Origin of the sequence: Pseudomonas sp. HR96 (assembly GCF_034059295.1) — a bacterium.
GTDB lineage: Bacteria > Pseudomonadota > Gammaproteobacteria > Pseudomonadales > Pseudomonadaceae > Aquipseudomonas.
Genome location: NZ_CP139141.1, coordinates 5,507,590 through 5,561,683 on the forward strand (window position 1 = coordinate 5,507,590; position 54,094 = coordinate 5,561,683).

57 protein-coding genes, 1 other RNA gene and 1 pseudogene (1 of these 59 cut by a window edge) are annotated in these 54,094 nt (G+C 65.0%); 27 read left to right on the forward strand and 32 right to left on the reverse strand.

Annotated features, from left to right (window positions below):
- Positions 1-7 precede the first annotated feature (7 nt).
- The 5 genes from SFA35_RS24635 (at position 8) to SFA35_RS24655 (ending at position 5,116) form a co-directional block, all read left to right on the forward strand.
- Positions 8-1,375 carry an inorganic triphosphatase gene (locus tag SFA35_RS24635; protein ID WP_320573666.1) on the forward strand — a complete coding sequence of 456 codons (1,368 nt, stop codon included), beginning with the start codon at positions 8-10 and terminating at the stop codon, positions 1,373-1,375.
- Between the two features lie 115 nt (positions 1,376-1,490).
- Positions 1,491-3,254 (forward strand): GspE/PulE family protein, encoded by a 1,764-nt coding sequence (locus SFA35_RS24640; RefSeq protein ID WP_320573668.1) that lies wholly within the window; start codon positions 1,491-1,493, stop codon positions 3,252-3,254.
- 67 nt (positions 3,255-3,321) lie between these two features.
- A complete protein-coding gene (locus SFA35_RS24645; RefSeq protein ID WP_320573670.1) occupies positions 3,322-4,239 on the forward strand; it encodes an SPFH domain-containing protein in 918 nt (305 codons plus the stop codon).
- 8 nt (positions 4,240-4,247) lie between these two features.
- Positions 4,248-4,715, forward strand: a complete 468-nt coding sequence (locus SFA35_RS24650; RefSeq protein WP_320573672.1) for an NfeD family protein — start codon at positions 4,248-4,250, stop codon at positions 4,713-4,715.
- Positions 4,716-4,798: 83 nt separating this feature from the next.
- On the forward strand, positions 4,799-5,116 hold the full coding sequence (locus SFA35_RS24655; protein ID WP_320573674.1) for a DUF2388 domain-containing protein: 318 nt from the start codon (positions 4,799-4,801) through the stop codon (positions 5,114-5,116).
- Positions 5,117-5,223: 107 nt separating this feature from the next.
- On the opposite strand, the gene gcvH is transcribed toward SFA35_RS24655, so the two are convergent.
- The 6 genes from gcvH to SFA35_RS24685 form a co-directional block, all read right to left on the reverse strand.
- A complete protein-coding gene (gcvH, locus tag SFA35_RS24660) occupies positions 5,224-5,607 on the reverse strand; it encodes a glycine cleavage system protein GcvH (RefSeq protein ID WP_320573677.1) in 384 nt (127 codons plus the stop codon).
- 51 nt (positions 5,608-5,658) lie between these two features.
- Positions 5,659-6,741 carry a glycine cleavage system aminomethyltransferase GcvT gene (gcvT, locus tag SFA35_RS24665; RefSeq protein WP_320573679.1) on the reverse strand — a complete coding sequence of 361 codons (1,083 nt, stop codon included), beginning with the start codon at positions 6,739-6,741 and terminating at the stop codon, positions 5,659-5,661.
- Positions 6,742-6,931: 190 nt separating this feature from the next.
- Positions 6,932-8,149 (reverse strand): 2-octaprenyl-3-methyl-6-methoxy-1,4-benzoquinol hydroxylase, encoded by a 1,218-nt coding sequence (locus SFA35_RS24670; protein WP_320573681.1) that lies wholly within the window; start codon positions 8,147-8,149, stop codon positions 6,932-6,934.
- A 55-nt stretch (positions 8,150-8,204) separates the two neighbouring features.
- The gene (gene ubiH, locus SFA35_RS24675) at positions 8,205-9,392 is read right to left on the reverse strand and encodes a 2-octaprenyl-6-methoxyphenyl hydroxylase (protein WP_320573683.1); all 1,188 of its coding nucleotides are present in this window, start codon (positions 9,390-9,392) and stop codon (positions 8,205-8,207) included.
- The gene (gene pepP, locus SFA35_RS24680) at positions 9,389-10,723 is read right to left on the reverse strand and encodes a Xaa-Pro aminopeptidase (protein ID WP_320573685.1); all 1,335 of its coding nucleotides are present in this window, start codon (positions 10,721-10,723) and stop codon (positions 9,389-9,391) included. Before pepP ends, ubiH begins: the two co-directional genes overlap by 4 nt.
- A 24-nt stretch (positions 10,724-10,747) precedes the next feature.
- Complete coding sequence (locus SFA35_RS24685; protein WP_320573687.1) at positions 10,748-11,305, reverse strand: YecA family protein; 558 nt, start codon at positions 11,303-11,305, stop codon at positions 10,748-10,750.
- Between the two features lie 141 nt (positions 11,306-11,446).
- Between SFA35_RS24685 and SFA35_RS24690 the strand changes: the two genes are divergently transcribed.
- From SFA35_RS24690 to SFA35_RS24705, 4 genes are all read left to right on the forward strand, one after another.
- Positions 11,447-11,656 carry a TIGR02449 family protein gene (locus SFA35_RS24690; RefSeq protein WP_320573689.1) on the forward strand — a complete coding sequence of 70 codons (210 nt, stop codon included), beginning with the start codon at positions 11,447-11,449 and terminating at the stop codon, positions 11,654-11,656.
- Positions 11,653-11,970 (forward strand): cell division protein ZapA, encoded by a 318-nt coding sequence (locus tag SFA35_RS24695; RefSeq protein WP_320573691.1) that lies wholly within the window; start codon positions 11,653-11,655, stop codon positions 11,968-11,970. The genes SFA35_RS24690 and SFA35_RS24695 overlap by 4 nt, the downstream gene beginning before the upstream one ends.
- Before the next feature lie 31 nt (positions 11,971-12,001).
- Positions 12,002-12,180: non-coding RNA, 6S RNA (ssrS, locus tag SFA35_RS24700), on the forward strand.
- Positions 12,181-12,296: 116 nt separating this feature from the next.
- Positions 12,297-12,929 (forward strand): 5-formyltetrahydrofolate cyclo-ligase, encoded by a 633-nt coding sequence (locus SFA35_RS24705; protein ID WP_320573693.1) that lies wholly within the window; start codon positions 12,297-12,299, stop codon positions 12,927-12,929.
- On the opposite strand, the gene SFA35_RS24710 is transcribed toward SFA35_RS24705, so the two are convergent.
- Complete coding sequence (locus tag SFA35_RS24710) at positions 12,930-13,070, reverse strand: hypothetical protein (protein WP_320573695.1); 141 nt, start codon at positions 13,068-13,070, stop codon at positions 12,930-12,932.
- 208 nt (positions 13,071-13,278) lie between these two features.
- On the opposite strand from SFA35_RS24710, the gene SFA35_RS24715 reads away from it, so the two are divergent.
- Complete coding sequence (locus SFA35_RS24715; protein WP_320573697.1) at positions 13,279-13,731, forward strand: EVE domain-containing protein; 453 nt, start codon at positions 13,279-13,281, stop codon at positions 13,729-13,731.
- On the opposite strand, the gene SFA35_RS24720 is transcribed toward SFA35_RS24715, so the two are convergent.
- Complete coding sequence (locus SFA35_RS24720; protein WP_320573699.1) at positions 13,721-14,134, reverse strand: flagellar basal body-associated protein FliL; 414 nt, start codon at positions 14,132-14,134, stop codon at positions 13,721-13,723. The two genes, SFA35_RS24715 and SFA35_RS24720, sit on opposite strands and share 11 nt — an antisense overlap.
- A gap of 150 nt (positions 14,135-14,284) precedes the next feature.
- Between SFA35_RS24720 and SFA35_RS24725 the strand changes: the two genes are divergently transcribed.
- Together SFA35_RS24725 and SFA35_RS24730 are read left to right on the forward strand one after the other, a co-directional pair.
- A complete protein-coding gene (locus SFA35_RS24725) occupies positions 14,285-15,265 on the forward strand; it encodes an NADPH:quinone oxidoreductase family protein (RefSeq protein ID WP_320573701.1) in 981 nt (326 codons plus the stop codon).
- A 91-nt stretch (positions 15,266-15,356) separates the two neighbouring features.
- Positions 15,357-16,490, forward strand: coding sequence for a hypothetical protein (locus tag SFA35_RS24730; protein ID WP_320573703.1), 1,134 nt, complete (start codon positions 15,357-15,359; stop codon positions 16,488-16,490).
- A gap of 4 nt (positions 16,491-16,494) precedes the next feature.
- Here SFA35_RS24730 and SFA35_RS24735 read toward each other — a convergent pair whose 3' ends face one another.
- Positions 16,495-17,139, reverse strand: a complete 645-nt coding sequence (locus tag SFA35_RS24735; RefSeq protein ID WP_320573705.1) for a gamma-glutamylcyclotransferase — start codon at positions 17,137-17,139, stop codon at positions 16,495-16,497.
- Positions 17,140-17,513: 374 nt separating this feature from the next.
- Between SFA35_RS24735 and SFA35_RS24740 the strand changes: the two genes are divergently transcribed.
- On the forward strand, positions 17,514-17,987 hold the full coding sequence (locus SFA35_RS24740) for a sn-glycerol-3-phosphate transporter (RefSeq protein WP_320573707.1): 474 nt from the start codon (positions 17,514-17,516) through the stop codon (positions 17,985-17,987).
- Here SFA35_RS24740 and SFA35_RS24745 read toward each other — a convergent pair.
- From SFA35_RS24745 to trxA, 5 genes are all read right to left on the reverse strand, one after another.
- A complete protein-coding gene (locus SFA35_RS24745) occupies positions 17,984-18,952 on the reverse strand; it encodes a CDP-6-deoxy-delta-3,4-glucoseen reductase (RefSeq protein WP_320573709.1) in 969 nt (322 codons plus the stop codon). The two genes, SFA35_RS24740 and SFA35_RS24745, sit on opposite strands and share 4 nt — an antisense overlap.
- A complete protein-coding gene (ubiD, locus tag SFA35_RS24750; protein WP_320573712.1) occupies positions 18,952-20,418 on the reverse strand; it encodes a 4-hydroxy-3-polyprenylbenzoate decarboxylase in 1,467 nt (488 codons plus the stop codon). The genes SFA35_RS24745 and ubiD overlap by 1 nt, the downstream gene beginning before the upstream one ends.
- Before the next feature lie 73 nt (positions 20,419-20,491).
- A complete protein-coding gene (locus SFA35_RS24755; RefSeq protein WP_320573714.1) occupies positions 20,492-21,109 on the reverse strand; it encodes an energy transducer TonB in 618 nt (205 codons plus the stop codon).
- Between the two features lie 164 nt (positions 21,110-21,273).
- On the reverse strand, positions 21,274-22,533 hold the full coding sequence (rho, locus tag SFA35_RS24760; RefSeq protein WP_320573716.1) for a transcription termination factor Rho: 1,260 nt from the start codon (positions 22,531-22,533) through the stop codon (positions 21,274-21,276).
- A gap of 232 nt (positions 22,534-22,765) precedes the next feature.
- Positions 22,766-23,095 (reverse strand): thioredoxin TrxA, encoded by a 330-nt coding sequence (gene trxA / locus SFA35_RS24765; protein WP_320573717.1) that lies wholly within the window; start codon positions 23,093-23,095, stop codon positions 22,766-22,768.
- Positions 23,096-23,491: 396 nt separating this feature from the next.
- Here trxA and SFA35_RS24770 point away from each other — a divergent pair, with 396 nt between their 5' ends.
- The 5 genes from SFA35_RS24770 (at position 23,492) to ppx (ending at position 27,920) form a co-directional block, all read left to right on the forward strand.
- On the forward strand, positions 23,492-24,274 hold the full coding sequence (locus SFA35_RS24770; protein WP_320579214.1) for a transporter substrate-binding domain-containing protein: 783 nt from the start codon (positions 23,492-23,494) through the stop codon (positions 24,272-24,274).
- A gap of 29 nt (positions 24,275-24,303) precedes the next feature.
- A complete protein-coding gene (locus SFA35_RS24775; protein ID WP_320573719.1) occupies positions 24,304-24,969 on the forward strand; it encodes an amino acid ABC transporter permease in 666 nt (221 codons plus the stop codon).
- Complete coding sequence (locus SFA35_RS24780) at positions 24,966-25,616, forward strand: amino acid ABC transporter permease (RefSeq protein WP_320579216.1); 651 nt, start codon at positions 24,966-24,968, stop codon at positions 25,614-25,616. The genes SFA35_RS24775 and SFA35_RS24780 overlap by 4 nt, the downstream gene beginning before the upstream one ends.
- Positions 25,603-26,334, forward strand: a complete 732-nt coding sequence (locus tag SFA35_RS24785) for an amino acid ABC transporter ATP-binding protein (protein WP_320573721.1) — start codon at positions 25,603-25,605, stop codon at positions 26,332-26,334. Before SFA35_RS24780 ends, SFA35_RS24785 begins: the two co-directional genes overlap by 14 nt.
- 83 nt (positions 26,335-26,417) lie before the next feature.
- Entirely contained in the window at positions 26,418-27,920 is a 1,503-nt protein-coding gene (ppx, locus tag SFA35_RS24790; protein ID WP_320573722.1) for an exopolyphosphatase, read from the forward strand.
- Between the two features lie 75 nt (positions 27,921-27,995).
- Here ppx and ppk1 read toward each other — a convergent pair whose 3' ends face one another.
- Both ppk1 and hemB read right to left on the reverse strand, forming a co-directional pair.
- A complete protein-coding gene (gene ppk1 / locus SFA35_RS24795; RefSeq protein WP_320573724.1) occupies positions 27,996-30,221 on the reverse strand; it encodes a polyphosphate kinase 1 in 2,226 nt (741 codons plus the stop codon).
- A 19-nt stretch (positions 30,222-30,240) separates the two neighbouring features.
- A complete protein-coding gene (gene hemB, locus SFA35_RS24800) occupies positions 30,241-31,251 on the reverse strand; it encodes a porphobilinogen synthase (protein ID WP_320573726.1) in 1,011 nt (336 codons plus the stop codon).
- 205 nt (positions 31,252-31,456) lie between these two features.
- Between hemB and SFA35_RS24805 the strand changes: the two genes are divergently transcribed.
- Positions 31,457-32,053 (forward strand): DedA family protein, encoded by a 597-nt coding sequence (locus tag SFA35_RS24805; protein WP_320573729.1) that lies wholly within the window; start codon positions 31,457-31,459, stop codon positions 32,051-32,053.
- Between the two features lie 98 nt (positions 32,054-32,151).
- On the opposite strand, the gene SFA35_RS24810 is transcribed toward SFA35_RS24805, so the two are convergent.
- The 5 genes from SFA35_RS24810 to SFA35_RS24830 form a co-directional block, all read right to left on the reverse strand.
- Positions 32,152-32,607 carry a YaiI/YqxD family protein gene (locus SFA35_RS24810; RefSeq protein WP_320573731.1) on the reverse strand — a complete coding sequence of 152 codons (456 nt, stop codon included), beginning with the start codon at positions 32,605-32,607 and terminating at the stop codon, positions 32,152-32,154.
- 38 nt (positions 32,608-32,645) lie between these two features.
- Positions 32,646-33,527, reverse strand: a complete 882-nt coding sequence (locus SFA35_RS24815; protein ID WP_320573734.1) for a LysR family transcriptional regulator — start codon at positions 33,525-33,527, stop codon at positions 32,646-32,648.
- A 6-nt stretch (positions 33,528-33,533) separates the two neighbouring features.
- Positions 33,534-34,244, reverse strand: a complete 711-nt coding sequence (locus SFA35_RS24820; RefSeq protein ID WP_320573736.1) for a cysteine hydrolase family protein — start codon at positions 34,242-34,244, stop codon at positions 33,534-33,536.
- A gap of 100 nt (positions 34,245-34,344) precedes the next feature.
- Positions 34,345-34,977 (reverse strand): LysE family transporter, encoded by a 633-nt coding sequence (locus tag SFA35_RS24825; RefSeq protein ID WP_320573739.1) that lies wholly within the window; start codon positions 34,975-34,977, stop codon positions 34,345-34,347.
- 24 nt (positions 34,978-35,001) lie between these two features.
- Positions 35,002-36,918, reverse strand: a complete 1,917-nt coding sequence (locus SFA35_RS24830) for an ATP-binding cassette domain-containing protein (protein WP_320573741.1) — start codon at positions 36,916-36,918, stop codon at positions 35,002-35,004.
- Positions 36,919-37,003: 85 nt separating this feature from the next.
- On the opposite strand from SFA35_RS24830, the gene SFA35_RS24835 reads away from it, so the two are divergent.
- Positions 37,004-37,468 carry a TIGR02444 family protein gene (locus tag SFA35_RS24835; RefSeq protein ID WP_320573742.1) on the forward strand — a complete coding sequence of 155 codons (465 nt, stop codon included), beginning with the start codon at positions 37,004-37,006 and terminating at the stop codon, positions 37,466-37,468.
- Here the strand turns inward: SFA35_RS24835 and SFA35_RS24840 are convergent.
- The gene (locus tag SFA35_RS24840; protein WP_320573743.1) at positions 37,465-38,400 is read right to left on the reverse strand and encodes an AlgP family protein; all 936 of its coding nucleotides are present in this window, start codon (positions 38,398-38,400) and stop codon (positions 37,465-37,467) included. The genes SFA35_RS24835 and SFA35_RS24840 overlap by 4 nt on opposite strands.
- A gap of 194 nt (positions 38,401-38,594) precedes the next feature.
- On the opposite strand from SFA35_RS24840, the gene SFA35_RS24845 reads away from it, so the two are divergent.
- Entirely contained in the window at positions 38,595-39,260 is a 666-nt protein-coding gene (locus tag SFA35_RS24845) for an FKBP-type peptidyl-prolyl cis-trans isomerase (protein ID WP_414058442.1), read from the forward strand.
- Between the two features lie 37 nt (positions 39,261-39,297).
- Here SFA35_RS24845 and rsd read toward each other — a convergent pair whose 3' ends face one another.
- From rsd to SFA35_RS24885, 8 genes and pseudogenes are all read right to left on the reverse strand, one after another.
- Complete coding sequence (gene rsd / locus SFA35_RS24850) at positions 39,298-39,774, reverse strand: sigma D regulator (protein WP_320573746.1); 477 nt, start codon at positions 39,772-39,774, stop codon at positions 39,298-39,300.
- 193 nt (positions 39,775-39,967) lie between these two features.
- Positions 39,968-40,537 (reverse strand): disulfide bond formation protein B, encoded by a 570-nt coding sequence (locus SFA35_RS24855; RefSeq protein ID WP_320573747.1) that lies wholly within the window; start codon positions 40,535-40,537, stop codon positions 39,968-39,970.
- Between the two features lie 254 nt (positions 40,538-40,791).
- Positions 40,792-42,021 carry a heme biosynthesis HemY N-terminal domain-containing protein gene (locus SFA35_RS24860; RefSeq protein ID WP_320573749.1) on the reverse strand — a complete coding sequence of 410 codons (1,230 nt, stop codon included), beginning with the start codon at positions 42,019-42,021 and terminating at the stop codon, positions 40,792-40,794.
- On the reverse strand, positions 42,018-43,172 hold the full coding sequence (locus SFA35_RS24865) for a uroporphyrinogen-III C-methyltransferase (protein ID WP_414058565.1): 1,155 nt from the start codon (positions 43,170-43,172) through the stop codon (positions 42,018-42,020). Before SFA35_RS24865 ends, SFA35_RS24860 begins: the two co-directional genes overlap by 4 nt.
- Positions 43,173-43,295: 123 nt before the next feature.
- A pseudogene (locus tag SFA35_RS24870) lies at positions 43,296-43,895 on the reverse strand (uroporphyrinogen-III synthase); the annotation flags it as partial.
- 47 nt (positions 43,896-43,942) lie between these two features.
- Positions 43,943-44,893, reverse strand: coding sequence for a hydroxymethylbilane synthase (gene hemC, locus SFA35_RS24875; protein ID WP_320573751.1), 951 nt, complete (start codon positions 44,891-44,893; stop codon positions 43,943-43,945).
- Positions 44,894-44,983: 90 nt separating this feature from the next.
- Entirely contained in the window at positions 44,984-45,730 is a 747-nt protein-coding gene (locus SFA35_RS24880) for a LytTR family DNA-binding domain-containing protein (protein WP_320573753.1), read from the reverse strand.
- Positions 45,727-46,719 (reverse strand): sensor histidine kinase, encoded by a 993-nt coding sequence (locus tag SFA35_RS24885; RefSeq protein WP_414058566.1) that lies wholly within the window; start codon positions 46,717-46,719, stop codon positions 45,727-45,729. Before SFA35_RS24885 ends, SFA35_RS24880 begins: the two co-directional genes overlap by 4 nt.
- Before the next feature lie 168 nt (positions 46,720-46,887).
- On the opposite strand from SFA35_RS24885, the gene argH reads away from it, so the two are divergent.
- The 4 genes from argH (at position 46,888) to SFA35_RS24905 (ending at position 52,009) form a co-directional block, all read left to right on the forward strand.
- Positions 46,888-48,282 (forward strand): argininosuccinate lyase, encoded by a 1,395-nt coding sequence (gene argH / locus SFA35_RS24890; protein WP_320573758.1) that lies wholly within the window; start codon positions 46,888-46,890, stop codon positions 48,280-48,282.
- 72 nt (positions 48,283-48,354) lie between these two features.
- Positions 48,355-48,645 carry a hypothetical protein gene (locus SFA35_RS24895; RefSeq protein ID WP_320573760.1) on the forward strand — a complete coding sequence of 97 codons (291 nt, stop codon included), beginning with the start codon at positions 48,355-48,357 and terminating at the stop codon, positions 48,643-48,645.
- 112 nt (positions 48,646-48,757) lie between these two features.
- Complete coding sequence (locus SFA35_RS24900; protein WP_320573762.1) at positions 48,758-49,003, forward strand: TIGR02647 family protein; 246 nt, start codon at positions 48,758-48,760, stop codon at positions 49,001-49,003.
- A gap of 156 nt (positions 49,004-49,159) precedes the next feature.
- Positions 49,160-52,009, forward strand: coding sequence for a class I adenylate cyclase (locus SFA35_RS24905; protein ID WP_320573765.1), 2,850 nt, complete (start codon positions 49,160-49,162; stop codon positions 52,007-52,009).
- Between the two features lie 51 nt (positions 52,010-52,060).
- Here the strand turns inward: SFA35_RS24905 and SFA35_RS24910 are convergent, their stop codons facing one another.
- Both SFA35_RS24910 and cyaY read right to left on the reverse strand, forming a co-directional pair.
- The gene (locus tag SFA35_RS24910; RefSeq protein ID WP_414058443.1) at positions 52,061-52,276 is read right to left on the reverse strand and encodes a DUF1289 domain-containing protein; all 216 of its coding nucleotides are present in this window, start codon (positions 52,274-52,276) and stop codon (positions 52,061-52,063) included.
- A gap of 2 nt (positions 52,277-52,278) precedes the next feature.
- Positions 52,279-52,611 (reverse strand): iron donor protein CyaY, encoded by a 333-nt coding sequence (gene cyaY / locus SFA35_RS24915; protein ID WP_320573767.1) that lies wholly within the window; start codon positions 52,609-52,611, stop codon positions 52,279-52,281.
- Positions 52,612-52,788: 177 nt separating this feature from the next.
- Here cyaY and lptM point away from each other — a divergent pair, with 177 nt between their 5' ends.
- Positions 52,789-52,938, forward strand: coding sequence for an LPS translocon maturation chaperone LptM (lptM, locus tag SFA35_RS24920; RefSeq protein WP_320573769.1), 150 nt, complete (start codon positions 52,789-52,791; stop codon positions 52,936-52,938).
- A gap of 9 nt (positions 52,939-52,947) precedes the next feature.
- Positions 52,948-54,094, forward strand: the 5' portion of a protein-coding gene (gene lysA, locus SFA35_RS24925) for a diaminopimelate decarboxylase (protein ID WP_320573771.1). It continues 101 nt past the right edge of the window; the window shows 1,147 of its 1,248 coding nt (coding positions 1-1,147); it begins with the start codon at positions 52,948-52,950; its stop codon lies off the right edge, out of view.

The following is a 54,094-nucleotide window of genomic DNA, read 5'->3' on the forward strand; positions in this document are numbered from 1 at the left end:
CCCAGCCATGCAGAAAGAAACCGAAATCAAATTGCGCGTCAGCCGCGAAACCCTCGCCGCCCTGCGCGACCATCCGTTGTTGAAAAAACGCAACAAGAGTGGCTGGGAACGTCGCGAACTGTTCAACCAGTACTTCGACACCCCGGACCATGAGCTGGCCGCCGCCAAGGTTGCGCTGCGCTTGCGCCGGGACGGCGACGAGATCATCCAGACGCTCAAGACCAAGGGTCAGAGCGTTGCCGGGCTGTCCGAGCGCAACGAATATGACTGGCCGCTGGCCAAGGCCAAGCTGGACCTGAAGAAGCTCGACGGCGACTGCTGGCCCGAGCAGCTGGCCGAGCTCGACAAGAAAACCATCAAGCCGATGTTCACCACCGACTTCGTTCGCGAACGCGCAGAAATTGCCTGGGGCCGTGGCAAGGCCAAGGTCGTCATCGAAGCGGCGCTGGACCTGGGCAAGGTCATCGTTGGCAAGCAGTCCGAGGAAATCTGCGAGCTGGAGCTCGAGCTGCGCGAGGGCGAACCTGCTGCGCTGCTGGAGCTGGCCGCCGAACTTGCAGAAAAACTCGCTCTGATGCCCTGCGACATCAGCAAGGCCGAGCGCGGCTACCGCCTCAATGATCCGGGCAGTTACGCCCTCAGCCTGCCGGCACCTGCGCTGAGCGCCGAGATGCCGCTGGACGACGCCTTCACCGCGCTGGCCTGGCACCTGCTGGGCAGCAGCCAGCGCCTGGCCGAGCAGTATCGCTTCAACGGCCACTGGCGCCTGCTGGTGGAATGGGTCGAACAGCTCAGTGAGCTGCGAGCCCTGCTCGGCAGCCTCGGCCAGGCCGCGCCGCGCGCCAGCAGCCATGACCTGCGCCTGGCACTGGACGCCTTGCTGGAAGACTGGCGGCCGCTGGTGCAGTTCGGCCAGGATGAAGAAGACGTGCGCAAGGCCGCGCCCGAGCAGTTCGCCGAAGAGCTGCTGGACGTGCGCTGGGGCCAGTTCTCCCTGAGCCTGGCTCGCTGGCTGATGGCCCGCAGCTGGACCGAAGGGCGCAACACCCGTGGCAACCGCCAGGGTGCTGCGCTGCTGAGCAACTGGCTCAGCCACTTCCTTGGCGAAGAAGCCGCCGCCCTGCAGCTGTCGCGCTACCAGCAACAGCCCGAAGACCTTGCCGAGCAACTGCCGCGCATCGAGCGCCTGCTCGTCTGGCTGCACCACGCCCGTGGCGCCCTTGACCTGCCGGAACTGGACCGCCTGTTCGGCGAGCTGAACAAGCTGCGCGACCTGGCCGTGCAGGACATCAGCGACGAAGTACTGGAAGCCCGCGTGCAGCAGGCGCTGGTGGTGTTTCAGAGTCGCGCATGGAAACACGTGCTGCGTCGCTGAGGCGCCTCACAGCGCTGCGCAACCTGCAGCAACGATCTGCCCAGGCTGAACGCCAGCGCTTTGGCCTAAGCTTGTTGTAGCGCAGGGAAGCGCTGCAGAGGCAAGCAGGGTGGCCATGACAACGCACACGATCGATCGCCCGCTGGAGTTGGCCAGGCTGGTGCCTGAGCTGGTCACCCAAGGCTTGCTGGGCCAGGACGACGGCGAGCGAGTACTGCAGCAGCGCCATGGCCTGCCCGCAGCCCACCCCCTGGTGTACCTGGCCGAGCAACGCCTCGATGACTTGAGCCGCCCGGGGCAGCCCCTCTCCCTGGAACACCTGACCCTGTGGCTGGCGCTGCAGGCTGGCCAGGCCTATTGGCGCATCGACCCGCTCGACCTCGAACTCACTCGGCTCAGTGCCCTGCTGCCCGGGCCCTTCGCCCAGCGCTACGGCATCGTGGTGGTGGCCGAGGAGCCGCCCATGCTGATCATTGCCAGCGCTCAACCCTTCATCACCAGCTGGTTGCCGGCCCTGGCCCAGGCGCTCAAGCGGCCGATCAAGCAGGTGGTGGCCAACCCGCTGGACATCCAGCGCTGCACCGAGCATTTCTACCTGCTCAACCGCTCGCTGCGCGGTGCCAGCCCGCCCCCCCTGGCCGAGCCCGAGCCGGCCCTGCGCGGCGCCGAGGGCGAGCCGGGCGCCGACGAGGCACCGGTGGTCAGCCTGGTCGACTGGCTGTTGCAGCATGCCTTCGAACAGCGCGCCAGCGATATCCACCTGGAGCCGCGCCGCGAACAAGGCCGCGTGCGCTTTCGCATCGACGGCCAGCTGCACGATGTCCAGCAATTCCAGCCCACCATACTGGCCGCCATGGTCAGCCGCCTGAAAAGTCTGGGGCGCATGAACATCGCCGAAAAGCGCCGCCCCCAGGATGGTCGGATCCACACCCGGCTGCCCCAGGGCGGCGAGGTCGAACTTCGGCTCTCGACCCTACCCACCGCGTTCGGTGAAAAAATGGTGCTACGCGTGTTCGATCCGCTGGTGCTGCTGCGCGACTTCGCCAGCCTGGGGTTCACCAAGCGCCAGCTGGCACTCTGGGAAGACCTGCTGCGCCAGCCCCACGGCATCATTCTGGTCACAGGGCCGACCGGTTCGGGCAAGACCACCACGCTGTACAGCGCGCTGAAACGCCTGGCCAGCAGCCGCATCAACCTGTGCACCATCGAAGACCCAATCGAGATGCTCGAACCGGCCTTCAACCAGATGCAGGTGCAACACAATATCGACCTGACATTCGCCAGCGGCCTGCGCGCGCTCATGCGCCAGGACCCGGACGTAATCATGGTGGGCGAGATCCGCGACCTGGAAACGGCGCAAATGGCCATCCAGGCCGCCCTGACCGGGCACCTGGTACTCTCCACCCTGCACACCAACGACGCCGCGGGCGCGATCACCCGGCTGCTCGAGCTGGGGGTGCCGCATTACCTGCTCAAGGCGACGCTGCTCGGGGTCATGGGCCAGCGCCTGGTGCGCACCCTGTGCGTCCATTGCAGTGCGCCGCAGCCGGTGCCGGTGCCAACCTGGGAGGCCCTCACCCGGCCGTGGCGGATACGCCCACCGGCCTCGTCCCGGCATCCCGGCGGCTGCGCGGAATGCCGTGACACCGGCTACCGTGGCCGCACGGCCCTGTATGAAATTCTGGTGCTCGGCGAAAGCCTGCGCGAATGCATCGTGGCTGGCACCGACGTCGCCGCTCTGAGGCGCCAGGCCTGCAGGGAGGGCATGCGCAGCCTGCGCGTAGCCGGCGCGCAGAAGGTCGCGGCGGGGGTCACCAGCATCGAGGAGGTGCTGCGTACCACCCCCGGGTATGACTTCCATGGCTCCAACGCGTCGTGAAACAATTGCCCGCTGGCGGTGACCCTGGCATGGGTCGACAATCAGTTTTTGCCCACAGGTAACCGTCATGCAAATCGGAAGCGTCGCACTGCTCTTCGTCGCACTCGCCGTGGCCATCGTGTTCATGGGCTTCAAGGTGGTCCCCCAGGGCTACCAATGGACCGTGGAGCGCTTCGGCCGGTACACCACCACCCTCAAGCCGGGCCTGAACCTCATCGTGCCGGTCATGGACCGCATCGGGCGCAAGATCAACGTCATGGAAAGCGTGCTCGACATCCCGCCGCAGGAAGTCATCACCGCCGACAACGCAACAGTGCAGATCGACGCCGTTTGCTTCTTCCAGGTGGTCAACACTGCCCAGGCGGCCTACGAGGTCAACAACCTCGAGCACGCCGTGCGCAACCTGCTGCAAACCAATATCCGTACCGTGCTGGGCTCCATGGAGCTCGATGCCATGCTCAGCCAGCGCGACAACATCAACGAGCGCCTGCTGCGCACCGTGGATGAAGCCACCGCGCCGTGGGGCATCAAGATCACCCGTATCGAAATCAAGGATATCAGCCCGCCGGCCGACCTGATGGCCGCCATGAGCGGGCAGATGAAGGCCGAGCGAGTGAAGCGCGCGCAGATCCTCGAAGCCGAAGGGCTGCGAGCGGCGGCTATTCTTACGGCCGAGGGCAAGAAACAAGGGCAGATCCTCGAAGCCGAGGGCGAGCGTCAGGCGGCCTTCCTCGAAGCCGAAGCTCGCGAGCGGCAGGCCGAAGCCGAGGCCCGGGCGACTCAGGTGGTGTCCGAAGCCATCGGCAGTGGCAATGTCCAGGCAATCAATTACTTCGTGGCACAGAAGTACATCGAATCCTTGGGCAAGCTGGCCACCTCCAGCAACAGCAAGGTCATCCTGATGCCACTGGAAGCCACCCAGGTGGTAGGCTCGGTGGCCGGCATTGGTGAACTCATCAAGGCCACCTTCGACAAGAAAGCCTGAGCCCGATCATGTGGAACCTCCTGCAAGCTCACACCTATTGGGACTGGCTGGCGTTCGGCACGCTGCTGCTGATCCTCGAGATATTCGGTGCCGGCGGCTACCTGCTCTGGACCGGGATCGCCGCCGCTGCGGTGGGTCTGCTGGTGTTCATCCTGCCGGGGCTGGAGTGGGCGTTGCAGCTTGTAGCGTTCGCAGTGCTGTGCGTATCGACGGCGACATTCTGGTGGTACCGCCAGCGCAAGACCGGTGAGACCGACCAACCGCTGCTCAACCGCCGCGGGCAGGAATTGATAGGGCGGGTGTTCGTGGTCCACGAGGCCATCGTCGACGGCCGCGGCAAGATCAAGGTGGGCGACGGGGTATGGTTGGCACGCGGCGCGGATGCAGCGGTGGGCAGCCATGTGCGGGTGGTCGAACAACAGGACGTACACCTGCTGGTCGAGCCGGCAGCCGCCAAAGGCCAGCCCGAGCCTTGAGCAACTAAGCCGGTTGCGGCCCGGAACTCGTTCCTGGCAAACCTATCAAAGCTTTCACAATACCCACCCCCGGAGTACCTGCCATGCGTGTCAAAACTGCCGCTCTCACGCTTGCCTTGATTGCCTTGCCTGTTGGTTCAGCCATGGCCGATGGGTTCCTGCGTGACGTACTGTCGTCCGGTGCAACCACAGGTTCGACCTACCTTACCTCGCGCCACCACAAGCTGATCGTCGCCGCGCAGGACGATGCCAGCAGCTTCGTTGCCAGCGATGGCAGCATCCGCGGCCCTTACCTGGAAGCCGCCTTGCAGAAAGTCCGCAGCGACAACCCAGGCCTCAAGGCCAGCGACATGGACCTGGCCAATGCCATTCTGGCCAAGAACACCGTCGCCGAGCAGTAACAGCCTACTGTGGGAGCGGGCCCAGCCCGCGAGGGTTTGATCTTCTATAAGCCCAAACTGGCCTTCGGCCTCCCGGGGGCCGGGCCCCCGCCCACATCACAGCACCCTCACTCGCCGATGGCAGCCTTGTAGCCGGCCGCATCCAGCAGCTTGCCTACTGCGCTTGGATCAGCTGGCTTGAGCTTGAAGATCCACGCCCCATAAGGGTCGGTGTTCAGCAGCTCGGGTTCGCTGGTGAGTGCGTCATTGACCGCAATCACTTCGCCAGCCACAGGCGAGTAAATATCCGAAGCAGCCTTGACCGACTCGACGACGCCTGCCGCATCACCGGCAGCGAACACCTTGCCAACCTCCGCCAGCTCGACGAACACCACGTCGCCCAAGGCTTCCTGGGCGTGATCGGAGATGCCCACGGTCACCGTGCCATCGGCTTCCAGGCGCGCCCATTCATGACTTTCGGCAAAACGCAGCTCAGCAGGGATATTGCTCATGGGTTGCTCCTCGACAGGTCAGCGGCTGGACCGCAAATAATGATAGGTGATTCAAACAAGGGTCTTGCCGTGACGCACGAAGGTCGGTTTGACCACGCGCACCGGATACCACTTGCCACGAATTTCGACTTCGGCGCGCTCGCCAGTGGCGCTGGGTACGCGTGCCAGAGCGATGGATTTGCTTAGCGTAGGGGAAAAACTGCCACTGGTGATCTCCCCTTCGCCAATTTCTGCGATGCGCACTACCTGATGCGCACGCAGCACGCCGCGCTCTTCGAGCACCAGGCCGACCAGCCTTGAGCGCGGGCCGCTGCGCTGTTCGCGCTCCAGTGCCGCACGGCCGATGAAGCGGCGCGAGGACGGCTCCCAGGCGACGCTCCAGCCCATGTTGGAGGCCAGCGGCGAATTGTGTTCGTCGATGTCCTGGCCGTACAGGTTCATGCCGGCCTCCAGACGCAGGGTGTCGCGAGCACCCAGGCCGATCGGCGTGATGCCCGCGCCGACCAGGTCGTTGAACAGGCCCGGCGCCTGGTCGGCGGGCAGCACGATCTCCAGGCCGTCTTCCCCGGTGTAACCGGTACGCGCGATAAACCAGTCGCCCTCGCTGCGCCCTTCGAACGGCTGCAGTTGCTGCACCAGCATGGCCCGGGCCTGGCTGAGCAGCGCGGCCAGCCTGACTCGAGCATGGGGGCCCTGGATGGCCAGCATGGCCAGCTCGGTGCGCTCGAGCAGCTGCACGTCCATGCCTTCGGCGTGGCGCTGCAGCCAGGCCATGTCCTTGCTGCGAGTCGCGGCATTGACCACCAGGCGGTAGCCGTTTTCCAGACGGTAGACGATGAGATCGTCGATCATGCCGCCCTGCTCGTTGAGCATCGCGCTGTAGAGCGCGCGACCGACTTCGGCCAGCCGCTCGACGTCGTTGGCCAGCAGCTGCTGCAAAAATGCCTTGGCCTGACTGCCATGAACGTCGATCACAGCCATGTGCGAGACGTCGAACACCCCACAATCACGGCGCACCTGATGGTGCTCCTCGACTTGCGAGCCGTAGTGCAGGGGCATGTCCCAACCGCCAAAATCGACCAGCTTGGCGCCAAGCGCAAGGTGCAGGTCATACAGAGGCGTACGCTGTCCCATGGGTTTCTCCTTCCGGGCGTGGCGATGGCGCGAGGCGCTCTCCATGAGCGAACCCGCCGAATGCCGCGCATTGTAGCCGCAAGGCCGGGTGCTGGCATCCGTGAAACATTTCACAAGATTTTCCAGCAAGCGTTGGACCCGCAGGGCCGGCTGGCAGCCCGATCCAGCCGATGACCGGCCATAGCCGCGTTCAAGGCCGGGCGAGCTGCGGCAGATCACCGCTCAAGCCCAGGGCCTGGCGCACGAACAAGGCCTTGGCCGACGGCAGGCTCTCTACCAGGCCCAGGCCGCTGTTGCGCAGCCAGCGCAGCGGCAGTGGGTCGGCCTGGAACAGCCGCTCGAAGCCCTGCATGGCCGCCATCAGCGCCAGGTTGTGCGGCATGCGCCGGCGCTCGTAGCGGCTCAACACCCGCAGGTCCGCCAGCGCCTCGCCGCGCCCCTGGGCGGCGGCCAGCTCTTCGGCCAGCACGGCGGCATCCAGCAGCCCGAGGTTGACGCCCTGCCCGGCCAGCGGATGAATGGTATGCGCCGCATCGCCGATCAGCGCCAGCCCGGGCGCCACATAGCGCTTGGCGTGGCGTTGGCGCAACGGCACACAAACCCGCAGGTCAGTGTGCAGCACCTGCCCCAGGCGCCCTTCGAAAGCCTGTTCGAGCGCGCGGCAGAAGCCCAGGTCGTCCAGTTTCATCAGGCGCTCGGCCTGCACCGGGGTGGTCGACCAGACGATGGAGCACCAATGCCGGTCGTCGCCCTGCTGCAATGGCAGGAACGCCAGCGGGCCATCGTCGGTGAAGCGCTGCCAGGCCGTGGCCTGGTTCGGCTCGCTGCAGCGCACGCTGGTGACGATGGCGTGGTGCAGGTAATCCCACTCGCGGGTTGGCGTACCGGTCAGACGACGCACCGCCGAGTTGGCCCCGTCGGCCGCCACTACCAGCGGCGCGCGCAGGGAACGCCCGCCCGACAGAGTCAGCAGCCAGTCATCGCCGGAGCGACGCATCTGCTCCAGCCGGGCATTGGCCAGCAGGCCTACCGAGCTGTCGCGCAATTGTTCGAGCAGGGCGTCCTGCACCACGCGGTTCTCGACGATATGGCCAAGCACGTCGGCGTGCACGCTGGCGGCATCGAATCGGATATGGCCGGTGCCACTACCGTCCCACACGTCCATGCGCCTATATGGGCTGGCGCGCCGGGCCAGGATGCCCGGCCAGGCCCCCAGACGCTGCAGCAGGCGCTGGCTGGCCATGGACAGGGCGCTGACCCGCGGGTCGAACCCGGCCTGCGCCTCGAATGGCGCCAGGTCCAACGGGCTGCCGTCGACCAGCACCAGGTTCAGCCCGCTGTCACGCAGCGCCAGCGCCAAGGCGCTGCCGACCATGCCAGCTCCGACTATCAGAAGATCCGCGCGCATTTCCATGCTTTACAACCATGCCTTGGGCAGCCGAGGCCGCCGGTCGAGATTCAATTCAAAGGTCCGGGCGGGTGCCCAGGCCCATGGCCTGGCGAGCGAACCAGCGTTTGGCCGGCGGCAGCAGGTCAAGGCCGAGCAGGCCCAGGTTGCGACCCAGCGCCAGCACCGGCCGCGAGGCACCGAACAGGCGCGTGACCTGGTCGGAAAAGCCCACGGTAAGCTGCTGGTCGAGCTGCTGGCGCTGGCGATAGCCGCGCAGCGTGGCGAAATCGCCCAGCGCTGCGGTGCTGGCCAGCAGGGCCTCGGTCAGCGCCTGAACATCGCGCAGCGACAGGTTGAAGCCCTGCCCGGCAATCGGATGCAAGGCGTGTGCGGCATTGCCGAGCACCACCAGATGCGGGCGCACCTGCTCTTGCGCTTCGACCAGCGACAGCGGATAGAGGTGCCGCGCGCCGACCTGGCGCAGCGGCCCCAGGCGGTAGCCGAACACATCCTGCAACTGCGCCAGGAAGGTTTTTTCGTCCAGCTCGACCAGGCGCCGCGCATCCATGCCCTTGCGCGTCCAGACCAGCGCGCAGCGGTTGTCCGGCAGCGGCAGCAAGGCCATCGGGCCGTCTTCGGTGAAGCGTTCGAACGCCTGGCCCAGGTGCGCTTCGCCGGGGGTGATATTGGCGATCAGCGCGCTCTGGTCGTAGGGCCGTTCGCGCACTGCGATGCCCAGTTGTTCGCGCAGGCCGGAGCGCCCGCCATCGGCAAGAATCGCCAGGTCGCAGTCCAGCTGGGTGTCATCGTTGAGCGAGAGGCGATAACCCGCTTGCACTGCCTGCATGGCCGTCACTTCGGCCGGGCAGCGCCAGCTGACCACCTCGCGGTCCAGGGCCTGCCACAGGCACTGCCCCAGCCACGCATTTTCCACCACGTAGCCGAGCGCCGGCACGCCTTCTTCGCTGGCGACCAGGCGGGTGCTGCCAAAACGGCCGCGGTCGGACACGTGGATCTGCCGGATCGGCTCCGAGCGCTGGCTGATGGCCGGCCACAGGCCCAGGCGGTCGTAGATCTGCCGGGTGCCGAAGGACAGCGCCGAAGAGCGTGCGTCGTAGCTGGGCTGATAGCTGTCGCCCGGCGCGAAGGGCTCGATCAGCACTATCTTCCAGCCACGCGCCTTGGCCCCGGCCTGCAGGGCTACCGCCAGGCTGGCGCCGACCAGGCCGCCACCGACGATGGCGATATTGACCCGGTTCAAGGCGCACCGACCCTGGCAGCGGCCATCATCGCCTCGATGTCGGCGGTGCTGCGCGGCAGGCCGGCGGTCAGCACCTCGCAGCCCTTGCGCGTGACCACCACGTCGTCCTCGATGCGGATGCCGATGCCGCGCCATTTCTTCGCGACCCGGGTGTTGTCCGGGGCGATGTAGATACCCGGCTCCACGGTCAGGGTCATGCCCGGCTCGAGCACTCGCCATTCACCGCCAACCTTGTATTCGCCGACGTCGTGCACGTCCATGCCTAGCCAGTGGCCGGCACGGTGCATGTAGAACTCGCGATGGGCGTCGCCGGCGATCAGCTCGTCGACGTCACCCTGCAGCAGGCCCAGCTCGACCAGACCCTCGGTGATCACCCGCACCGTGGCCTCGTGGGCCTGGTTCCAGTGCCTGTTCGGGCCGATCGCCGCGAACGCCGCTTCCTGGGACTTGAGCACCACGTCGTAGAGCGCCTTCTGCTCGGCGGAAAACCGCCCGCTGACCGGAAAGGTGCGAGTGATGTCGCTGGCGTAGCAGTCGATTTCGCAGCCGGCGTCGATCAGCACCAGGTCGCCGTCCTTGAGCACCGCGTCATTCTCCTGATAGTGCAGGATGCAACCGTTGCGCCCGGCGGCGACGATCGAGCCGTAGGCCGGCATCTTCGCCCCGCCCCGGCGAAATTCGTAGTCGAGCTCGGCCTCCAGGCTGAACTCGTGCAGCCCGGCACGGCAGGCCTGGATGGCGCGGATGTGCGCGCGCACCGAGATCGCCGCCGCGTGGCGCATGGTCTTGATCTCGGCCGCCGACTTGTAGAGGCGCATGTCGTGCAGCAGGTGGTCGAGGGCCACGAACTCCTTGGGCGGCTGCGCGCCCATGCGCGTCTTGGAACGGATGACGTTGATCCACTCCATCAGGTGGCGGTCGAATTCGGCATTGCTGCCCATGGCCGAATAGACCCGGTCACGGCCCTCGATGAGGCCCGGCAGAATGTCGTCGATGTCGCTGATGGGGAAGGCGTCATCGGCGCCGTATTCGCTCATGGCGCCATCCTGGCCGGCGCGCAGGCCGTCCCACAGTTCACGCTCGGGATTGCGCTCGCGGCAGAACAACACGTATTCGCCGTGCTCGCGCCCCGGGATCAACGCCATCACCGCCTCCGGCTCGCCGAAACCGCTCAGGTACTGGAAGTCGCTGTCCTGGCGATAGACATGCTCGACGTCGCGGTTGCGGATGGCCACGGCGGCGGCCGGCAGGATGGCAATGCTGTTGGGCTCCATCTGCGCCATCAGTGCCTTGCGACGGCGGGCGTATTCCGCTTTCGGGATATGAGTCATAGGCAGCGCGAAGCCCCGTGGTGATCAGTGAACGGAGGGCTTGGCCACAGGCGCAACGGCGCCCTTGGCCGATTCGGTGAACAGCAGCAGCGGCGCGACGCGCAGATATTCCATCACTTCCATGTAGTCGCTCTCGCCGTCGTCGGACTCCTCCAGGGCGTCCTGCACCTGGGCGATCGCTGCCAGGTCCTGCAGCACTTCCATGGCCTCGGTGCTCAAGGCCGTATCGCGGGCGGTCAGGCCGAAGCCTGCGAGAAAGCCCTGGCACCACTGGCCCAGGGCTTCGGCGCGCTCGCGCAGCGGCGCATCATCGGAAGGCAACAGCAGCACGACAGTCATGTCGTCGCTGCCCAGCTCACCCTTGACCATTTCCTGCAGGCCGATCAGCGCCTGACGCACGTTGTCGGCCGGCTGCGCACCCAGCAACTCGCTGGCATCGACCAGCCAGGGCTCGAGCTCGAAGCCTGCGCCAGCGCAACTACGCCCCAACAGCAGGCCGTGCAGCTCGGCGGGGGAAACGGGATGGCCGCTACCGGCGAGCAAGGTAGCGAAAGCGTGGTACGGGGAGTTCTGTATAGGCATGGGCAACTAGGCGCCAAGCGGCGCAATGACTAGAATGGAGGCCTTGTATCCTAGCACCGGCAGGCGCGCCAAGACCATCGACGCCGCCGATTCCAGCAAACCAGGATCGCCCCTTCACCTGTCAGACCGTAACTGGACCCCATGCAAACAAATGAACTGCAAGCGCTGATGGGCAAGCTCGAACTCCTGATTGATCGAGTCGAGCAACTTAAACGGCAAAACGGACTCCTATTAGCGCAGGAAAAAACCTGGCGCGAGGAGCGCGCCCACCTTATCGAAAAAAACGAAATCGCCCGGCGTAAGGTGGAATCGATGATTTCGCGCCTCAAGGCCCTGGAGCAAGACTCATGAGTTCAAGCAATAGCGTGACCGTCCATATCCTGGACAAGGAATACTCGATCATCTGCCCTCCCGAAGAGCGTAGCAACCTGGTCAGCGCCGCGCGCTACCTGGACGGCAAGATGCGCGAAATCCGCAGCGGCGGCAAAGTCATCGGGGCCGATCGGATCGCGGTCATGGCGGCGCTGAACATCACCCACGACCTGCTGCATCGCCAGGAAACACCGGAATTGTCGGCCAATGGATCCACCCGCGAACAGGTCCGCGACCTGCTCGACCGCGTCGACCTGGCGCTCGCCACTGATCAGGATGGCAGCAAGGGCTGATTTTCCCTGCGACTTTCGGGTATAATTTCCCGACTCCCTGGAGTGCTTGCCAGTCGGTCATGTCCCTGAGCCGATACGCACAACCACGGGGGTTGCACGTTGGGGCTGGTGTGCATGTCCGCTAGACGGAAAGCCTTAAAGCCTCCTGCAATCTCCACCTTGAACTTTCGGGTTCAAGGGCTACACCGACAGCGGTTCGTCGGGGAGTCCAGTTCAATGACCTCTGCCTGCTCGGCCGGCAGTGGTATCAAACCGCCCGAATCCGTGGCGTACGCTTCGCAGCGGCCTGCCCCGGCCAATGAGTTAGCCAGGGGCCCTGCCGCACGATGAGCCAACCCGACCAGCCCACCCGTCAACAGCTGCGCCGCCAACTGCGCAAGGCTCGTCGCGCCCTGACGCCAGCCGAGCAGCGTGCCGCCGCCCGTGGCCTGTACCGGCAGCTGGCGCAGCACCCGCTGTTTCGCCGCGCGCGGCATGTGTCGCTGTATTTGCCCAATGATGGCGAGATCGACCCTGGCCTGCTGCTGGCCGAGGCGCAGCGACGCGGCAAGCGCACCTACCTGCCGGTGCTCAGCGCCTGGCCGCGGACGCGGATGGTGTTTCAGCGCATCCTCCCGGGAGAACGCTTCAAGGCCAACCGCTTCGGCATTCCGGAGCCAGTGGTGCGCCGCGCCCGGCAGCGCGCCATCTGGGCCCTGGACCTGGTGTTGATGCCCTTGGTGGGTTTTGACGACGCGGGTGGGCGGCTGGGCATGGGCGGCGGCTTCTACGACCGCAGCCTGGCCTATCGCGCGCGCCGCCATGCCTGGCAAAAACCGCTGCTGCTGGGACTGGCCCACGAATGTCAGAAGGTCGAGCGACTGGCCCAGGCCAGCTGGGACATCCCTTTGCAGGGCACGGTCTCGGACCTGCGCTGGTATGTCGCAGGCCCGCTGGAGAAAGGTGGCGTGAGCGCCTGATCAGCGCTTGGCGGGGGCGGTTTGCACCTGCGGCTCGTCGTTGCTTTTGTGGCTCCACAAGCTTTGCGCATAACCGGTGGTGACGACACCCAGGCCGAAGATAAAGACCAATACCCACAACAGATCCGGTTTACGGCGCATCGATAACCCCCCTCGGTTACAGCTTGCAACGGTGTCGACAACGGGTAAACCGATAGGCCGATCAGCAACGTCTGGCTTAAAATGCGCGCATTCTGCGACAACCCGTCGCTCCACGCAAACATTGACGTCAACCGGCTGTCGGTTTGTCGCGCACGGACATGGATTGGCTCGTGCGCGCCAGGCGCAGCCTACTGAAGGGAAGTCGAGAATGGCCTACTGGCTGATGAAATCCGAACCGGACGAGCTGTCCATCAGTGCCCTGGCGGCCTTGGGCAAAGCGCGCTGGGACGGCGTGCGCAACTATCAGGCACGCAATTTCATGCGCACCATGGCCGCCGGCGACGAGTTTTTCTTCTACCACTCCAGCTGCCCCGAACCGGGCATCGCCGGCATCGCCCGCATCCGCGCCGCCGCCTACCCCGACCCGACAGCGCTCGACCCGCAGAGCCACTATCACGACCCCAAAGCCAGCGCCGAGAAAAACCCCTGGAGCGCGCTGGACGTCGAGCACGTGCGCACCTTCAAGCGCGTGCTGGGGCTGGGCCTGCTCAAGCAACAGGCGGCCCTGGCGGAGCTGGCGCTGGTGCACAAAGGCAGTCGCCTGTCAGTGATGCCGGTCACGGCAGCCCAGTGGGCGGCCGTGCTCGCGCTTACTGAATGATCAGGTTGTTGAACAGCAGGTCTTCGACGATGGGCTTGCCCTCTTCGTCGTTCATCACCTGCTGCACCTGCTTGAGCGCTTCCTGACGGAGTTTTTCCTTGGCCTCGACGTTGCTCAGCGAATCCACTGTCTGCTGGGCGAACAAGGCGACCAGCTGGTTGCGGATCAACGGATCCTGGTGCTTGACCGCCGCGACCGCCTCGGCACCCGTCACCTTGAGGGCAACGTCGGCCTTGTAGACGTGCAGCTTGGGGCTGCCGTCCAGCGCATAATTGCCGACGAAGGGCGGGCTCAGCGACACGTAGGCCACGGTGGGCGCCGCGCCCTCTCCTTCCTTCGCCTCTTCGGCCAGTGCCGCAAAGGGCACCGACAAGGCCAGCAGCATCACGATCCACGCTTTCACAGTTCACTCCTCGTTCCAATGACGGTCAGCATACCCAAGCCGAGCACAGACGCCAGCGGTTATGGCGGCTTATCCACAGCCGGCATGCTGGTTGACCGTAAACTTCATGCTCCTGTACTTATCGGCCATCACTTGCAAAGGAATAGCCCGATGAGAGCAGTGTTGTGCAAAGCCTTCGGTCCTGCCGAGAATCTTGTGCTGCAAGACATGCCCGAGCTCGAAGCCAGGAGCAACGAGATCGTGCTCGACGTGCATGCCGCCGGGGTCAATTTCCCCGACACGCTGATCATCGAGGGCAAGTACCAATTCAAGCCCCCCTTGCCCTTCTCTCCCGGCGGCGAAGCGGCGGGAGTGGTCAGCAGCGTTGGCGCCAAGGCGGGGCAGTTCCAGATCGGTGACCGCGTCATGGCCCTGACCGGCTGGGGCAGTTTCGCCGAACAAGTGGCGGTGCCGGCCTATAACGTCCTGCCCATGCCGGCCGGCATGGATTTCACCACCGCCGCCGCCTTCAGCATGACCTACGGCACCTCGATGCATGCGCTCAAGCAACGCGGCCAGTTGCAGCCGGGTGAAACCTTGCTGGTGCTCGGCGCCGGGGGCGGCGTGGGCCTGGCCGCCGTGGAAATCGGCAAGGCCATGGGGGCACGGGTGATCGCCGCCGCGAGCAGCTCCGAAAAGCTCGCCCTGGCCAAGGCTGCCGGCGCCGATGAGTTGATCAACTACCGCGAATGCCACCTCAAGGACGAGCTCAAACGGTTGACCCAGGGCAACGGTGTCGATGTGATCTACGACCCGGTCGGCGGCGAGCTGTTCGAGCCCGCTGTACGCTCGCTGGCCTGGAATGGCCGCCTGCTGGTGGTCGGCTTCGCCAGCGGCACCATCCCCCAGCTGGCGGCCAACCTGGTGCTGCTCAAGGGCGCGGCGGTGCTTGGCGTCTTCTGGGGCGCCTTCGCCCAGCGTCAGCCGGCGGACAATGCCAGCAACTTTCAGCAACTCTTTGCCTGGTATGCAGAGGGCAAGCTCAAGCCGCGGGTGTCCCGTGTCTACCCGCTGGAGCAGGCGGGTCAGGCCGTCGCCGACCTCGCGCAACGGCGGGCGGTGGGCAAGCTGGTGGTTCGGGTCCGCGACTGAAAGACCCGGGGTCAAAGCAACGCTTCCAAGTGCCCTGCTTGCCCGAGCTGAGCTCAACTGGTGCTCCCACGACCACCGACGAGCACCGCCCATGACCATTTTCACCGTTTACTTCTGCGGCACCGGCTCCACCCGCTTCGATGCTGCCCATCCCGACTACTGGGATGGCGAGCTGGTGTCGACCCTGGCCAACCACACCGAAGGCCATGAGTTCGCCCACTGGGTCGTGCTGGACGGCCCAGGCAGCGGCAACCTGCAGGCGGACGAGCTGACCGTTGAGTCGAAGAACCACCCTTATGCCGGCGTCGCCTTTGGCAAGGGATGGCAGAGCAACATCGCGCACGCGCTGAATATCATGAAAGGCCGCTTCGACTGGCAGCGCACCGTGCTGACCCAGGCCGACTACGAGAACCTCAAGAATCATGGGGTGGCCATCGACGACGTCGAGATCAGCGGCAGCTTCTGGTCGCGGGTGTACGACTACGGCGAGCGCAAGATCAACCAGCAGCAGCTGCAGAAGCAGCTGGTGGCCATCCACCGCAAGGGCGCAATCATTCCCACGCAGGTCAACCTGGTGGGCTGGAGCCGTGGCGGCATCAGCTGCCATATGCTGGCCAACGCGATGCTGCTCGACCCGCAATTGCGCGATATTCCAGTGAATATCTTCACCATCGACCCGGTGCCCGGGCCGCTGAATTTCCAGATCGACAAGACCCGGCTTGGCGCCAATGTGCGCGAGTACGTCGGCTTTTATGCCCGCGACGAGCGCTCGAAAACCTTTGCCAGCGTCATCCCGATCACCCAGGCGCAGACGCGCACCTCGATCTTCCCCATGCCGGGGCGCCACGCCACCCTGGTGGGCAACGCCTCGCGCAACGGTGCTCAGGGCCCGGCCCTGCTCAAGGAGCCTGGGCGGCTGGTTCGCCATTTTGCCGAAACCTGCCTGACGCGGTGGGGTGTGGCGCTGCGCAAGTGCCTGAACCTGACCGATGCCGATGTGCGCGCCGCCCACCAGCAGATGCTCGCCGACCAGCCGATCTATGCCGCCATGCGCAGCCATACCTATCTGGGCATCGCCGAGGAGGACGCTGGGCAACGGCGGGTGGTGCTGGGCGAATACACCACGCGCTTCGACAAGCTCAGCGGCGCGTCATGGCGACCGCAGGTTGGCCTGGCTGTGGGGCTGGAGGCCGGCATCGAGCACTATGGCGAGCTGTCACACTGAGCACTCATGGGCAGGAATGGCAACGCTTGATGCGCGCTTCCAGATTGCGATCGGGCATGGCATGGCTGCGCAGGGCGGCGATGGTCTGTTCGACGTAATCCAGGGTCGTGCCGTAGCGGCCGCTGGCGCTGGCCAGAATCTGGCTGAGCAAGTTGTCGGGCAGGTTGCCCGCATAGCTGGGCAAGTGGCGCTCCAGCACGAAGCCCAGCGCCTGAACCTTGCTGCCGTCATCGAGACGGCAATTGAGCCAATGCGGCCGGTAGGAAGGATACGGCATCTCGCGCTTCCACAGCGCCACCAGCGAGCACTCCAGCTGGTCTTCCGGCAGCCGATAGGCAAACCCGCTGCATGAACCGCCCCGATCCAGGCCGAACACCAGGCCTGGGCACTCCGGGGTACCGCGGTGCTCGTGGGACCACAAGTACAAGCCGCGATGGTAGCCGTGTACTCGAGCGCGACGACGCTCGACCGCCGAGCATTCCGGGCGCCAGATCAGCGAACCGTAGGCGAACAGCCAGACCGGGCCGCCGTGATGCCGGCGCATGGTACTTTCGATCGAGTGCGTCAGCTGTTCATCGGTCAGTTGCGGGCCGAGGTCCAGCGACGGTGGATAGACAACATTGAGATCTGCTATTTCAAGCGCCGACATAGTAGTCGCCTGGCTTCCCCGTGAATGACCTGCGCCACGCACTACCTGTTCGTTAAATCCGAGCTTGGTTCAACCTACGGCAAATTGCCGCAGGAAAACAAGCCTTTGCGACGACTGGCGAGCTCATCGCCGATCATTTGCAACATTCTCCAAGTTGCCATGCACCCAATTGGGCAACTTGCCAGCGACAGCGCACCGAATGGAGCCAGGCCGGGGAAAGTTGCACTAAAAAGTGCATAAGCTTAGATCCCACATATAACGGCGAATTTTCCTACAAGCCATGTCGAAATAGCTGATTGCCGAGCAGGCCTCGAATCGGAGAAAAAGGTCGGCTAGACCGATCCATTCCCATTCCGCTTGCCAAGGCCGTACCTATGCTCCGAAAACTCCTGCCGTTGCCGTCCGCCGCGCTCGTCGCGCTCGCCGTCCAAGCGCCCACCGCTCAGGCGAGCGACGAACACTGGTACGTGCAAGCCAGTGTCCACACCAGCCATTTCGCCAACAACGATAATTACAACAATCGGCAGGATCTGTTCGGGCTTGAGCGCAACCGGGCCGATAAGCTCATCTACGGTGCCGCCACCTTTCGCAATTCGTTCTCGCAGCGCTCGCACTATGCCTACGTCGGCAAGCGCTTCGACGCCAGCGGGCTGCCGCTGTACGCCAAACTGAGCGGTGGATTGGTGCACGGTTATCGCGGCGAGTACCGCGACAAGATCCCGCTGAACCGTTTTGGGGTGGCGCCCGCAGTCATTCCTGCGGTGGGCGCCAATCTGGGGCCGGTGGGGGTCGAATGGGTGCTGCTCGGCTTTGCCGCGACCATGGTCAATGTCGGCGTGAAATTCTAGGGGCGCGGGGCGTAGGCGAACACGTCGGCGCGCATCTGATGCGCATCCATGCCCGCCGCCACCAGGGCGTCCAGCGTCCCATAGACCATGGCCGGCGAGCCGCTGGCGTAGACGTGCACCTGGGACAGGTCGGCAATGTCCTCGCTGACCGCTTCATGCAGCATGCCGCACCGCCCTTCCCAGCCGCACAGGTCGCTGACCACCTGATGCAGGAACAGGTTGGGCACCCGCTTCCACTCGTCCCAGTGCTCCAGCCGGTAGAAATCCTCAGGCCGCCGGGCGCCCCAGTACAGGTGCACCGGGTACTTGAAGCCCGCTGCGCGGCAATGCTCGATCAGCGCATGCATCTGCGCCATACCGGTGCCGGCGGCGATCAGCACCAGCGGCCCGGCCGGCAGCTGCGCCAGATGGGTATCGCCGAACGGCATTTCGATGCGGGCGATACCGTCGCGCTGCAATTGGGTAATCAACTCCCGGGAACTGTCCTCACGCACCAGGATGTGCAGCTCCAGATCGCGGCCGCCGTGAGGGGCCGAGGCCAGCGAGAACGCCGACTTCTCGCCGTTGTCCCGCTCGATCATCAGGTATTGCCCGGCGTGGTAGCGCGGTGGCTTGCCGGCCGGCGCGCGCAAGCGCACGCGCCAGACATCGCCACCCACCTCCAGGCACTCGCTGACTTGGCAGGCCATGCGCCGCACCGGCAGCTCCCCCGGAGCGAGCACGCCGTCCCAGAGCAATTCGCAGTCCTCCAGAGGTTCGGCGATGCAGGTATAGACCTCCCCATGGGTGTGCACCTGGCCCTCCTGGCGCACGCTTCCCGCCACCAGCAGCGCCGCGCAGACGTGGCAGTTGCCGTTGCGGCAGCTCTGCGGGCAGTCGTGCCCGGAACGCTGGGCAGCCGCCAGGATCCGTTCGCCCGGCTCGGTCTGCAATACGGTGCCCGAAGGCTGCAAGGTCACGCGCATCAGTCTATTCCCAACTGGTTCCACAGCTCATCGATGCGCCGGGTCACCGCTTCGTCCTTGACGATGACGCGGCCCCACTCGCGGGTGGTCTCGCCGGGCCACTTGTGCGTGGCATCCAGGCCCATCTTCGAACCCAGCCCGGACACCGGCGAGGCGAAGTCCAGGTAGTCGATCGGCGTGTTGTCGATCATCACCGTGTCGCGCTTGGGGTCCATGCGCGTGGTGATAGCCCAGATCACGTCGTTCCAGTCGCGGGCATTGATGTCGTCGTCGGTGACGATCACGAACTTGGTGTACATGAACTGGCGCAGGAACGACCAGACCCCCAGCATCACCCGCTTGGCGTGGCCCGGGTACTGCTTTTTCATGGTCACCACTGCCATGCGATAGGAGCAACCCTCCGGCGGCAGGTAGAAATCGGTGATCTCGGGAAACTGCTTCTGCAGGATCGGCACGAACACTTCATTCAAGGCCACGCCAAGAATCGCCGGCTCATCCGGCGGCCGGCCGGTGTAGGTGCTGTGATAGATCGGCTTGATACGGTGGGTGATGCGCTCGACGGTGAACACCGGGAAGCTGTCCACTTCATTGTAGTAGCCGGTGTGGTCGCCATACGGGCCTTCCGGAGCCATTTCGCCGGGATGGATCACCCCTTCGAGGATGATCTCGGCGGTGGCTGGCACCTGCAGGTCATTGCCACGGCATTTGACCAGCTCGGTACGGTTGCCGCGCAACAAGCCGGCGAAGGCGTATTCCGACAGGCTGTCCGGCACCGGGGTGACCGCGCCGAGGATGGTCGCAGGGTCCGCGCCCAGCGCCACCGACACTGGAAACGGCTGGCCAGGGTGTTTCTCGCACCACTCGCGGTAATCCAGCGCGCCGCCACGATGGCTCAACCAGCGCATGATCACCTTGTTGCGGGCAATCACTTGCTGGCGGTAGATGCCCAGGTTCTGCCGTTCCTTGTTCGGCCCCTTGGTCACCGTCAGGCCCCAGGTGATCAGCGGCGCCACGTCGCCCGGCCAGCAGTGCTGCACCGGCAGCATGCCGAGGTCGACGTCGTCGCCCTCGATGACGATCTCCTGGCAAGCCGCGTCCTTTACCACCTTGGGCGCCATGGCAATGATCTTCTTGAAGATCGGCAGCTTCGACCAGGCGTCCTTGAGCCCCTTGGGCGGCTCCGGCTCCTTGAGAAAAGCCAGCAGCTTGCCGATCTCGCGCAGCTCGGAAACGTCCTCGGCGCCCATACCCAGCGCCACCCGCCCAGGGGTACCGAACAGGTTGCCCAGCACGGGGATATCAAAGCCGGTGGGCTTCTCGAACAGCAGCGCCGGGCCCTTGGCGCGCAGGGTGCGGTCGCAGACTTCGGTCATTTCCAGCACAGGGGAAATCGGCACCTGGATGCGCTTCAACTCGCCGCGCTGCTCCAGCTGCTGCACGAAATCCCGAAGATCCTTGAATTTCATCGACCACGCCATTCAATCAAATAGGTGGACATCGTACCTGATGCGAGGCGGCGGCCCCAAGCCAAGGTGCGGGTCAGGAGCTTTCAGGCAGGTTTTCACCCTGAGGACTGTGCGTAGGTAAAAAATCCACAAACGGCCGGTGCGGCTCCTGGCCACAAGCCAGCAGCACATCCGCCCAGGAGTCGGACAGCTGCTGCAGCAAGGCTCGACGCTCGTTCCAGGACACCTTGCCGCTGACAAACGCACGATTGAGGGCCCAGTCGACCCCGCCGAACTCGTCGCCTGCAGCGGGTGGCCGATGCTGATCCAGGAGGTTCTGACAGGTGCGGGCAAGCGGCGCCCTCAGGCGCTGCTCGCGGCCCTGGGGCGCATAGACAGAAATCAGCGGAAGCATGATATCCACGTAGGGCGGATGGCCGTTCTCGAGCGGCCAAGGCTCATATCGCCAACGCTGCAGGATGCGCCTGAAGTCGCGTGCCAACTCAGGATCCTCGCTGCCCAGCATGGACACGTAGGTCACCTCCCCATCCGCCATCACCCTGTATTCGAGGGTAACCATGCCGACCCGGTGGACGCCGTAGACCTTTTTGAGCTGATCGACAGTACCGCTTCTGGGTTTCAGATAGAAATCAGCGTGCGCCAGCGGCGCCATCAGCAGCGCTCCGACGACCCATGCAATCGAGCTTTTCATCCCATGACTCTCCCGTGTTCAACGAAGAAGCAGGGTGACGCTTGCGATGATGGCCGGACAGTCAGGCGCCTCCGAAAAGCCTGTAGGAAGATTCCTGCAATGAGCGGCAGCAGAAACAACAATGGCGCCACATGGGCGCCATTGCTGAAGTCAGGAAAACCGACTTACTTGCGTTTCATCGACAGGAAGAACTCGTCGTTGGTCTTGGTCTGCTTGAGCTTGTCGACCAGGAACTCGATGGCGGCCACTTCGTCCATCGGGTGCAGCAGCTTGCGCAGGATCCACATGCGCTGCAGTTCGTCGTCGGCGGTCAGCAGTTCTTCGCGACGGGTGCCCGAACGGTTGATGTTGATGGCCGGGAAGACGCGCTTCTCGGCGATCTTGCGGTCCAGGGGCAATTCCATGTTGCCGGTCCCCTTGAACTCTTCGTAGATCACTTCATCCATCTTCGAGCCGGTTTCAACCAGCGCGGTGGCGATGATGGTCAGCGAACCGCCTTCCTCGATGTTGCGCGCGGCGCCGAAGAAACGCTTGGGCTTCTCCAGGGCGTGGGCGTCGACACCACCGGTCAGCACCTTGCCGGAGCTCGGGATCACGGTGTTGTAGGCACGTGCCAGACGGGTGATCGAGTCGAGCAGGATGACCACGTCCTTCTTGTGCTCGACCAGGCGCTTGGCCTTCTCGATGACCATTTCGGCCACTTGCACGTGACGGGTCGGCGGTTCGTCGAAGGTCGACGCAACCACTTCGCCGCGCACGGTACGCTGCATCTCGGTCACTTCTTCCGGGCGCTCGTCGATCAGCAGAACGATCAGGTGGCACTCGGGGTTGTTACGCGTGATATTGGCGGCGATGTTCTGCAGCATGATGGTCTTGCCCGCTTTCGGCGGGGCGACGATCAGGCCGCGCTGGCCCTTGCCGATCGGCGCGCAGAGGTCGATGACCCGACCGGTCAGGTCTTCGGTGGAACCGTTGCCGGCTTCCATCTTCATGCGCTCGTTGGGGAACAGCGGCGTCAGGTTTTCGAACAGGATCTTGTTCTTCGCGTTCTCGGGACGGTCGAAGTTGATCGTGTCGACTTTCAGCAGGGCGAAATAACGCTCGCCTTCCTTTGGCGGCCGAATCTTGCCGACGATGGTATCGCCGGTGCGCAGGTTGAAGCGGCGGATCTGGCTCGGCGAGACGTAGATGTCGTCGGGGCCGGCGAGGTACGAGGCATCAGCCGAACGCAGGAAGCCGAAGCCGTCCTGGAGAATCTCCAGCACGCCATCACCGGAGATTTCCTCGCCGCTTTTGGCGTGCTTTTTCAACAGGGAGAAAATCACATCTTGCTTGCGCGAACGGGCCATATTTTCTATGCCCATCTGTTCGGCCATTTCGAGCAGATCGGTAATCGGCTTTTGCTTGAGTTCAGTCAGATTCATAGGGGAATGACGTAATCGTGTATGGAGGGGAGAAATTAAGCTTTGGGCTTAATGAGGCCGCGCCGCAGAGAAGGCGACAGGATCGCGTACTTGTTCGAGTAGGAGTGCGTCGGCGACGGCTTGCAGGGGGCACTGGAGAAACAAGCGCGAGGCCGAATGTACCACCTCGATTTCCGGGAGTCTAGTCATGCCCCCAGAAAAAACCCCGCAAGGTGCGGGGTTTTGTAACAGCTTAAATATTGGCGTCGAGGAACGCCTGCAGCTGCGATTTCGACAGGGCGCCGACCTTGGTCGCCTCGACGTTGCCGTTCTTGAACAGCATCAGCGTAGGGATACCACGCACGCCATGCTTGGCCGGGGTTTCCTGGTTCTCGTCGATGTTCAGCTTGGCGATGGTGAGTTTGCCATCGTAGTGGCTGGCCAGGTCGTCCAATACCGGGGCGATCATCTTGCAGGGGCCGCACCACTCAGCCCAGTAGTCAACGAGCACAGGGCCGCTAGCCTTCAGTACATCCTGCTCGAAGCTGGCGTCGCTAACGTGCTTGATAAGATCGTTGCTCATGGAGGGTCTCCGTTTGGAATCTGGAAAAAACTGCACACATCATAGCTGGCTGCGCCATGTACAGGAAGCCAGCCTTGATTGACTGTCACTATAGACGTTGGTGATTTTACTTATGTTCCATTTAATGGGTGGCCCCGGCTGCCGGCGCACCGATACGAGGCGTACGCACGGGTTTGGCGCGGCCACATGCGCCGCAATCGATCAGCTGCCGATACCGTGGCGCGCGCCTCGAAGGGTAGGTGCAGGCCAGGGCCGCTCCCGTGTTGATTGCAGTAGGTACTTCGGGCGTGCGAGGGGGCGCAGCCACCCAGAGGCCGCAGGCCAGTTTGGCATGGGCCGTGCAATAGCCCGGTGCACCGGGGTCGACCACGACCCGCCCCACTGGAGAATGTCATGATGACCCGCCGCCTCGCCCTGCTCGCCGGCCTGCTCGCCAGCCTGCTGCTCAGCCAAGCCCCTGCTCACGCCGATGGCCTGGCCGACATCGTCAGCCGGGGCACGCTGAAGGTCGCGGTACCCCAGGACTTCCCGCCCTTCGGCTCGATCGGCCCGGACATGCAGCCTCGCGGCCTGGACATCGACACCGCGCGGCTGATCGCCGACCAGCTGCAGGTCAAGCTGCAGCTGACCCCGGTCAATAGCACCAACCGCATTCCATTCCTCACCACCGGCAAGGTCGACCTGGTGATCTCCAGCCTGGGCAAGAACCCCGAACGCGAACAGGTCATCGACTTTTCCCGCGCCTACGCGCCCTTCTACCTGGCGGTTTTCGGTCCGCCCGAGGCGCCGATTGCAGCGCTCGACGACCTCAAAGGCAAGACCATCAGCGTCACCCGTGGCGCCATCGAGGACATCGAGCTGAGCAAGGTCGCCCCCGCCGACGCCACCATCAAGCGCTTCGAGGACAACAACTCGACCATCGCGGCCTACCTGGCCGGGCAGGTCGACCTGATCGCCAGCGGCAACGTGGTCATGGTGGCCATCGCGCAGAAGAACCCCAAGCGGTTGCCGGCGCTCAAGGTCAAGCTCAAGGATTCGCCGGTGTACGTGGGGGTGAACAAGAACGAGCCGCAGCTGCTGGCCAAGGTCAACGAGATACTGGAGCAGGCCAAGGCCGACGGTCGCCTGGAAAAGAATTCGCAAACCTGGCTCAAGCAACCACTGCCGGCTGACCTGTGACCTCTCACCTCTGACCCGGCGGACACGACATGGCCTACCACTTCGACTTCCACCCGGTCTTGCAGAACGCCGACCTGTTGCTGCGCGGCGCGCTGTTCACCCTGGAGCTGACAGCCATCGGCGCCGTGCTCGGGGTCGGCCTGGGCATCATCGGCGCGGGGGTACGGGCCTGGAAGATCCAGCCGTTCTCGGCAATTTTCGGCGTCTACGTCGAACTGATCCGCAACACGCCGTTTCTCGTGCAGCTGTTCTTCATCTTCTTCGGCCTGCCGTCGCTGGGCATCCAGATCAGCGAATGGACTGCGGCGGTACTGGCCATGGTAATCAACCTCGGCGCCTACTCCACCGAGATCATCCGCGCCGGCGTGCAGGCCATCCCCCGGGGGCAGCTGGAAGCCTCTGCGGCGCTGGCCATGAGCCGCTTCGAAGCGTTCCGCCACGTGGTGCTGCTGCCCGCGCTGGGCAAGGTGTGGCCTGCCCTGACCAGCCAGATCATCATCGTCATGCTTGGCTCGGCGGTGTGCTCGCAAATCGCCACCCAGGAGCTGAGCTTCTACGCCAACTTCATCCAGTCGCGCAATTTCCGCTCGTTCGAAACCTACCTGCTGACCACCGTGATCTACCTGGTAATGGCCATGGCCATCCGCGTACTGCTCAACTGGGTGGGCCGGCGCTTCGTGATGAGGAACCGCTGATGGATTTCACCCTGTGGGACATCGTGCGCAACCTGCTCACTGGCTTGCAGTGGACGGCCGCGCTGTCGCTGGTGGCCTTTATCGGCGGGGGCGTGATCGGCCTGCTGGTCATGCTCATGCGGATCTCCGAAAAGGCCCTGCCACGCAACCTGGCGCGCACCTACATCGACCTGTTCCAGGGCACGCCACTGCTCATGCAACTGTTTCTGGTGTTCTTCGGCGTCTCGCTGCTGGGCGGCGATATTTCGCCCTGGGCGGCGGCTGCGCTGGCCCTGACCCTGTTCACCAGCGCCTACCTGGCGGAGATCTGGCGCGGTTGCGTCGAGTCGATCAACCGGGGCCAATGGGAGGCCTCGGCCAGCCTGGCCCTGACCCCGTACGAGCAATTGCGCCACGTGATTCTGCCGCAGGCGCTGCGCATCGCCGTGGCGCCCACCGTGGGTTTTTCGGTGCAGGTGGTCAAGGGCACGGCGGTGACCTCGATCATCGGCTTCACCGAGCTGACCAAGACCGGCGGCATGCTCGCCAACGCCACCTTCGAGCCCTTCATGGTCTATGGCCTGGTGGCGCTGGGTTACTTCGCCCTGTGCTACCCGCTGTCGCTGGGCGCCCGTTATCTGGAAAGGAAACTGCATGCCTCTGCTTAGAATCTCCGCACTGCACAAATACTACGGCGACCACCATGTGCTGCAGGGCATCGACCTGAGCATCGAAGAAGGCCAGGTGGTGGCGATCATCGGGCGCAGCGGCTCGGGCAAGAGCACGCTGCTGCGCACCCTCAACGGCCTGGAGTCGATCAACGACGGGGTCATCGAGGTCGACGGCGAATACCTCGACTCGGCCCGCGCCGACCTGCGCAGCCTGCGCCAGAAGGTCGGCATGGTGTTCCAGCAATTCAACCTGTTCCCGCACCTGACAGTCGGTGAGAACGTCATGCTCGCGCCGCAGGTGGTGCAGAAAATCTCCAGGGCCGAAGCGGCCGAGCGCGCCCGCCTGATGCTCGCCAAGGTCGGCCTCGGGGAAAAATTCGATGCCTTCCCCGACAAGCTTTCCGGCGGCCAGCAGCAGCGCGTGGCCATCGCCCGCGCCCTGGCCATGCAGCCGCGAGTACTGCTGTGCGACGAAATCACCTCCGCGCTGGACCCGGAACTGGTCAACGAAGTGCTTGGCGTGGTGCGCCAGCTGGCCGAAGAAGGCATGACCCTGATCATGGTCACTCACGAGATGCGCTTTGCCCGTGAAGTCGGCGACAAGCTGGTGTTCATGCACCAGGGCAAGGTGCACGAGAGCGGTGATCCCAAGGTGCTTTTCGCCCACCCGCAGACCGCCGAACTGGCCAACTTCATCGGCCTGCAGCCGGCGTAACGCGCCGCCGGTTTCAGCCGCGCGTTGGCGGCGCGGTGGGATCGTGGCACGATGTTGCGGTTAACGACCGAGATCCTCTGATCATGCCCGACCTCAAAGCCAAGAATCTTTCCCTGATCGCCGCCATCGACCTGGGCTCGAACAGCTTCCACATGGTGGTAGCCAAGGCCCATGTCGGCGAAATCCGCATCCTCGAGCGCCAGGGCGAGAAGGTTCAACTGGCTGCCGGCATCGACGAAGAGCGCCGGCTCAGCGAAGAGTCGATGCAGCGCGGGCTCGACTGCCTCAAGCGCTTCGCCCAGCTGATCAACGGCCTGCCCCTGGGCGCCGTGCGCATCGTCGGTACCAATGCCCTGCGTGAAGCGCGCAACCGTGGCGAATTCATCCGCCGGGCGGAGGAAATTCTCGGCCACCCGGTGGAGGTGATCTCCGGCCGTGAAGAAGCGCGCCTCATCTATCTGGGCGTCTCGCACACCCTGCCCGACGACCCGGGCAAGCGCCTGGTGGCCGACATTGGCGGCGGCAGCACCGAATTCATCATCGGCCAGCGCTTCGAGCCGATGCTGCGCGAAAGCCTGCAGATGGGCTGCGTCAGCTTCACCCAGCGTTATTTCCGCGACGGCAAGATCACCCCGGCCCGCTACGCCCAGGCCTACACCGCCGCGCGCCTGGAAATCATGAGCATCGAGAACGCCCTGCATCGTCTGGGCTGGGACCAGGCGATCGGCTCGTCCGGGACCATCCGCGCCATCGGCCTGGCGCTCAAGGCCAATGGCCAGGGTAACGGCGAGGTCAACGCCGAAGGCCTTGGCTGGCTCAAGCGCAAGCTGTTCAAGCTGGGCGACGTCGACAAGATCGACTTCGAGGGCATCAAGCCTGATCGGCGCTCGATCTTCCCCGCCGGGCTGGCCATCCTCGAAGCCATCTTCGACGCCATGGACCTGCAGCGCATGGACCACTGCGAGGGCGCACTGCGCGAAGGCGTACTGTTCGACCTGCTGGGCCGCCATCACCACGAAGACGTGCGCGAGCGCACCCTCAGCTCGCTGATGGAGCGCTACCACGTCGACATGGACCAGGCCGCCCGCGTGGAGCGCAAGGCCCTGCACGCCTTCGACCAGGTGGTGCACGCCTGGGACCTGGACGACGGCGTGTGGCGCGAGCTGTTGCGCTGGGCAGCCAAGGTCCACGAAATCGGCCTGGACATCGCCCACTATCACTACCACAAGCATGGCGCCTACCTGATCGAGCACTCGGACCTGGCCGGCTTTTCCCGCGAAGACCAGCAGATGCTGGCGCTGCTGGTGCGTGGCCACCGGCGCAACATTCCCCGGGACAAGTTCGCCGAGTTCGGCGAAGACGGCACCAAGTTGATCCGCCTGTGCGTGCTGCTGCGCTTCGCCATCCTGTTCCACCACATCCGCGGCACGCAGCAGATGCCGGAAGTGACCCTGCATGCCGACGAAGACAGCCTCGACGTGCAGTTCCCGGCTGGCTGGCTGGAAGACAATCAACTGACCCAGGCCGATTTCGCCCAGGAAGCCGAGTGGCTGACGCGGGTGGGGTTCAGTTTGACGGTGCGGTAATGGACGGGCTGAACAGCTTGGGGGCTTTGCCCCCTCCCACGTTGGATGTGGGAGGGGGCAAAGCCCCCGAGCTGTTCAGCGCACCGGCAGGATCGGGTTGCTCAGCCGCTCCAGCAAGGTGTCCTGCGCGCTGCGCGCATTCTGGTTGCCGGTCGGTGTGCTGCGGATGTAGCGACCGTCGGACTGCAGCAGCCACGAATGGGTGTTATCGGTCAGGTAGCACTCGAGCTCCTTCTTCACCCGCATGATCAGCTTCTTGCCTTCCACCGGGAAGCAGGTCTCGACGCGCTTGTCGAGGTTGCGCTCCATCCAGTCGGCGCTGGAAAGGAACATCTGCTCCTCACCGCCGTTGAGGAAGTAGAACACCCGGGTGTGCTCGAGGAAGCGGCCAATGATCGAGCGCACGTGGATGTTGTGCGAGACCCCGGCGATGCCCGGGCGCAGGCAGCACATGCCGCGCACCACCAGGTCGATGCGCACGCCCGACTGGCTGGCCTTGTACAACGCGCGGATGATCTTCGCATCGGTCAGTGAGTTGAACTTGGCGATGATGTGCGCCGGCTTGCCGTCGAGGGCGAACTGGGTCTCGCGGGCAATCATGTCGAGCATGCCCTTCTTCAGGGTGAACGGCGCATGCAAAAGCTTTTTCATGCGCAGCGTCTTGCCCATGCCGATCAGTTGGCTGAACAACTTGCCGACGTCTTCGCACAGCGCGTCGTCGGAGGTCAGCAGGCTGTAGTCGGTGTACAGCTTGGCGTTGCCGGCGTGATAGTTACCGGTGCCCAGGTGCGCATAGCGCTGAATCTCCGGCCCTTCTCGGCGCAGGATCAGCATCATCTTGGCGTGGGTCTTGAAGCCGACCACGCCGTAGATCACCACCGCACCAGCGGCCTGCAGGCGGCTGGCCAACTGCAGGTTGGACTCCTCGTCAAAGCGCGCGCGCAGCTCGATCACCGCAGTGACTTCCTTGCCGTTGCGCGCGGCATCCACCAGGGCATCGACGATTTCCGAATTGGCGCCGCTGCGGTACAGGGTCTGGCGCACCGCCAGCACATGGGGGTCCTTTGCCGCCTGGCGCAGCAGGTCGACCACCGGGGTGAACGACTCGAAGGGGTGCAGCAGGAGGATGTCCTGCTTGCTGATGACGTTGAAGATGTTTTCGCTGTTCTGCAGCAGCTTGGGGATCTGCGGCGTGAACGGGCGATACTGCAGCGGCCGCTGGCTTTCCAGGCCGGTGATGCTGAACAGCCGCGTCAGGTTGACCGGGCCATTGACCTGATACAGCTCGCTCTCGGCCAGGTTGAACTGCTTGAGCAGGTAGTCCGACAGGTGCTTGGGGCAGGTGTCGGCGACTTCCAGGCGCACGGCATCGCCGTAGCGCCGCGAGAACAGCTCGCCGCGCAAGGCGCGGGCGAGGTCTTCGACGTCTTCGGAGTCCAGCGCCAGGTCGGCGTTGCGGGTCAGGCGGAACTGGTAGCAGCCCTTGACCTTCATGCCCTGGAACAGGTCGTCGGCATGCGCGTGAATCATCGACGACAGGAACACGTAGTTGTCGCCCGGCCCACCGACTTCTTCCGGCACCTTGATCACCCGCGGCAGCAGACGCGGCGCCGGGATGATCGCCAGGCCCGAGTCGCGGCCAAAGGCGTCGATGCCCTCGAGCTCGACGATGAAGTTCAGGCTCTTGTTCACCAGCAACGGGAACGGGTGGGTCGGGTCCAGGCCGATCGGGGTGATGATCGGCGCGATCTCGTCGCGGAAATAGCGGCGCACCCAGGTCTTGAGCTTGACCGTCCAGTGGCGCCGGCGGATGAAGCGCACATGGTGCTTCTCCAGCTCCGGCAGCAGGATGTCGTTGAGGATCGCGTACTGGCGGTCGACATGGCCGTGCACCAGCTCGCTGATGCGCGCCAGCGCCTGGTGCGGCTGCAGGCCGTCGGCGCCGGCCTGTTCACGGGCGAAGGTGATCTGCTTCTTCAGGCCCGCCACGCGGATCTCGAAGAACTCGTCGAGGTTGCTGGAGAAGATCAGCAGGAACTTCAGCCTTTCGAGCAACGGATAGGACTCATCCAGCGCCTGTTCGAGCACGCGGATATTGAACTGCAGCTGCGACAGCTCGCGGTGGATGTACAGGCTGCTGTCGTCCAGCCCCGGCACCACCGGCGCCGGGTGCGGCACGCTGGCGCTGGCCTCGGCCACCGGCTCTGGCGCGGGGTGCGCGTCCGGCGGCGTCTCGATCACCTGCTCCAGCAGCGGCTGGGCTTCCTTCACTGCGGTTTCACTGAGTCCTTCGTTGTTCATCTGGCGTTCCTGGAGGGCGCTACTGCCCTCGTAGCAATTGTGCGGCGCGAATGGCGAAATACGTCAGGATGCCGTCGGCTCCTGCCCGTTTGAAAGCTGTCAGCGATTCAAGGATGACCGCCTCGCCCAGCCAGCCGTTATCGATCGCGGCCCTGTGCATGGCGTACTCGCCACTGACCTGATAGACAAAGGTCGGCACCTTGAATTCGTTTTTCACCCGATAAAGGATGTCGAGATACGGCATGCCTGGCTTGACCATGACCATATCGGCGCCCTCGACCAGGTCCGCGGCCACCTCGTGCAGGGCCTCGTCGCCGTTGGCCGGGTCCATCTGGTACGAGGCCTTGTCCGCCTTGCCCAGGTTCGACGCCGAGCCCACAGCGTCACGGAACGGCCCGTAGTAGGCGCTGGCGTACTTGGCCGAGTAGGCCATGATGCGCACGTTGACGTGGCCGGCCAGTTCCAGTGCCTCGCGAATCGCCTGGATGCGCCCGTCCATCATGTCCGACGGCGCGACCACCTGGGCCCCGGCCTCGGCGTGGGAAAGCGCCTGCTTGACCAGCGCATCGACGGTGATGTCGTTCTGCACGTAACCCTGCTCGTCGATGATGCCGTCCTGGCCGTGGGTGGTGAACGGATCCAGAGCCACATCGGTAATGACGCCCAGTTGCGGGAAACGGTCACGCAGTGCACGGGTGGCGCGCTGGGCGATGCCCTGGGGGTTCCACGCCTCGGCCGCGTCCAGCGACTTCAGCGCTGCCGGCGTCACCGGGAACAGCGCCAGGGCGGGGATGCCCAGTTCCACCCAGTGCTCGGCTTCCTGCAGCAGCAGGTCGATGCTCAGGCGCTCCACGCCGGGCATCGAGGCCACCGCCTCGCGACGGTTTTCACCGTCCAGCACGAACACCGGGAGGATCAGATCATCGACCGTAAGAATATTTTCACGTACCAGTCGGCGGGAAAATTCGTCACGGCGGTTGCGCCGCAGGCGAGTGGCGGGGAACAGGCGCTGGGCGGGGGTGAAGCTCATGGTGGACTCCATGGCCCGTCGAACGGGCGAGTTTGGCAGTTATAAACAGCCATTATGACGCTTTGATGACGCTCTGAAGTACACCGCGACTGCAGGTCGCAACCATTGTCACGGCAACAATTGTTAACGTCGAGACACATTTGGACACTTTCCTGAACGAGCCCGAAGGGTTAGGCTGCGCGTTCATTTCGCCAGCATCCATAAAATGCTCCAACAATTCCTGCAAGAATTCGGCTACCTGGCCCTTTTTCTCGGTACGTTCTTTGAAGGCGAGACCATTTTGGTCCTTGCTGGATTTCTCGCGTTCCGTGGGTACATGGACATCAACCTGGTCGTCGTGGTCGCCTTCTTCGGCAGCTACGCGGGCGACCAGCTCTGGTATTTCCTGGGTCGCAAGCAAGGCCGCAAGCTGCTGGCACGCAAACCGCGCTGGCAGCTGATGGGCGATCGCGCGCTGGAGCACATCCGCAAGCACCCGGACATCTGGGTGTTGAGCTTCCGCTTTGTCTACGGCCTGCGCACGGTGATGCCGGTGGCCATCGGCCTGTCCGGCTACCCGCCGCGCCGCTACCTGCTGCTCAACGGCCTGGGCGCAGCGGTATGGGCCGCCGCGCTGGGCTTCGCCGCCTATCGTTTCGGCTCGGTGCTTGAAGCCCTGCTGGGCAACGTCAAGAAGTACGAGCTGTGGGTGCTCGGCGGGTTGCTGGTAGTCGGCGTGGGCCTGTGGCTGTGGCGCCGGGTGCGCAGCGCGCGCCTGGAGCGGGAAATGGCGGCCAAGGCCGAGCAAAAACGCATGCCCTGAGGTTCGCCTTCACGATGTACTAGGGCACCCACCGGCCGCCCGCGCGGCCGCTGGTGGCCATCTTGGACATTCAGACCGGCCCCCTCCTTCCTCTGCCTTCAATCCTGACGCATCAACCGGGTCAGAATCCGGTCCAGGCTGTTGGCAAAGGCCTGCTTGTCCTTGTCGCCATAGGCCGCCGGGCCACCGCCGGCCTGGCCTTGTTCGCGCAGGTCGGTGAAGAGGTTGCGCACCGCCAGGCGCTCGCCCATGTTTCTCTCGTCGAATTCGCGCCCACGTGGGTCGAGCACGGCCACGCCCTTCCTGACCAGGCGATCAGCCAGGGGCACGTCGCTGCAGATCACCAGCTCGCCCGGCAGCGCGTGTTCCACCAGGTAATCGTCGGCGGCATCGGGGCCGCTGGGCACCACAATCAGCTTGACCATGGCATATGGCGGCCGGGCAACCGGCTGGCCGGCCACCAGGCACACCGCAAAACCGCGCTTTAGAGCGAACTTGACGACCTGGTCGCGGGCCGGACGCGGGCAGGCGTCGGCGTCGATCCACACTTGCATGAAGATTCCCGTAGCGGATGCCCTGAAGGCTGAGCCGCTCAGTCTGCGTAGTGGTGCGCCATGAAGTCAATGAACGCGCGCGCCTGGGCAGGCAGATGGCGCGTCTGCGAGTAGAGCGCGTAATAGTGCCGCTCGCCCAGCGAGCAGTCCGGCAGGATCCGCACCAGCCGGCCAGCCTGCAGGTCGGCGGCGACGGTGGTGTGGGTGAAGGCGGCGATCCCGCTGCCGGCCAACGCGGCAGCATAGAGGACCGTGATGGTGTCGCTGCGCAAACCAGCGCCGAGCTTGACCGGGTGCAGCTTCCCGTCGCGATCGCGCAGCGGCCAGCTACCGCTGGTCGCGAAGCTCAGCAACTCGTGGCCGGCAAGCTCCAGCGGGATGCGCGGCAAGCCACGGCGCTGAACGTAGGCAGCGGAAGCTACCAGCACCATCTCGCTGCGGGTCAACAGACGCGCCTTTAGGCCGCTGTCCACCAGCGGCTCGCTGATGCGCAGGGCGACATCGAAACTCTCGGCCACCACGTCGACGAAACGGTCGTCACTGCTCAGGTACAGCTGGACTTCGGGAAACGCCTGGCGCCAAGCCGGCAACCAGTTGCCCAGCTCCAGCGTACCGATGCTCAGCGGCACGCTGACCCGCAGCGGGCCGCGCACCTGGCTGGCAGCACTTTGCAAGGCCTGGGAAGCCCCGTCGAGCCGCTCGAGCACCTCCACGCAGACCTGGTAATACTGCTCACCGGCTGCGGTCAGGCTCAAGCGGCGGGTGTTGCGCTGCACCAGCTGCACCGCCAGCAGCGCCTCGAGCTGCTGCAACTGCCGCGACACCGTGGAATGGTTGGTCTCCAGGCGCTGCGCCGCCGCGGTGAAGCCGCCGGCCTCGACAATGCAACGGAACGCGCGCATGGCGTTGAGCTGGTTCATGGCACCTCAGCGCACCGGCAGTTTGAGGATGTCATCGGTGGCGAGCACGTCACCAAAGGTGTCTTCGATTTCCGCCAGCGCCGTCTGGTGCAGGGCCTGGCTGTCCACCGCCTGGCCGTTGAACCGGGTGATCGAGCGCGTCGCGGAGGCGTCCGAGGCGACTACCACTTTGTAACCCAGCGGAACCGCATCCCGCGCCGCGCCGGCCACGCAGGCGTGGGTCATCAGGCCGGAGATCAACAGCGTGTCGATGCCGGCCGCCTTCAGGCGCTGATCCAGGTCGGTGCCGGCGAAGGCACTGACGTTGCTTTTTTGCATCACCACATCCTGGGTCCGTGGCTGCATCTTCGGATGAAACTCTACCCCTTTGCCGCCCAGGGCGAACACCGGCGAACCGGCGGGCGCCACGTGCTGGAAATGATAGACCGGCATGGCCGCCTGATCGGCGAATTCGATCAGCCGCTGGGTGTTGGCCAGTGCGGCGTCACCGTCCGGGATGGGCATGCGGCCGCTGAAATATTCATTCTGGAAGTCGATCACCAGCAACGCGGTCTTGCCGGCCGCGAGGTGATCGATGGGCTGGGCGCCGACCATGGCACGGATGGTCGGCTGTGGGTTGTTCGGGGTCGCTGCCTGGGCTGCGGCGCTGAATGCCAGGCCAAGGGCGGCGCACAGACCGAACAGGCGGCGCGAGGGTTGTTGGCTGAGTATCGACATGCTGGACTTCCTGCTGTTAGGGAGCCGAAAGTCTATGGGGCGCTGCCGGCGTAGCCTATGGGACAGGCCCGACAACACTTGTGCAGCCACTGCACAGATCTCAGGCCCCGGCGGGGCGCAACATGGCCAGAAAAGTCGCGGCGGCGGCGAACAGGCCGGCGAAGGTGCGGTTCATGCGCCGTTGCTGGCGCGGCGTGCGCAGCAGACGCAGCACCCGCGAGGCCAGCCCGGTGTAGCCGGCCATCACCAACAGGTCGACGCAGACCATGGTCACGCTGATGGTCAGGTACTGCGCCACCAACGGCGCATGCGGGTCGATGAACTGTGGCAGGACCGCGAGCATGAATACCAGGGCCTTGGGATTGCTGATGTTGACCAGGAAACCGCGAAACACCAGGGTCAATGGCTTGCCCAGCGGGCGCACGCCGGCTTCGTCCTGCAAATCGGCCGGGGCGGCGCGCCACTGCCTGACCGCCAGATACAGCAGGTAGAGCACCCCGAACCACTTGATGCAGGTAAAGGCGGTGGCCGAGGCAGCGAGCACCGCGCCCAGGCCGGCGGCGATGATGAATATCTGCAGGACTAGCCCCAGCTGCAGCCCCAGGGCATTCCAATAGCCGCGCCAGAAGCCGTATTGCAGGCCGCAGGACATCGAGGCGATGGCCCCCGCCCCGGGAGACAGGCTGATCACCCAGCACGCCGCGAAAAATGCTAACCAGGTGTGCAGTGCCATGGGGTGATCTCCTGTGGGAATGGCTCAGGACAGCGCTTCGAGCTGCGCCTGCATGGTTTCGAGGGTTTCAAGGGCGAGCATCCAGGCTTCTTCCAGCTCGCCTTCACGGACCTTCAGGCGCGCCTGCTGGGCCAGCGCTTCGCGCAGCTCGTCCTTGCGCGTGGCTTCGTAGATACCGCTGTCGCCAAGGGTAGCCTCGATTTTTGCCAGCTGCTCGTGCAGCTTGCCCAGTTCGGCCTCCAGCTTGTCGGCCTCGCGCTTGTGCGGCGCCAACTGCTGGCGCAGCGCGGCTGCCTGCTGACGCTGGGCCTTCTTGTCGGTCTTGTCGAGGTTGACCGGGACGCTGCCGGCCACGGCCTGGGCCTGGCGCTGGCGGTACTCGACCAGCCAGCGGGCGTAGTCGTCGAGGTCGCCATCGAAGGTCTCGATCTTGCCGTCAGCTACCAGCAGGAAGTCATCGGTGGTGCTCTTGAGCAGATGACGGTCGTGGGAGACCACCAGCACGGCGCCGCTGAATTCCTGCAGGGCCATGGTCAGCGCCAGGCGCATTTCCAGGTCCAGGTGGTTGGTCGGTTCGTCGAGCAGCAGCAGGTTGGGCCGCTCCCAGGCGATCAAGGCCAGGGCCAGGCGGGCTTTTTCGCCGCCGGAGAAGTTCAGCACCGGCTCGTCGGTGCGCGGGCCGCGGAAGTCGAAACCGCCGAGGAAGTCGCGCAGGGTCTGCTCGCGTTCGGTAGGCGCCAGGCGCTGCAGGTGCAGCAGCGGGCTGGCCTTGCTGTCCAGCGAGTCGAGCTGGTGCTGGGCGAAGTAGCCGACCACCAGGTTCTCGCCGCGCACCAGCCGGCCCGACAGCGGCGACAGCTCGCCGGCGAGGTTCTTGATCAGGGTCGACTTGCCAGCGCCGTTGGGGCCAAGCAGGCCGATGCGCGCGCCCGGGGTCAGTTGCAGCTTGACCTTGTCGAGGATCACCGTCTCGCCGTAGCCCAGGCGGGCCTCGGACAGGTCGAGCAGCGGGCTGGAGATTTTCTGCGACTCGCGAAAGACGAAATCGAATGGCGAATCAACGTGCGCCGCCGACAGCTCCTCCATGCGCTCCAGGGCCTTGATGCGGCTCTGGGCCTGGCGAGCCTTGGTCGCCTGCGCCTTGAAGCGGGCAATGTACTTCTCCATGTGCTCGCGCTGCGCCTGCTGCTTCTCGTAGGCCTGTTGCTGCTGCGCCAGGCGCTCGGCACGGGCGCGCTCGAAGGCGCTGTAACCGCCCCGGTAGAGGGTCAGCTTGCACTGTTCAACGTGGGCGACATGGTCGACCACCGCGTCGAGGAAATCGCGGTCGTGGGAAATCAGCAGCAGCGTGCCGGCATAGCCCTTGAGCCAGTCTTCCAGCCAGAGGATGGCGTCCAGATCAAGGTGGTTGGTCGGCTCGTCGAGCAGCAGCAGGTCCGAGGGGCACATCAGCGCCTGCGCCAGGTTCAGGCGCATGCGCCAACCACCGGAGAAGTCGCCGACCTGGCGGTCCATCTGCTCGTTGCTGAAACCCAGCCCGGCCAGCAGCTTGCGCGCGCGGGCGTCAGCGGTGTAGCCGTCGGCGTTGTCCAGCTCCGCGTGCAGGCGGGCCAAGGCGGTGCCGTCATGGGCCGCCTCGGCAGCCGCCAGCTCACGCTGGATCTGGCGCAGGCGCACGTCGCCGTCGAGCACGTAGTCGACGGCGATGCGTTCGAGCGTCTCGATTTCCTGGCGCATATGGGCAATGCGCCAGTCGGCAGGCAGCAGGCAGTCGCCGGAATCCGGCGCAAGCTGACCCAGCAGCAGGGCGAACAGCGAGGATTTGCCGGCGCCGTTGGCACCGATCAAACCGGCTTTCTGGCCGGCGTGCAGGGTCAGCTCGGCGTCTTCTAGCAAACGCTGCGGGCCACGCTGTAAAGTCAGGTTCTGGAGTCGGATCATAATGGCGCGGGAGTCTACCAGTTCTGCGCCGAACTTTCGCGCGCCGCACACGGCGCCGCTCACCTATCCCTAGCGGGGAAGCAGCATGCACGCGGACCTCTGGAGCTTTGCCCTGGACCTGTACGCCCGACCGGGCGTCGAAGCCGCCAGCCTGGAATTGCAGCAGGCGGGCGCTGACGTCTGCGTGTTGATCAGCGCAGCCTGGCTGGGCCAGCGCGGCGTGCCCTGGCGCCGCGAGTACCTGGGGCGCCTGCAACTGCTGGCCGACCCCTGGCAGACCGACGTGGTCAGCCCGCTGCGCCATCTGCGCCAGCAATGGCGCGCGGCGGCGCAAACCAACGATGAACTGGCGGCCCTGCGCGAACAGGTCAAGGCACTGGAGCTGGAAGCCGAACGGCAGTTGCTGGTGCGCCTGCAAGGCCTGGCGATCGGCTGGCCACCAGAGGCTGCCAGGGATCTAGAGCTATGGCTGGAACAGGCGGTACCGGCCGAGGCGAGAAGCAATCGCGGCGCGCTGCAAGCGCTGCACGCCGCGATAGTGGCGGGTTAGGCCGAGGGGTTCGACGAGGACGGGCTGTCAGGTGCCGCCGCAGGCGAAGCTGCAGGGGCCGGCGTCGCTGCAGCGGCCTGAGTGCTGGCGCTGCTGGCACCTGGCGCAGTGGCGGTCGGCTTGGCGGCCGGCTTGCGCGCGGCGGGCTTGGCGGCAGGCGCCTTGCTGGCGGCGACCTTGGTGGCCGCGGGCTTGGTGGCTGCGGGCTTGGCAGCGGCAGGTTTGGTAGCGGCAGGTTTGGCTGCGGCTGGCGCCTTGCTGATGGCTGGCTTGGCGGCCGCTGATTTGGCGGCAGCTGGCGCCTTGGCAGCGGGCTTGGCAGTGGCTTTGCTGGCAGCGACCTTGGCTGCCGCAGGCTTGGCTGTAGCGGCAGGCTTGGCGGCAGCTTTGACCGGTGCCTTGCGCGCGGTAGCGGGTTTGGTCGTGGCGGCCGGGGTAGCCGAGGTGCTGGCGGCAGCGGGCTTGGTAGCAGCGGGCTTGGCGCGGGCGGCGGCGACCGGCTTGGCGGCAGGAGCTGGCTTGGCCTTGGCGGCGCGCAACTCCAGGGTCTTGGCCACGGCAGCTTGCACCTTGCCGACCCCCTGGGCCAGTTTCAGGCTTTCCTGGGCATCGCGCTTGAGTTCGACGATATAGCTGCGGGTTTCGGACTGGCGCTCTTTCAGGGCATCGAGCAACTGCTCGAGTTCGCCGACGCTGTCCCTGGCCTTGTTCTGCGCCTTGGCTTTGCCGGCGCTGGCGGCGTCCTGCAATTTGGTACGCGACTTGTGCAGTTTCTCCTGAGCCTTGCCACGCTGCTTTTCCAGCTTGGCGAGCAGTTTCTCAGCATCAGCCAAGGCCTGGGTGCAGGCATTTTCCAGATGTTCGAGCAGGCTGCCCGAAAGCTGTTGGAGCAAGTGCAACGGCGTATTTACGGGCTTCTTGGTAGCCGACATGTGTACCTCCTGGCTGACGTGATAACGGCTCATACTAGACTGCTGTCCAGCGAGCCGCTAGGGCCTATTGACAGCATTCGGAGCCTGCCGTTGCAGGGCCGTGCGCACATTGCAAGGCGCCAGAGCTGCCCGTGACGGACACGCATTGCCCGGCGGCTGGCATAATGAGCCTCAGCTGCCAGAGAGAGAGCCCCATGTTGCGCATGTATCTGCTGCCCCTGTCGCTGCTCGCCATCCCCGCCCTGGCCGCCGACCCGGCACCGCCTGCCTCCCCCCACGACCTGGCCTACAGTGTCGGAGCGAGCCTGGGTGAACGCTTGCATCAGGAGATCCCCGACCTGCAGCTGCAGGCCTTGATCGAGGGCCTGCAGCAGGCCTACGAAGGCAAACCGCTCGCCCTCAGCGCTGAACGTATCGAACAGATACTCAACGAGCACGATGCGCAGATGGAGCAGAAACAGCCCGCCTCGCCAGTGGATGCCGCGCTGGCGGCCGAGCAGAAGCTGCTGGCTGAAGAACAGGCCAGACCTGGGGTACGCGTGCTGGACCAAGGGGTACTGGTGACCGAGCTGACGCCCGGCTCCGGGGCCCGGCCAGCCGCCGATGGCAAGGTGCAGGTGCGCTACGTCGGCCGCCTGGCCGACGGCACCGTATTCGACCAGAACCAGCAACCGCAGTGGTTCAGCCTGGGCAGTGTGATTACCGGTTGGCGTATCGCGCTACAGCAGATGCCGGCGGGAGCCAAGTGGCGCGTGGTGATCCCCTCGGCACTGGCGTATGGCGCGGACGGCGCAGGCGACCTGATCGCCCCCAACACGCCATTGATTTTCGAGATCGAATTGTTGGCCGTGGCCAACTGAGGAGGCCGGCCGGACAGCTGCCGGCCAGGCCCGGCAATCAGGCTTCGGCAGCCTCGACCAGAGCCTTGTGCGAGGTGTGCAGGACTTCGATCAGGCAGTCTTCCAGCTCGAAGCGCTCGTGCAACAGGCCACCGAGCTTTTTCAGTTCGCTCGCCAGCTTCGGCGCATCGGAACAGTCGCCTTTGTCGCAGTGATCGTTGAACGCGAGGGAGAACTCGGTGATGACCTTGATGCGCGGGTGGATCTGATCGGCCAGTTCCAGGCCGCGCTCGTCACCGAAGGCCTTGGCTTCGTTGGTCAGCTGTTCGTAGACCTCGAAGTGCCCCGCCGACACATAGTCGACCAGGATTTCGCAGAATTTTTGCAGATCCGCGCGTGTGTCCGCGCGGCCTTCAGAGGTTTTACCCAACTCGTCGAAGGCACGGATCAACTCGCTGCGTTCCTGCAACCAGCGATCGATCAGCAGGTGCACCCCACCCCAGCGTTCCTGAGCATTCTGACAACTTTCCAGCATGGTATTTTCTTCCCTTTTGGGGTCATGTCGCCGCTCAACCGACCGCTGTCGGAGAACAAGAATTCAGGACCATCCAGGCCGTGATAATGGCCCGTTCAATGTATCCGTGCAGGGAGATTATGCCCGCACGGCAGCGCCATCAAGGTACGCAGGAGACAAAGTTCATACAAGTGTTTAATCGCTGGGCCCACATTTACAGGCCCACGGCTCTAGGCCGGCGCCGGTGGATCAGTTGCAGGGCGCAGAACAGCAACATCGCCACGAACACCAGCAGGCTCCACTCCGGCCAGGTGAGGTCCAGCAGGCTCCAGTTCACCCGCGCGCACTGGGCATCGCCGAGCCACAGCGAGCGCAGGCTGCCGGCCACCGGCTCCAAGCTCCCCAGGCACTGCAGGTCGCTGCGGCACAGGCTATCCGGGGCCAGGCTGCGGCCCTGCAGCCACAACTGTCGGACTGCCGCGAGGCCGCCAGCCAGGGCCGTACACAGCGCCAGCGCGGCATAGATGCGCGAGCCGACCCGGCCTGCGCCATGGGCCGCTGCCACCAGGCAAACCATGGCAAACGCTGCAATGAAAAAACGCTGCACTTGATACAAGGAGCAGGGATAAAGGGCTACGGAAAACTGTAGATACAAGGTCGCGCAAAACACCCCGCTGGATACCAGAAAAGCCAGAAAAAACAATGAGCGCGAACGAGCCGGAAGCATGGCGAATCCAGAACGGTAGATACAAGCGGTAACGTTAGTGGAAAGCCTGCAACGCATTCAAGGCGGTATTACTCGGATTTGTCTGCAAATCCTGTAGGAAACTTCTTTCATTGAAAGAGAAATGGAGAAGCCCGAGGTAGGAAAATCGGGACGCGGGGTGTGGGAAACCCTCGACAGCGCCCGACTGGACGTCTCAGCCGTCAAAGATCACTCCGGTTTCACGGCCTCTCGGGGGCTTTGCCCCCTCCCATCGACGGGCCGCCGCGCACGCATCCGCAAGCGGACCCTCCCGCAAGCTTTCAGCCTCGATATCAAGCCGGCAACGGCAACGCCAGCAGGCGCTCGTCCAGCAGGCCGAGGCCTTCCTGGAACAGCTGATTGCTGCGCTCGGTCTCGCCCAGTTGGGCCAGCAGGCGCGCCAGTTCGGCACAGGCTTCCGGGTTGCGTTGCAGGCGCAGGCTCGCTTCCAGGTAATCGCGCGCCTTGCCCCACAGGCGGTTTTGCAGACACAGGCGGCCGAGGGTCAGCAGCAGCCCCGGGTCATTGGGATGGTCCTTGAGCCAGCCCTCGGCAGCCTGCAACTGACGGCTCGAGTCCTCACCGCGGACCAGCCCGTACAGGCGCGCTAGGTGGCTGTCGTACTGGCGCTTGAGCGAGGTGCGCAGCACGGCCTCGGCTTCCACCGACGCCCCCAGCTGGCGCAGCTGCTCGGCATACGCCAATACCAGCGGTGGCTCCTGGCGCTGGGCCGAGCTGAGTTCCTGCCAGGCCTGGTCGAGGGCGGCCCGGCCCGTGCTGCCGGCGGCTTCACCCTGAGCCACCAGGGTGAGATTCTCGCCCCAGGCGCGGCGCTCCAGCTCCGCCAGCTCGGCGGCAGGCAGCGCCTTGTCCTTGCGCAGCTGCGGCAGCAGGCGCACCACCGCCGACCAGTCACCGCGCTGCTGATGCAGGCGCTGCAACTGGCGCAGCACCTGAACGTTGTGCGGATGACGCTCGTGCATCACTTGCAGAGTCTGCAGCGCGCCAGCTTCATCACCGCGGTCGACTTGCAGCTGGGCGTGGCTGAGGGCGATGGCCAACTCGGCCGCCGGCTGGCGCTGCAAGGCTCGCTCAAGCAGGTTGTCGCATTCCTCATGCTTGCCCTGCTCGTTGGCCGCCCGAGCCGCGCCGAGGTAATAAAGCAAAGGTGCCCGCTCGGCTTCGGCCGCTCGTTGCAAATGTCGTTGTGCGCTGGCCCAGCGGCCCTCGGCGAGGTCCAGCTGGCCCTGCTCGATGGCGTTCTGCACGCGCCGGCTGCGGTTTCGCCGGGACCAGGGGTTGACCACCCCGGACGAAGTCAGCAGCAGCCCCAGCAACAGCCAGGCGATCACCAGCACGACGATGATGGCCGCCAGCGCAGCGAGGGTCGACCACAGCCCCGACTCGTAGCGGAACACATGGGGGTAATCGATCAGCACATAGCCCGGATGCTTGGCAATCGCCAGCCCCAGCCCGAGCGCCACCACCACGGCCAGGAACAGCAGCGCGTAGGCTTTCTTCATGGTGTCTGACCCTCGTCCTTGGCCTTGCCGGCCTCATCCGCAGCCACCGGCTGACGGCGTTCGAGATAGGCCTGGACCGCGCCCAGGCTGGTGCTCAGATCCGGGGTCACCACCGATACCGGACGCCCCTTGAGGTCGTCGATGCTGGCGAGCAGGGCCTGGCTCTGGGTGTTGTCGGCGTTGAAGCTGCCCTTGAGGATACTGCGCGCCTGCTCCAGCGATTGCGTATAGACCTTGGCTTCACCATTGAGCGCAGCCCATTGCGCCTGTTCCAGCGACAGGCTCAGCGCCAGGCGTACCTGGTTCAGGCCCTGGCCAGCCAGCAGCGGGCGCAGGTTGTCGTCCGGACGAAAATCGACGCGGAAATAGCTGGAGATCTTGTCCCACCAGACGCGCCAGCGGCTCTGCTCGCCGGCGGCCAATGAACGCTGGGCCTCGCCTTGGGTCTGGAATTCCGGTGCCAGGGCGGTCAGTTGCGCGGCCTGCTCGCGCAGCGCGGCCAGTTGCAGGTACAAGCCGGTGCGATCCGGTTGCTGGATGCTGTGCAGTGCTGCCAGGCTCTTGGCCAACTGCTCGCGGGCGGCGAAGGCGCCGGGGTCGTCCTGGTCGCGCAGGATCTCGTCGGCGCCCTGCACCAGCGAGGTCGCACTGCTCACATCCTGCAACGCTGCCAGCCGCAGGCTGCCCAGGCGCAGCAGGTGTTCGGCCTCGGCCAGGCGCCAGTCCTTGCGGCTGGCGCCCAACACGGTTTCCAGGCGCTGACTCAGGCGTTGCTGGTCGCCCTGCAACTGCGCCACCAGCCGGCGACGCTCTTCGAGCTCATCGGCGGCCGGCAGTTGCGACAGCCGAGCGTTCAGCTGTTCTTCACCCTGCCCCAGAGAACGAGCCTGCAGGCGCAATTCCTGCAACTGCCCGGCCTGCTGCTCGTGGCCCGCCATCAGGCTGCGGACCTGCCACACCCCCCAACCGGCGGCGCCGACACCGGCCACCGCCAGCAACAGCGCCAGCAACGCCAGGCCGCTGGCGCCACGTCCTGAGCCCGCACGAGGTGGCTGTGCGGGCGTTCCGGGGCCGAGGTTGGCGCCCGGTGACTTCAGGCTTTCCTTTGGCTCTTTGGGTGGCAGCTCTTTAGGCAATACTGTCTCGCTCACGTATCCATCCTTTGCATAAGGGGTGGGCACCGGGTTGTCGCGCAATGCCGTCAACAGGGCTGCGGCGTTCACGCCGCGATATTCCACGATATTCTGCGCACCGGCCGCGCGGGCCTGTTCGGCCACGCGCCGACTCGGTACGAACAAGGTCAGTTGCGCCAGCGCCGGCCACTGCGCCCCGGCCAGCTGGCACAGGTGCGCGAAACCCTGCCCACTGCTGACCACCAGCGCGTTCAAGCGTTCCGCCTGGACCAGGGCGGCCAGCCAGCCCGGAGCATACCCAGGCAGCCGGCGCCGGTACAGTTGCAGGTAGTCGACTGTGACCCCCGCGCCGCGCAGGGTGTCGGCCAGGGTTTCGCGGCCGCCTTCGCCGCGCACGATCAGCACCCGCGCGCCAGCGGCCTGGGTCGCTGCCTGCAGCGCCGGCAGGGCCAGCAACGCTTCGCTGTCATCACCCTGCGCAGCCCAATTCGGGGTCACGCCGCGCTGCTCCAGCAGGCTGCCGGTGGCGGCGCCGACGGTGAACCAGGCCGGGCCCTGGGGCAACTCGGCCAGCTGCGCCAGCAGCAGCCTGGCGGCCGGCTTGCTGACCACAATGACTGCATGATAACTGGCCAGCTGCTGCAGTGGCGCCAGCTGTTCGAGGCTCAAGCTCAGCGGTTCGATTTCCAGCAGCGGCAGGCAACTGGCGTGTATACCCGACTCGCCGAGCTCGGCGGCCATGGCCGCGCAGTCTTCGGCCGGCCGGGTGAGCAGCAGCCGCCAGGCCGTCACTCGTCGCCCGCCGCGCCCGACTCGCCGTAGACCTGGGCCAGGATCGCACCGGCGCCCTGGCTCAGCAATCGCTCGGCCACCGCCTCGCCGAGCGCTTCGGGTGAGTGCCGCGGGCCGCGTTGCTCGGCCTCCAGCAGCAGGCCGCCGGTGGTTTGCCCGACCAGGCCGCGCAGCCACAGCTGCTCGCCTTCCAGCACGGCATAGCTGGCGATCGGTACCTGGCAGCCGCCATTGAGGTGCTTGTTCATCGCGCGCTCGGCGCGCACCCGCACGTCGGTGTCGGCATGATGCAGCGGCGCCAGCAAGGCGTGGATGTCCAGGTCGGCGGTGCGGCACTCCACGCCCACTGCGCCCTGGCCACCGGCCGGCAAGCTGTGTTCGATGGAAAGGTTGGCGGTGATGCGCTGCTCGAAGCCCAGGCGAATCAAACCAGCGGCGGCGAGGATGATCGCGTCGTATTCGCCAGCATCGAGCTTGGCCAGGCGGGTGTTGACGTTGCCGCGCAGGAAGCGGATCTGCAGGTCAGGACGGCGTGCGAGCAATTGTGTCTGGCGGCGCAGGCTCGAGGTGCCGACCACGCTGCCGGTGGGCAGGGCTTCGAGACTTGCATAAGTATTGGAGACGAAGGCATCGCGCGGGTCTTCGCGCTCGCAGATGCAGTACAGGCCCAGGCCCGCCGGGAAATCCATTGGCACGTCCTTCATGGAGTGCACCGCGATATCGGCCTGGTTTTCCAGCAATGCGGTTTCCAGCTCCTTGACGAACAGGCCCTTGCCGCCAATTTTCGACAGTGGCGAATCCAGCAGCTTGTCGCCGCGGCTGACCATGGGCACCAGGCTGACCTCAAGGCCAGGGTGGGCCTGTTCAAGGCGCTGCTTGACGTGCTCGGCCTGCCAGAGGGCCAGGGCGCTCTTGCGCGTGGCGATGCGGATTTCGCGAATTGACATGGATCGACCCGGACAAGGTAAAGACCGAATCATACCCGCAGGGACGTTCCAGCGGAACGCCGCCCACCGCGCCGCAAGGTCACAGTACCGTCACAGCTGTTGCATCATCTTGCGCACGCCCGCCACATGCCGTCGGCTGACGATCAGCGCATCGCCATTGAGCCCTTTGAGAAACAGCTGGAAGTGCCCCAGCGGCGTGCGTTGCAGGCGCTCGATGCGCTCACGCGCCACCAGCGCGTTGCGATGGATGCGCACGAAGCGATCACCGAACTCGTCTTCCAGGGCCTTGAGCGGCTCGTCGAGCAACACTTCGCCGCCCTCGTGACGCAAGGTCACGTACTTGTGGTCGGCGATGAAATAGATCACCTGGTCGAGGGGAATCAGCTCGATGCCCTTGCGCGTCCGCGCGCTGATGTGGGTGCGCGGACCGCTGCCGGTCTCGGCGGCCGGCCGGGTCAACGCCGCCAGCTGCACGCGGTTGGGCCGCTCGGCCTTCTGCAGGGCTTCGAGCAGATGCTCGGCGCGTACCGGCTTGACCAGGTAGCCGACCGCGCTGACCTGGAAGGCGTCCAGCGCAAACTCGTCATGGGCTGTGCAGAACACCACGGCCGGCGGCGTGTCGCGCTCGCAAAGGCGCGCGGCCACTTGCAGGCCATCGAGGCCCGGCATGCGGATGTCCAGCAGGACCACGTCGGGCTTGAGGCTGTCGATCAGGCTCAGGGCCTCGTCGCCGTTGCTAGCGCCAGGTTCCAATACGGTGTAGCCCTCGAGGTCGCCGACCATGCGGGTAAGGCGCTCGCGAGCAAGGGGTTCGTCATCAACGATCAGGACATTCATATAGCGCTGGATTCCTGCGTGAGTCTCGCACATGGATAGCGTAGACAGGTGAAGTGACGACCGTCACGGCGATCCACGCTAAGAGTCGCGCGTGGCCCGAAAAGTGCCGCAAGTCGGGCACCGATGTTGAGCAGTGCCTGCTGGGTGCCCCCCGAAGGCCCTGGCCGCAGGGCTTCGTCATACGGGTTACTGATACACAATATGAACTCCCCCCCTGTGTAGCTGGCCTGGACGCTCACCACTCCGCCGTCTATTCGCGGCGCGATGCCATGGATCAAGGCGTTTTCCAGCAACGGTTGCAGTGTCAGTTGGGGGATCGGCAGATCGTCAGGTATTGAATCGATCCCCCAGTCCAACTGTAGACGCTCGCCGAGACGATATTGCTCAATCGATAAATATCGTTTTGCCAACTCGAGTTCTTCGGCCCAGCTGACGAGGTTGCCGGGGCGGCTCAAACTCGCCCGAAACAGGTCGGAAAGGTCGAGCACCGCCTGCTCGGCCTTGAGCGGATCGATGACGACCAGGCTGGCAATGCTGTTGAGGCTGTTGAACAGGAAATGCGGCTTGATCCGCGCCTGCAGCGCCTCCAGGCGCGCCTGCAGCTCGGCCTGCTGCTGACGTCGCCATTGGCTCTGCAGGTAGAAATAGCGCAGCAGCAACCCGGACATGATCAGCCCGATCAAGCCATGGCGCAGGTAGCGGTTGACCTCGACAGGGTCGGCGGTGACGCTGCCGAGCTTGAAATAATCGGTCACTGCTGTGCCCAGCAGGGTCAGCAGCACCACCAGCAGGCAGCACAGGACCCCGGCAGCGCCGGCAGCGAGCCGCGCCAGCCAGGGCCGCAGGCCACACAGCAGGGCCGCCGACAGCAGCACAATCCACTGCACGAACAAGGACGTCAGGCCCAGCCGGACCCAGTTGAAGCCCTGGGTCATGGGCTCGGACAGCACCAGCACCAGTACCAGCAGCTCGGCCAGCAGAATCAGCATCAGCAGCGCCGGCGGCAGGCACAGTTCCGGCAGAAAAAACTCGGAGACTTCCTTGCGTGTGGTTTTCAATCCAGACATCCCGGCTTGGTTTGGCGGCGCCTGCGGCAGGCAGGCAACCCTGTTATTATTGCAGGCAATTTCCCGATCACGCCTTCCACGAGCCCATTCATGAGCACTGACAAGACCAACCAGTCCTGGGGCGGCCGCTTCAGTGAACCCGTCGACGCCTTTGTCGCGCGCTTCACCGCCTCCGTCAATTTCGACCAGCGCCTGTATCGCCACGACATCATGGGCTCGGTTGCCCACGCCAGCATGCTGGCCAAGGTCGGCGTGCTGACCGATGCCGAGCGCGACAGCATCGTCGCCGGGCTGCAGACCATCCAGGGCGAAATCGAGGCCGGCAGCTTCGAGTGGCGCGTGGATCTGGAAGACGTGCACATGAACATCGAGGCGCGCCTGACCGACCGCATCGGCATCACCGGCAAGAAACTGCATACCGGGCGCAGCCGCAACGATCAAGTCGCCACCGACATCCGCCTGTGGCTGCGTGACGAGATCGACCTGATCCTGGCCGAGATCACTCGCCTGCAACAGGGGCTGCTGGAGCAGGCAGAGCGCGAAGCCGAGACCATCATGCCCGGCTTCACCCACCTGCAGACCGCGCAGCCGGTGACCTTCGGCCACCACCTGCTGGCCTGGTTCGAAATGCTCAGCCGCGACTACGAACGCCTGGTCGACTGCCGCAAGCGCACCAACCGCATGCCCCTGGGCAGCGCCGCGCTGGCGGGCACCACCTACCCCATCGACCGCGAATACACCGCGCAGCTGCTGGGCTTCGATGCCGTGGGCGGCAACTCGCTGGACAACGTCTCGGATCGCGACTTCGCCATCGAATTCTGCTCGGCGGCGAGTATCGCCATGATGCACCTGTCGCGCTTTTCCGAAGAGCTGGTGCTGTGGACCAGCGCGCAATTCCAGTTTATCGACCTGCCCGACCGTTTCTGCACCGGCAGCTCGATCATGCCGCAAAAGAAAAACCCCGACGTGCCCGAGCTGGTGCGCGGCAAGAGCGGCCGTGTGTTCGGCGCACTAATGGGCCTGCTGACCTTGATGAAGGGCCAGCCGCTGGCCTACAACAAGGACAACCAGGAAGACAAGGAGCCGCTGTTCGACGCGGCCGACACCCTGCGCGACTCGCTGCGCGCCTTCGCCGACATGATCCCGGCCATCAAGCCGCGCCCTGCGGTGATGCGCGAGGCGGCCCTGCGCGGCTTCTCCACCGCCACCGACCTGGCCGACTACCTGGTACGCCGTGGCCTGCCGTTCCGCGACTGCCATGAAATCGTCGGCCACGCGGTGAAGTACGGCGTGCAGAGCGGCAAGGACCTGGCCGAGATGAGCCTGGAAGAGCTGCGCCAGTTCAGCGACCAGATCGAGCAGGACGTGTTCGCCGTGCTGACCCTGGAAGGCTCGGTGAACGCCCGCAACCACATCGGCGGCACCGCGCCGGCGCAGGTGCGTGCGGCCGTGCAGCGTGGCCAGGCGTTGCTCGCCAGCCGCTGACCGATGCTGCAGGCCCGAGCTCGCTCGGGCCTGCAGGATAACGGGCGACACTGCCCAACCCGAGGACACGCCATGAACGACATCAACACCGCAGAAGACCAGGATTTCGTCGACAACACCCTGATCGAAGCCATCCAGAACCAGATCGACAGCGACAACCCGCCGGCCACCAAGGCCACCTTCAACAAGCTGACCCTGGTCGGCTGGGAGCGCGAAGAAATCCTCGACGTGATGGCCCAGGTGCTGGCGGTCGAGATCGACGCCATGCTCGAAGCCGATCGGCCGTTCGACACCGCCTGGTACGAAGCCGCCCTGCGCGCGCTGCCGACCCTGCCCGAACAATTGCAAGGTGGCGACGAATAACCGCGCGACCACGGCATAAACCGCAGACCCCGACTACACTGGGAAAAGTCCTCGGCCCACCCGGCCCACTGTCGGCAGCCCAGGCCCATTCCAAGAAAAGTCTGGAGTCCCTATGTCGTATACCCCCGAGTTGGTTGCCGAACTGGAAATCCTTGCGCTGTACAACCTTAGCAACACCCGCGAGGGGCTGAAGATCCACCACACGGCCTCGCCAGAGGCGGTCGCTGCCGCCCAGCGCCTGTATGACAAGGAGCTGACCACCCAACCCGATGGCGGCTACCTGACCAGCCTGGGCCTGGACGCGGCCGGCCATGCGCAGTCGCTGCTGACCATCCTCAACGTCGCCGAAGCGGCCTGAATCCCGCACGCTCGCCCCTCCCCTGTTTCGCCAGCCTTGGGGAAAAGGCTGGCGAATAGCTAGCCATCGCCCTTCATTTTCGCGGCACGCCGCCGATAACCCTGAACAGCCTGTCTTTCCTTGACTGTCAGCGAGTTTTGTCGCCTTGAATGCCCAATGACGCGCGATTACGAAATCCGTCCCAACCTGGATGAAGGGGTCGACCGTGAGGTCCTGGCCAAGCTTCGCGCGCGCTTCATGAAACTCAACCAAGGACGCATGGCGCGGGCGGTGGAGGGCCTGTCGACGCGCCAGCAGCTGGTACTCAAGCTGATGCCGCTGCTGTTTCACGTCAACCATCCACTGCTGCCCGGCTACGTCTCGGGCGCCACTCCGGCGGGCATCTCGCGCTACGAGCCGGAGGCCGACGAGCTGGCCGAAGTGCAGCGCCTGACCCGCTCGTTTTCCTACCGCACGCGCCCGGCCCATGCGCCCCGGCCGATCCAGGGCCTGTTCCTGATGGGCAGCCTGGGCACCCTGGCCCAGGCTGAAAACAGCGACCTGGATGTGTGGGTGTGCCACGACCCGGACCTGGGCGAGCCGGCCCTGGAAGAACTGCGCAAGAAATGCAGCCTGCTGGAGGCCTGGGCCGAAACCCAGGGCGCCGAGGTGCATTACTTCCTCATCGACACGCAAAGCTTCGCCAAGGGCGAACGGGCCGACGAGCTGAGCACCGAGAACTGCGGCTCGACCCAGCATTACCTGCTGCTCGACGAGTTCTACCGCACCGCCATCTGGGTCGCCGGGCGCACGCCACTGTGGTGGCTGGTGCCGGTCTACGACGAGGCGCGCTACCCGCAATACGTGCACACCCTGCTGTCCAAGCGCTTCATTCGCGAGGACGAGATGCTCGACCTCGGGCACATGGCGCACATTCCCGCCGGCGAATTCATCGGCGCCGGCCTGTGGCAGCTGTACAAGGGCCTGGAGTCGCCCTACAAGTCGGTGCTCAAGCTGCTGCTGACCGAGGTCTACGCCAGCGAGCACCCCAACGTGCAGTGCCTGAGCCTGCGCTTCAAACAGCAGGTGTTCGCCAACCGTTTGGACCTCGACGAACTCGACCCGTACATGGTGGTGTACCGCCGCATCGAGGAATACCTGCGCGGGCGCGGCGAGCTCGAGCGCCTGGAGCTGGTGCGGCGCAGCTTCTACCTCAAGGTCAACAAGCGCCTCACCGGGCCGCGCCAGCGCACGCACAACTGGCAGCGCGAACTGGTGGCGCGGCTGGCCGAGGAATGGGGCTGGGACGGCCATCAGCTCGAAGCGCTGGACAGCCGCGGCCAGTGGAAGGTGCGCCAGGTGGTCAGCGAACGGCGCATGGTGGTGCGCGAGCTCAACTACAGCTACCGCTTCCTCACCCAGTTCGCGCGCAACCAGCAGGGCGCGAGCCTGATCAACAAGCGCGACTTCAACGTGCTGGGGCGGCGCCTGTATGCGGCGTTCGAGCGCAAGGCCAACAAGATCGAAGTGATCAACCCCGGCATCGCCCCGGACCTGGCCGAAGACACCCTGACCCTGGTCCAGGCGCCGGACAAGCGCGAGCCCGGCCTGACCCACTGGAGCCTGTACAACGGCAGCCTCGGCGCCTACGAGTGGGAGCGCTTCGCGCCCTTCAAGCGCTGCCGGCACCTGCTCGAACTGCTGACCTGGAGCCACCGCAACGGCGTGATCGACAGCACCACGCGCCTGGCGCTGCACCCCGGCAGCAGCGACCTGACCGAGTTCGAGCTGTTCAACCTGATCCACAGCCTGCAGCAGAGCATTCCGCTCCCCCTAAGCACGGTGCCCGAAGAGCAGCTGCTGACCCCGGCGGTGCCGATGCAGGTGCTGCTGCTGGTGAACATCGGCGTCGACCCGCTCAAGCATCACCGCGACCTGAACATCCTCATGACCACCGAGCGCACCGACTCGCTGAGCTACGCCGGGGCCCGCGAGAACCTGGTGCTGACCCTCGACCAGGCCGTGCTCAACAGCTGGAACGAATTGCAGGTGCGTCGCCACGACGGCCCCCACGCCCTGCTCGAGTGCCTGCGCGACTACCTCAACGCCCTGCCCGAGAACCTCGCGCCGACCGTGGTCAAGGTGCGCTGCTTCTGCCACAACCGCGCCCCGGCCATCGCCCAGCGCGTGGAGATGCTGCTGCGCAACTCGCAGAAGCTGCTGCGCACGCGGTTGGGCTACCGCTACCTGATCCAGGTGGAGAAGCACTATCACATCCTGCACCTGGTGCCCGGCAACGTCACTCACGTGGCCCTGGCGTCGATGGCCGAACTGCTCGAATACCTGGGCCGCGAACTGGCCAGCTACAGCCCGCTGTATTTGGACCCCAAGGCCCTGGAAGACAGCGACCTGGCGCTGCTGCTGCCCCAGGCCCAGCCCGAATGCATCCAGGTGTTCTATCGCCTGCGTGGCACCCAGGCCGACCTCTACGTGCTCGACGAGCACAACGCCCTGTGGCAGCAACGGGTGCACCTGCATGACGAGAACAACCTGCTGATTCATCTGCAGCGCTTCTTCGAGTCGACCCTGCAGCGCCGCGAATCGATCATCGAGCCGGAAAACCCGCGGCACTCGGCGATCCACGAAATCCTCTTCTACCGCATCGAGGCCCAGCCCAACAGCCGCGCCGGGCGCCTGGAACCCCGGGCCGCGCCCGCCACGCCGGTGAGCAAGCCGTTCTATGACGTGCAGGCGATCATCGGCCGCGGCGCTGCCGGCGGCCAGGTGCAGGTCACGCTGTATTGCAACGAACGGGAGTTTTCCCAGCTGGACTACGGCGATCAGCTGTTCGCCCGGGTGGCCGAAGAGATTCTCGGCCAGCGCAGCGAGACCGAGCACTACCCCTGCTACATCACCGACGTCGACCTGACCGGGCTGCTGGGCAAGGGCATCGGCTCGACCAACCTGCACCTGCGCTACAAGACCGAGCTGGAGAAGTCGCTGAACCGGGCGATGGATGAGTTGTAGCCCAGGCGCGGGAGGGGCAAAGCCCCGAGACGCCGCAGGCAGGTTTGATCTTCAACCCTGGGCCAAAGCCCGCCGTTGCTCGGCCTGGGCCTTGATCTCACGCCGGCGCTGATCATCCGCCGAGCGCCATTCGCGGATGTCTTCCACATGGCGGAAGCAGCCCATGCACACGCGCTCGTCATCGAGCTTGCACAGGCTCACGCACGGCGACTCGACCGCGGGGTTGATATTGGAATACAGGGGCTTGGGCGCACGCGGAGCAGTCATGGTCAGATTTCGTCGAAGTCCAGCTCCACGCCGGCCTGCTCCAGGGTGACGCGGGTGAGCATTTCGCTGAGCAGCTCATCGCTGGAGTCGCACATCCAGGCCTTGCTGTCTTCGTCATAGTCGAAGTGAAAGCCACCGGAGCGGGCCGCCAGCCACAGCTGACGCAGCGGTTCCTGACGGCTGAAGATCAATTGGCTGCTGTTCTCGAACTTGACGGTCAGTACCCCCGCGGAGTTCTCCAGGTCCACGTCCAGGCCGCTCTCGTCGAAGATATCTTCCAGCGCTTGCTGGGTGGCATCGACCAGATCATGAAAATCGGCTTCGCTCAAACTCATTGCGGGATCCTCGGGTTGGGCAGTTCTATCACAGCGCGGGAAGATACGAGGGCACGCGCCTGATTGCAAAGGATAACGACAGCCCGCCGTCGGGCCATCGGGGCAGCTGCATAGGCAAATCGCGTGGCTCGCCGGTATACTCCGGCCCAATTGATGCTTATTACAAAGGATTTCGCCATGAAGCGCCTGATCTCTTCCTTCGCTGCGCTTGTCGCGGTTGCCTGCCTGCTTTCTGCCTGCGGCCAGAAGGGCCCGCTGTTCCTGCCTGACGGCAGCAAACACCCGGAAGGCATGTCGCAAACCGATTCGCACAAACACAGCATGTAAGGGAACCCCATGGACGCTTTCAACTACCGCGACGGCCAGCTGTTCGCGGAAGGGGTCGCTTTGGCCGCGCTGGCCGAGCGCTTCGGCACGCCCACCTATGTCTACTCCCGCGCCCATATCGAGGGGCAGTACCGCGCCTACGCCGATGCCCTGCAGGGCATGCCGCACCTGGTGTGTTTCGCCGTCAAGGCCAACTCCAACCTCGGCGTGCTGAATGTGCTTGCGCGCCTGGGCGCCGGCTTCGACATCGTCTCCGGTGGCGAGCTCGAGCGTGTCCTGGCCGCCGGCGGGCGCGCCGACCGCGTGGTCTTCTCCGGCGTCGGCAAGACCCGTGAAGACATGCGCCGCGCCCTCGAAGTGGGAGTGCATTGCTTCAACGTCGAGTCCACCGACGAGCTCGAACGCCTGCAAGAGGTCGCCGCCGACCTGGGTGTGCGTGCGCCGATCTCCCTGCGCGTCAACCCGGACGTCGATGCCGGCACCCACCCGTACATCTCCACCGGCCTCAAGGAGAACAAGTTCGGCATCGACATCGCCGCCGCCGAAGACGTTTACATCCGCGCCGCGCAGCTGCCAAACCTGGAAATCGTCGGCGTCGACTGCCACATCGGCTCGCAGCTCACCAGCCTGCCGCCCTTCCTCGACGCCCTCGATCGCCTGCTGGGCCTGATCGACCGCCTCGGCGACTGCGGCATCCACCTGCGCCACATCGACCTGGGCGGCGGCCTCGGCGTGCGTTATCGCGACGAGCAGCCACCGCTGGCGGCCGACTACATCCAGGCCGTGCGCCAGCGCCTCGAAGGCCGCGAGCTGGGCCTGGTGTTCGAGCCAGGGCGCTTCATCGTCGCCAACGCCGGCGTGCTGCTGACCCGCGTCGAATACCTCAAGCACACCGAGCACAAGGATTTCGCCATCGTCGATGCGGCCATGAACGACCTGATCCGCCCAGCCCTGTACCAGGCCTGGATGGACGTCAAGGCGGTGCAGCCGCGCGAAGGCGCCGGGCGCGCCTACGACGTGGTCGGGCCGATCTGCGAGACCGGCGACTTCCTGGCCAAGGACCGCCAGCTGACCCTGGCCGAAGGCGACCTGCTGAGCGTGCATTCGGCGGGCGCCTACAGCTTCGTCATGAGCTCGAACTACAACACCCGCGGCC

What these genes read in the sequence shown, in the direction of transcription:
- SFA35_RS24635 (WP_320573666.1), top strand. Translation starts at nt 8, where the DNA reads ATGCAGAAAGAAACCGAAATCAAATTGCGCGTCAGCCGCGAAACCCTC.
- SFA35_RS24640 (WP_320573668.1), top strand. Translation starts at nt 1,491, where the DNA reads ATGACAACGCACACGATCGATCGCCCGCTGGAGTTGGCCAGGCTGGTG.
- SFA35_RS24645 (WP_320573670.1), top strand. Translation starts at nt 3,322, where the DNA reads ATGCAAATCGGAAGCGTCGCACTGCTCTTCGTCGCACTCGCCGTGGCC.
- SFA35_RS24650 (WP_320573672.1), top strand. Translation starts at nt 4,248, where the DNA reads ATGTGGAACCTCCTGCAAGCTCACACCTATTGGGACTGGCTGGCGTTC.
- SFA35_RS24655 (WP_320573674.1), top strand. Translation starts at nt 4,799, where the DNA reads ATGCGTGTCAAAACTGCCGCTCTCACGCTTGCCTTGATTGCCTTGCCT.
- gcvH (WP_320573677.1), bottom strand. Translation starts at nt 5,607, where the DNA reads ATGAGCAATATCCCTGCTGAGCTGCGTTTTGCCGAAAGTCATGAATGG.
- gcvT (WP_320573679.1), bottom strand. Translation starts at nt 6,741, where the DNA reads ATGGGACAGCGTACGCCTCTGTATGACCTGCACCTTGCGCTTGGCGCC.
- SFA35_RS24670 (WP_320573681.1), bottom strand. Translation starts at nt 8,149, where the DNA reads ATGCGCGCGGATCTTCTGATAGTCGGAGCTGGCATGGTCGGCAGCGCC.
- pepP (WP_320573685.1), bottom strand. Translation starts at nt 10,723, where the DNA reads ATGACTCATATCCCGAAAGCGGAATACGCCCGCCGTCGCAAGGCACTG.
- SFA35_RS24685 (WP_320573687.1), bottom strand. Translation starts at nt 11,305, where the DNA reads ATGCCTATACAGAACTCCCCGTACCACGCTTTCGCTACCTTGCTCGCC.
- SFA35_RS24690 (WP_320573689.1), top strand. Translation starts at nt 11,447, where the DNA reads ATGCAAACAAATGAACTGCAAGCGCTGATGGGCAAGCTCGAACTCCTG.
- SFA35_RS24695 (WP_320573691.1), top strand. Translation starts at nt 11,653, where the DNA reads ATGAGTTCAAGCAATAGCGTGACCGTCCATATCCTGGACAAGGAATAC.
- SFA35_RS24705 (WP_320573693.1), top strand. Translation starts at nt 12,297, where the DNA reads ATGAGCCAACCCGACCAGCCCACCCGTCAACAGCTGCGCCGCCAACTG.
- SFA35_RS24710 (WP_320573695.1), bottom strand. Translation starts at nt 13,070, where the DNA reads ATGCGCCGTAAACCGGATCTGTTGTGGGTATTGGTCTTTATCTTCGGC.
- SFA35_RS24715 (WP_320573697.1), top strand. Translation starts at nt 13,279, where the DNA reads ATGGCCTACTGGCTGATGAAATCCGAACCGGACGAGCTGTCCATCAGT.
- SFA35_RS24725 (WP_320573701.1), top strand. Translation starts at nt 14,285, where the DNA reads ATGAGAGCAGTGTTGTGCAAAGCCTTCGGTCCTGCCGAGAATCTTGTG.
- SFA35_RS24730 (WP_320573703.1), top strand. Translation starts at nt 15,357, where the DNA reads ATGACCATTTTCACCGTTTACTTCTGCGGCACCGGCTCCACCCGCTTC.
- SFA35_RS24735 (WP_320573705.1), bottom strand. Translation starts at nt 17,139, where the DNA reads ATGTCGGCGCTTGAAATAGCAGATCTCAATGTTGTCTATCCACCGTCG.
- SFA35_RS24740 (WP_320573707.1), top strand. Translation starts at nt 17,514, where the DNA reads ATGCTCCGAAAACTCCTGCCGTTGCCGTCCGCCGCGCTCGTCGCGCTC.
- SFA35_RS24745 (WP_320573709.1), bottom strand. Translation starts at nt 18,952, where the DNA reads ATGCGCGTGACCTTGCAGCCTTCGGGCACCGTATTGCAGACCGAGCCG.
- ubiD (WP_320573712.1), bottom strand. Translation starts at nt 20,418, where the DNA reads ATGAAATTCAAGGATCTTCGGGATTTCGTGCAGCAGCTGGAGCAGCGC.
- SFA35_RS24755 (WP_320573714.1), bottom strand. Translation starts at nt 21,109, where the DNA reads ATGAAAAGCTCGATTGCATGGGTCGTCGGAGCGCTGCTGATGGCGCCG.
- rho (WP_320573716.1), bottom strand. Translation starts at nt 22,533, where the DNA reads ATGAATCTGACTGAACTCAAGCAAAAGCCGATTACCGATCTGCTCGAA.
- trxA (WP_320573717.1), bottom strand. Translation starts at nt 23,095, where the DNA reads ATGAGCAACGATCTTATCAAGCACGTTAGCGACGCCAGCTTCGAGCAG.
- SFA35_RS24770 (WP_320579214.1), top strand. Translation starts at nt 23,492, where the DNA reads ATGACCCGCCGCCTCGCCCTGCTCGCCGGCCTGCTCGCCAGCCTGCTG.
- SFA35_RS24775 (WP_320573719.1), top strand. Translation starts at nt 24,304, where the DNA reads ATGGCCTACCACTTCGACTTCCACCCGGTCTTGCAGAACGCCGACCTG.
- SFA35_RS24785 (WP_320573721.1), top strand. Translation starts at nt 25,603, where the DNA reads ATGCCTCTGCTTAGAATCTCCGCACTGCACAAATACTACGGCGACCAC.
- ppx (WP_320573722.1), top strand. Translation starts at nt 26,418, where the DNA reads ATGCCCGACCTCAAAGCCAAGAATCTTTCCCTGATCGCCGCCATCGAC.
- ppk1 (WP_320573724.1), bottom strand. Translation starts at nt 30,221, where the DNA reads ATGAACAACGAAGGACTCAGTGAAACCGCAGTGAAGGAAGCCCAGCCG.
- hemB (WP_320573726.1), bottom strand. Translation starts at nt 31,251, where the DNA reads ATGAGCTTCACCCCCGCCCAGCGCCTGTTCCCCGCCACTCGCCTGCGG.
- SFA35_RS24805 (WP_320573729.1), top strand. Translation starts at nt 31,457, where the DNA reads ATGCTCCAACAATTCCTGCAAGAATTCGGCTACCTGGCCCTTTTTCTC.
- SFA35_RS24810 (WP_320573731.1), bottom strand. Translation starts at nt 32,607, where the DNA reads ATGCAAGTGTGGATCGACGCCGACGCCTGCCCGCGTCCGGCCCGCGAC.
- SFA35_RS24815 (WP_320573734.1), bottom strand. Translation starts at nt 33,527, where the DNA reads ATGAACCAGCTCAACGCCATGCGCGCGTTCCGTTGCATTGTCGAGGCC.
- SFA35_RS24820 (WP_320573736.1), bottom strand. Translation starts at nt 34,244, where the DNA reads ATGTCGATACTCAGCCAACAACCCTCGCGCCGCCTGTTCGGTCTGTGC.
- SFA35_RS24825 (WP_320573739.1), bottom strand. Translation starts at nt 34,977, where the DNA reads ATGGCACTGCACACCTGGTTAGCATTTTTCGCGGCGTGCTGGGTGATC.
- SFA35_RS24830 (WP_320573741.1), bottom strand. Translation starts at nt 36,918, where the DNA reads ATGATCCGACTCCAGAACCTGACTTTACAGCGTGGCCCGCAGCGTTTG.
- SFA35_RS24835 (WP_320573742.1), top strand. Translation starts at nt 37,004, where the DNA reads ATGCACGCGGACCTCTGGAGCTTTGCCCTGGACCTGTACGCCCGACCG.
- SFA35_RS24840 (WP_320573743.1), bottom strand. Translation starts at nt 38,400, where the DNA reads ATGTCGGCTACCAAGAAGCCCGTAAATACGCCGTTGCACTTGCTCCAA.
- SFA35_RS24845 (WP_414058442.1), top strand. Translation starts at nt 38,595, where the DNA reads ATGTTGCGCATGTATCTGCTGCCCCTGTCGCTGCTCGCCATCCCCGCC.
- rsd (WP_320573746.1), bottom strand. Translation starts at nt 39,774, where the DNA reads ATGCTGGAAAGTTGTCAGAATGCTCAGGAACGCTGGGGTGGGGTGCAC.
- SFA35_RS24855 (WP_320573747.1), bottom strand. Translation starts at nt 40,537, where the DNA reads ATGCGTTGCAGGCTTTCCACTAACGTTACCGCTTGTATCTACCGTTCT.
- SFA35_RS24860 (WP_320573749.1), bottom strand. Translation starts at nt 42,021, where the DNA reads ATGAAGAAAGCCTACGCGCTGCTGTTCCTGGCCGTGGTGGTGGCGCTC.
- hemC (WP_320573751.1), bottom strand. Translation starts at nt 44,893, where the DNA reads ATGTCAATTCGCGAAATCCGCATCGCCACGCGCAAGAGCGCCCTGGCC.
- SFA35_RS24880 (WP_320573753.1), bottom strand. Translation starts at nt 45,730, where the DNA reads ATGAATGTCCTGATCGTTGATGACGAACCCCTTGCTCGCGAGCGCCTT.
- SFA35_RS24885 (WP_414058566.1), bottom strand. Translation starts at nt 46,719, where the DNA reads ATGCTGATTCTGCTGGCCGAGCTGCTGGTACTGGTGCTGGTGCTGTCC.
- argH (WP_320573758.1), top strand. Translation starts at nt 46,888, where the DNA reads ATGAGCACTGACAAGACCAACCAGTCCTGGGGCGGCCGCTTCAGTGAA.
- SFA35_RS24895 (WP_320573760.1), top strand. Translation starts at nt 48,355, where the DNA reads ATGAACGACATCAACACCGCAGAAGACCAGGATTTCGTCGACAACACC.
- SFA35_RS24900 (WP_320573762.1), top strand. Translation starts at nt 48,758, where the DNA reads ATGTCGTATACCCCCGAGTTGGTTGCCGAACTGGAAATCCTTGCGCTG.
- SFA35_RS24905 (WP_320573765.1), top strand. Translation starts at nt 49,160, where the DNA reads ATGACGCGCGATTACGAAATCCGTCCCAACCTGGATGAAGGGGTCGAC.
- SFA35_RS24910 (WP_414058443.1), bottom strand. Translation starts at nt 52,276, where the DNA reads ATGACTGCTCCGCGTGCGCCCAAGCCCCTGTATTCCAATATCAACCCC.
- cyaY (WP_320573767.1), bottom strand. Translation starts at nt 52,611, where the DNA reads ATGAGTTTGAGCGAAGCCGATTTTCATGATCTGGTCGATGCCACCCAG.
- lptM (WP_320573769.1), top strand. Translation starts at nt 52,789, where the DNA reads ATGAAGCGCCTGATCTCTTCCTTCGCTGCGCTTGTCGCGGTTGCCTGC.